Annotated in this window: 49 protein-coding genes and 5 tRNA genes (2 of these 54 cut by a window edge); 19 read left to right on the top strand and 35 right to left on the bottom strand. The window is 43.3% G+C overall.

The window, feature by feature from the left end; all coding sequences use genetic code 11:
• The 5 genes from PNC201_RS12960 to PNC201_RS12980 all read right to left on the bottom strand — a co-directional run.
• Positions 1-384 carry the 5' end (the start) of an aspartate kinase gene (locus tag PNC201_RS12960; RefSeq protein ID WP_102057298.1) on the bottom strand. 840 nt of this gene lie to the left of the window's left edge, so the window shows 384 of its 1,224 coding nt (coding positions 1-384); the start codon lies at positions 382-384; its stop codon lies beyond the left edge, outside the window.
• A gap of 7 nt (positions 385-391) precedes the next feature.
• A complete protein-coding gene (gene alaS / locus PNC201_RS12965) occupies positions 392-2,995 on the bottom strand; it encodes an alanine--tRNA ligase (protein WP_102057879.1) in 2,604 nt (867 codons plus the stop codon).
• A 4-nt stretch (positions 2,996-2,999) separates the two neighbouring features.
• Complete coding sequence (locus PNC201_RS12970) at positions 3,000-3,488, bottom strand: regulatory protein RecX (protein ID WP_010375943.1); 489 nt, start codon at positions 3,486-3,488, stop codon at positions 3,000-3,002.
• On the bottom strand, positions 3,488-4,285 hold the full coding sequence (locus PNC201_RS12975; RefSeq protein WP_102057299.1) for a BPSS1780 family membrane protein: 798 nt from the start codon (positions 4,283-4,285) through the stop codon (positions 3,488-3,490). The genes PNC201_RS12970 and PNC201_RS12975 overlap by 1 nt, the downstream gene beginning before the upstream one ends.
• A 242-nt stretch (positions 4,286-4,527) precedes the next feature.
• Positions 4,528-5,154 carry a GTP cyclohydrolase II gene (locus tag PNC201_RS12980; protein WP_102057300.1) on the bottom strand — a complete coding sequence of 209 codons (627 nt, stop codon included), beginning with the start codon at positions 5,152-5,154 and terminating at the stop codon, positions 4,528-4,530.
• A 159-nt stretch (positions 5,155-5,313) separates the two neighbouring features.
• Here PNC201_RS12980 and PNC201_RS12985 point away from each other — a divergent pair, with 159 nt between their 5' ends.
• Genes PNC201_RS12985 through PNC201_RS12995 form a run of 3 tightly spaced genes read left to right on the top strand, consistent with a single transcriptional unit; the run spans position 5,314 to position 8,517 of the window.
• Positions 5,314-6,537, top strand: coding sequence for a hypothetical protein (locus PNC201_RS12985; protein WP_102057301.1), 1,224 nt, complete (start codon positions 5,314-5,316; stop codon positions 6,535-6,537).
• Complete coding sequence (locus PNC201_RS12990) at positions 6,537-6,959, top strand: hypothetical protein (RefSeq protein ID WP_102057302.1); 423 nt, start codon at positions 6,537-6,539, stop codon at positions 6,957-6,959. The genes PNC201_RS12985 and PNC201_RS12990 overlap by 1 nt, the downstream gene beginning before the upstream one ends.
• The gene (locus tag PNC201_RS12995) at positions 6,952-8,517 is read left to right on the top strand and encodes a sensor domain-containing diguanylate cyclase (protein ID WP_010606204.1); all 1,566 of its coding nucleotides are present in this window, start codon (positions 6,952-6,954) and stop codon (positions 8,515-8,517) included. The genes PNC201_RS12990 and PNC201_RS12995 overlap by 8 nt, the downstream gene beginning before the upstream one ends.
• Before the next feature lie 54 nt (positions 8,518-8,571).
• Here the strand turns inward: PNC201_RS12995 and PNC201_RS13000 are convergent, their stop codons facing one another.
• Positions 8,572-10,386, bottom strand: coding sequence for a DUF3413 domain-containing protein (locus PNC201_RS13000; protein ID WP_233525175.1), 1,815 nt, complete (start codon positions 10,384-10,386; stop codon positions 8,572-8,574).
• 110 nt (positions 10,387-10,496) lie between these two features.
• Positions 10,497-11,003, bottom strand: a complete 507-nt coding sequence (locus PNC201_RS13005) for a DUF3087 domain-containing protein (protein WP_010606202.1) — start codon at positions 11,001-11,003, stop codon at positions 10,497-10,499.
• Between the two features lie 168 nt (positions 11,004-11,171).
• Between PNC201_RS13005 and PNC201_RS13010 the strand changes: the two genes are divergently transcribed.
• From PNC201_RS13010 to PNC201_RS13020, 3 genes are all read left to right on the top strand, one after another.
• Complete coding sequence (locus PNC201_RS13010) at positions 11,172-11,807, top strand: energy transducer TonB (protein WP_102057304.1); 636 nt, start codon at positions 11,172-11,174, stop codon at positions 11,805-11,807.
• A gap of 307 nt (positions 11,808-12,114) precedes the next feature.
• Positions 12,115-12,672, top strand: coding sequence for an RNA polymerase sigma factor (locus PNC201_RS13015; RefSeq protein WP_102057305.1), 558 nt, complete (start codon positions 12,115-12,117; stop codon positions 12,670-12,672).
• On the top strand, positions 12,665-13,270 hold the full coding sequence (locus PNC201_RS13020) for a hypothetical protein (RefSeq protein ID WP_010606199.1): 606 nt from the start codon (positions 12,665-12,667) through the stop codon (positions 13,268-13,270). Before PNC201_RS13015 ends, PNC201_RS13020 begins: the two co-directional genes overlap by 8 nt.
• Positions 13,271-13,283: 13 nt before the next feature.
• On the opposite strand, the gene PNC201_RS13025 is transcribed toward PNC201_RS13020, so the two are convergent.
• Positions 13,284-14,660, bottom strand: a complete 1,377-nt coding sequence (locus PNC201_RS13025; protein WP_102057306.1) for a Na+/H+ antiporter NhaC family protein — start codon at positions 14,658-14,660, stop codon at positions 13,284-13,286.
• A gap of 212 nt (positions 14,661-14,872) precedes the next feature.
• On the opposite strand from PNC201_RS13025, the gene PNC201_RS13030 reads away from it, so the two are divergent.
• Positions 14,873-15,721: a MurR/RpiR family transcriptional regulator gene (locus PNC201_RS13030; protein WP_010606197.1), complete on the top strand. Its 849-nt coding sequence runs from the start codon at positions 14,873-14,875 to the stop codon at positions 15,719-15,721.
• Positions 15,722-15,776: 55 nt separating this feature from the next.
• Here the strand turns inward: PNC201_RS13030 and PNC201_RS13035 are convergent, their stop codons facing one another.
• From PNC201_RS13035 to xerD, 12 genes are all read right to left on the bottom strand, one after another.
• Positions 15,777-16,937, bottom strand: a complete 1,161-nt coding sequence (locus PNC201_RS13035; protein ID WP_102057307.1) for an exo-beta-N-acetylmuramidase NamZ family protein — start codon at positions 16,935-16,937, stop codon at positions 15,777-15,779.
• Positions 16,938-17,980: 1,043 nt separating this feature from the next.
• Positions 17,981-18,057, bottom strand: a tRNA-Arg gene (locus PNC201_RS13040).
• 136 nt (positions 18,058-18,193) lie between these two features.
• Positions 18,194-18,270, bottom strand: a tRNA-Arg gene (locus tag PNC201_RS13045).
• A 135-nt stretch (positions 18,271-18,405) separates the two neighbouring features.
• A tRNA-Arg gene (locus PNC201_RS13050) sits at positions 18,406-18,482 on the bottom strand.
• Between the two features lie 136 nt (positions 18,483-18,618).
• A tRNA-Arg gene (locus PNC201_RS13055) sits at positions 18,619-18,695 on the bottom strand.
• 21 nt (positions 18,696-18,716) lie between these two features.
• Positions 18,717-18,809, bottom strand: a tRNA-Ser gene (locus tag PNC201_RS13060).
• A 119-nt stretch (positions 18,810-18,928) separates the two neighbouring features.
• A complete protein-coding gene (locus tag PNC201_RS13065) occupies positions 18,929-19,111 on the bottom strand; it encodes a hypothetical protein (protein ID WP_010375970.1) in 183 nt (60 codons plus the stop codon).
• A 238-nt stretch (positions 19,112-19,349) separates the two neighbouring features.
• Positions 19,350-20,900 (bottom strand): lysine--tRNA ligase, encoded by a 1,551-nt coding sequence (gene lysS / locus PNC201_RS13070; RefSeq protein WP_010375973.1) that lies wholly within the window; start codon positions 20,898-20,900, stop codon positions 19,350-19,352.
• Between the two features lie 27 nt (positions 20,901-20,927).
• A protein-coding gene (gene prfB / locus PNC201_RS13075) for a peptide chain release factor 2 (RefSeq protein WP_100053028.1) occupies positions 20,928-22,026 on the bottom strand; the annotation gives its coding sequence in 2 pieces (ribosomal slippage) (positions 20,928-21,950 and positions 21,952-22,026; 1,098 coding nt in all).
• Positions 22,027-22,199: 173 nt separating this feature from the next.
• A complete protein-coding gene (recJ, locus tag PNC201_RS13080; protein ID WP_102057308.1) occupies positions 22,200-23,930 on the bottom strand; it encodes a single-stranded-DNA-specific exonuclease RecJ in 1,731 nt (576 codons plus the stop codon).
• A 101-nt stretch (positions 23,931-24,031) separates the two neighbouring features.
• Positions 24,032-24,769, bottom strand: a complete 738-nt coding sequence (gene dsbC, locus PNC201_RS13085; RefSeq protein ID WP_010606194.1) for a bifunctional protein-disulfide isomerase/oxidoreductase DsbC — start codon at positions 24,767-24,769, stop codon at positions 24,032-24,034.
• Between the two features lie 98 nt (positions 24,770-24,867).
• Positions 24,868-25,791 (bottom strand): site-specific tyrosine recombinase XerD, encoded by a 924-nt coding sequence (gene xerD / locus PNC201_RS13090; RefSeq protein WP_010606193.1) that lies wholly within the window; start codon positions 25,789-25,791, stop codon positions 24,868-24,870.
• A gap of 80 nt (positions 25,792-25,871) precedes the next feature.
• Here xerD and fldB point away from each other — a divergent pair, with 80 nt between their 5' ends.
• Positions 25,872-26,396, top strand: a complete 525-nt coding sequence (gene fldB, locus PNC201_RS13095) for a flavodoxin FldB (RefSeq protein ID WP_039493609.1) — start codon at positions 25,872-25,874, stop codon at positions 26,394-26,396.
• Between the two features lie 45 nt (positions 26,397-26,441).
• Here fldB and PNC201_RS13100 read toward each other — a convergent pair whose 3' ends face one another.
• Together PNC201_RS13100 and PNC201_RS13105 are read right to left on the bottom strand one after the other, a co-directional pair.
• Positions 26,442-28,040, bottom strand: coding sequence for a hybrid sensor histidine kinase/response regulator (locus PNC201_RS13100; protein ID WP_102057309.1), 1,599 nt, complete (start codon positions 28,038-28,040; stop codon positions 26,442-26,444).
• 129 nt (positions 28,041-28,169) lie between these two features.
• Positions 28,170-28,874: a tRNA1(Val) (adenine(37)-N6)-methyltransferase gene (locus PNC201_RS13105; RefSeq protein WP_102057310.1), complete on the bottom strand. Its 705-nt coding sequence runs from the start codon at positions 28,872-28,874 to the stop codon at positions 28,170-28,172.
• Positions 28,875-28,941: 67 nt separating this feature from the next.
• Between PNC201_RS13105 and srmB the strand changes: the two genes are divergently transcribed.
• A complete protein-coding gene (gene srmB / locus PNC201_RS13110; RefSeq protein WP_010606189.1) occupies positions 28,942-30,168 on the top strand; it encodes an ATP-dependent RNA helicase SrmB in 1,227 nt (408 codons plus the stop codon).
• A gap of 238 nt (positions 30,169-30,406) precedes the next feature.
• Here srmB and PNC201_RS13115 read toward each other — a convergent pair whose 3' ends face one another.
• The 4 genes from PNC201_RS13115 to PNC201_RS13135 all read right to left on the bottom strand — a co-directional run bounded on the left by PNC201_RS13115 (position 30,407) and on the right by PNC201_RS13135 (position 36,765).
• On the bottom strand, positions 30,407-30,751 hold the full coding sequence (locus PNC201_RS13115; RefSeq protein ID WP_102057311.1) for an energy transducer TonB: 345 nt from the start codon (positions 30,749-30,751) through the stop codon (positions 30,407-30,409).
• Positions 30,752-30,832: 81 nt separating this feature from the next.
• The gene (locus PNC201_RS13120; protein WP_010606187.1) at positions 30,833-31,384 is read right to left on the bottom strand and encodes a hypothetical protein; all 552 of its coding nucleotides are present in this window, start codon (positions 31,382-31,384) and stop codon (positions 30,833-30,835) included.
• A 1,454-nt stretch (positions 31,385-32,838) separates the two neighbouring features.
• Positions 32,839-35,490: an Ig-like domain-containing protein gene (locus PNC201_RS13130; protein ID WP_102057313.1), complete on the bottom strand. Its 2,652-nt coding sequence runs from the start codon at positions 35,488-35,490 to the stop codon at positions 32,839-32,841.
• A 240-nt stretch (positions 35,491-35,730) separates the two neighbouring features.
• On the bottom strand, positions 35,731-36,765 hold the full coding sequence (locus PNC201_RS13135; RefSeq protein ID WP_010606185.1) for a S66 family peptidase: 1,035 nt from the start codon (positions 36,763-36,765) through the stop codon (positions 35,731-35,733).
• Between the two features lie 306 nt (positions 36,766-37,071).
• On the opposite strand from PNC201_RS13135, the gene PNC201_RS13140 reads away from it, so the two are divergent.
• Positions 37,072-38,061 (top strand): rhomboid family intramembrane serine protease, encoded by a 990-nt coding sequence (locus tag PNC201_RS13140; RefSeq protein ID WP_158299125.1) that lies wholly within the window; start codon positions 37,072-37,074, stop codon positions 38,059-38,061.
• Between the two features lie 370 nt (positions 38,062-38,431).
• Here the strand turns inward: PNC201_RS13140 and PNC201_RS13150 are convergent, their stop codons facing one another.
• From PNC201_RS13150 to PNC201_RS13160, 3 genes are read right to left on the bottom strand one after another with little or no spacing between them, the layout of a single operon-like run.
• On the bottom strand, positions 38,432-39,637 hold the full coding sequence (locus PNC201_RS13150) for an NAD(P)/FAD-dependent oxidoreductase (RefSeq protein ID WP_102057315.1): 1,206 nt from the start codon (positions 39,635-39,637) through the stop codon (positions 38,432-38,434).
• A complete protein-coding gene (locus tag PNC201_RS13155; RefSeq protein WP_102057880.1) occupies positions 39,624-41,030 on the bottom strand; it encodes an FAD/NAD(P)-dependent oxidoreductase in 1,407 nt (468 codons plus the stop codon). The genes PNC201_RS13150 and PNC201_RS13155 overlap by 14 nt, the downstream gene beginning before the upstream one ends.
• Positions 41,031-41,034: 4 nt before the next feature.
• Positions 41,035-41,346: a 2Fe-2S iron-sulfur cluster-binding protein gene (locus PNC201_RS13160; protein WP_010371949.1), complete on the bottom strand. Its 312-nt coding sequence runs from the start codon at positions 41,344-41,346 to the stop codon at positions 41,035-41,037.
• Positions 41,347-41,739: 393 nt separating this feature from the next.
• Between PNC201_RS13160 and PNC201_RS13165 the strand changes: the two genes are divergently transcribed.
• Positions 41,740-41,967: a helix-turn-helix domain-containing protein gene (locus PNC201_RS13165; protein ID WP_102057316.1), complete on the top strand. Its 228-nt coding sequence runs from the start codon at positions 41,740-41,742 to the stop codon at positions 41,965-41,967.
• Positions 41,951-42,568: a GNAT family N-acetyltransferase gene (locus PNC201_RS13170; protein ID WP_102057317.1), complete on the top strand. Its 618-nt coding sequence runs from the start codon at positions 41,951-41,953 to the stop codon at positions 42,566-42,568. The genes PNC201_RS13165 and PNC201_RS13170 overlap by 17 nt, the downstream gene beginning before the upstream one ends.
• Positions 42,569-42,577: 9 nt before the next feature.
• Here PNC201_RS13170 and PNC201_RS13175 read toward each other — a convergent pair whose 3' ends face one another.
• From PNC201_RS13175 to PNC201_RS13190, 4 genes are read right to left on the bottom strand one after another with little or no spacing between them, the layout of a single operon-like run.
• Positions 42,578-43,183, bottom strand: a complete 606-nt coding sequence (locus tag PNC201_RS13175; protein ID WP_010606178.1) for an SDR family NAD(P)-dependent oxidoreductase — start codon at positions 43,181-43,183, stop codon at positions 42,578-42,580.
• Entirely contained in the window at positions 43,180-43,629 is a 450-nt protein-coding gene (locus PNC201_RS13180) for an adenylyltransferase/cytidyltransferase family protein (RefSeq protein ID WP_010371961.1), read from the bottom strand. Before PNC201_RS13180 ends, PNC201_RS13175 begins: the two co-directional genes overlap by 4 nt.
• Before the next feature lie 6 nt (positions 43,630-43,635).
• Positions 43,636-44,382, bottom strand: a complete 747-nt coding sequence (locus PNC201_RS13185) for an SDR family oxidoreductase (protein WP_102057318.1) — start codon at positions 44,380-44,382, stop codon at positions 43,636-43,638.
• Positions 44,383-44,409: 27 nt separating this feature from the next.
• Complete coding sequence (locus PNC201_RS13190) at positions 44,410-44,898, bottom strand: winged helix-turn-helix transcriptional regulator (RefSeq protein ID WP_010606176.1); 489 nt, start codon at positions 44,896-44,898, stop codon at positions 44,410-44,412.
• Between the two features lie 406 nt (positions 44,899-45,304).
• Between PNC201_RS13190 and putA the strand changes: the two genes are divergently transcribed.
• The 3 genes from putA to PNC201_RS13205 all read left to right on the top strand — a co-directional run bounded on the left by putA (position 45,305) and on the right by PNC201_RS13205 (position 50,522).
• Entirely contained in the window at positions 45,305-49,108 is a 3,804-nt protein-coding gene (putA, locus tag PNC201_RS13195; RefSeq protein WP_102057319.1) for a bifunctional proline dehydrogenase/L-glutamate gamma-semialdehyde dehydrogenase PutA, read from the top strand.
• 303 nt (positions 49,109-49,411) lie between these two features.
• Positions 49,412-50,047 carry a LysE family translocator gene (locus tag PNC201_RS13200; protein WP_102057320.1) on the top strand — a complete coding sequence of 212 codons (636 nt, stop codon included), beginning with the start codon at positions 49,412-49,414 and terminating at the stop codon, positions 50,045-50,047.
• Positions 50,048-50,063: 16 nt separating this feature from the next.
• On the top strand, positions 50,064-50,522 hold the full coding sequence (locus PNC201_RS13205; protein WP_102057321.1) for a methylglyoxal synthase: 459 nt from the start codon (positions 50,064-50,066) through the stop codon (positions 50,520-50,522).
• Between the two features lie 55 nt (positions 50,523-50,577).
• Here PNC201_RS13205 and yegD read toward each other — a convergent pair whose 3' ends face one another.
• Both yegD and PNC201_RS13215 read right to left on the bottom strand, forming a co-directional pair.
• Positions 50,578-51,936 (bottom strand): molecular chaperone, encoded by a 1,359-nt coding sequence (gene yegD / locus PNC201_RS13210; protein ID WP_102057322.1) that lies wholly within the window; start codon positions 51,934-51,936, stop codon positions 50,578-50,580.
• Between the two features lie 446 nt (positions 51,937-52,382).
• Entirely contained in the window at positions 52,383-53,324 is a 942-nt protein-coding gene (locus PNC201_RS13215) for a sensor domain-containing diguanylate cyclase (protein WP_233525176.1), read from the bottom strand.
• Between the two features lie 286 nt (positions 53,325-53,610).
• On the opposite strand from PNC201_RS13215, the gene PNC201_RS13220 reads away from it, so the two are divergent.
• The 4 genes from PNC201_RS13220 to PNC201_RS13235 all read left to right on the top strand — a co-directional run.
• Positions 53,611-54,393 (top strand): sporulation protein, encoded by a 783-nt coding sequence (locus PNC201_RS13220; protein ID WP_010606169.1) that lies wholly within the window; start codon positions 53,611-53,613, stop codon positions 54,391-54,393.
• A 289-nt stretch (positions 54,394-54,682) separates the two neighbouring features.
• The gene (locus PNC201_RS13225; RefSeq protein WP_010606168.1) at positions 54,683-55,621 is read left to right on the top strand and encodes a hypothetical protein; all 939 of its coding nucleotides are present in this window, start codon (positions 54,683-54,685) and stop codon (positions 55,619-55,621) included.
• A gap of 23 nt (positions 55,622-55,644) precedes the next feature.
• The gene (locus PNC201_RS13230) at positions 55,645-56,544 is read left to right on the top strand and encodes a DUF350 domain-containing protein (protein WP_095728282.1); all 900 of its coding nucleotides are present in this window, start codon (positions 55,645-55,647) and stop codon (positions 56,542-56,544) included.
• Positions 56,545-56,631: 87 nt separating this feature from the next.
• On the top strand, positions 56,632-57,671 hold the 5' portion of the coding sequence (locus PNC201_RS13235) for a polyamine aminopropyltransferase (protein WP_233525254.1). 613 nt of this gene lie beyond the right edge of the window; the window shows 1,040 of its 1,653 coding nt (coding positions 1-1,040); it begins with the start codon at positions 56,632-56,634; its stop codon lies beyond the right edge, outside the window.

Below are 57,671 nucleotides of genomic sequence, written 5' to 3' on the forward strand. Positions count from 1 at the left end.
GTTATGCTCAAGCTCTTGCTTTAAGCGGGTCGTGTCTATTTCTGTGATCCGCGCTTTAGAGAACATGTTATCGGTTTTAATACCAACCTGATCGGCAAGTAAGCTCACGGCAGAATGCCCACGCTTAATGATGGCCATCGCCAATAACGCAATAGAAACTTGTTCGCCGGTGGTGATCAATACATCTAGCTCACGAGAACTCGGACGTGCATCGATTTGTTGGGCAAGGGAAATGAGACGATTTGTCTCGCCTGACATTGCAGACAACACGACCACCACTTGGTGGCCTTGTTGTTGTGTTTTGATAACGTGTTCGGCAACCGCCTCAATACGCTCTACCGAACCTACCGAGGTGCCGCCAAACTTTTGTACAATCAGCGCCACTTGCTGATTACTGCGTTACTTCATTTAACCAAGTTGGAACACTGTTTAGTGCTGCGTCTAGGTTTTCTGGTTGTGAACCACCAGCTTGCGCCATATCAGGACGACCGCCACCTTTACCACCGACTTGAGAAGCCATGTGATTAACTAGCTCACCTGCTTTTACCTGACCAACTAAGTCTTTCGTTACGCCAGCGATTAGGCTTACTTTATCGCCATTTGCTACACCTAGCGCGATGACACCTGAGCCAATCTTGTTCTTCAGGTCATCGACCATGCCTCGCAGTGCTTTAGACTCAGTTCCTGCAACGTTCGCTACGAGTAATTTAATCCCATTCACTTCGGTTACAGAGTCAAGTAGCGTTGCACCCGCGGCACTTGCTAGTTTGTCATTTAGTTGAGCAACTTGCTTTTCAAGGCCTTTTGACTTTTCAAGTAGCGCAGATACTTTTTCTAGCACTGATGAGGTATCACCCTTAACCAAAGCCGCAATTTCAGAAAGCACTTGCTCTTGCTCATTAACATAAGCGATAGCATCAGCACCTGTTACCGCTTCGATACGACGAACACCCGCTGCGATACCGCCTTCTGATACAATCTTGAAGAGACCAATATCACCAGCGCGCTTCACGTGTGTACCACCACAAAGCTCGATTGAGTATCCACCAATTGAAACGACTCGAACTTCATCATCGTATTTTTCACCAAAGAGCGCCATCGCTCCTTTGTCTTTGGCAGCATCGATATCCATCAACTCAGTTTGCAGAGCAAAATTGCGGCGGATCTCTGCGTTCACTGCATCTTCTACTTGCTGCAACTGCGCTTTAGTGACGCCTTCAAAATGTGAAAAGTCGAAACGAAGACGATCCGGCAGTACCAATGAACCTTTTTGAGTAACATGGTCACCCAACAAATCGCGCAGTGCTTTGTGCACCAAGTGCGTTGCAGTATGGTTTTTCTTCACTCGCTCGCGACGCTCAGCGTCAATACGCGCATCGGCTTTATCGTTAACACCAATGCGGCCAACCACATGACCATGGTGTGCAAATGCATTACCTAGCTTTTGCGTGTCAGTAACCACAAACTCGCCGTTAGCCACTTTTAGTACACCCGTATCACCAACTTGGCCGCCTGACTCAGCATAGAAAGGCGTGCGGTCAAGGATAACCACGCCTTGCTCACCATCTTCTAAAGTATTGGTATGTTGACCTTCTTTAAAGATTTCAACCACAGTGCCGGTATAGTGCTCAGCATCATAGCCTTTGAAGTCAGTATTTTTATCAGACTTCAAGCGCTCGTTGTAATCTGCACCGAACTTGCCAGCCGCTTGTGCTTTTTTACGCTGCTCTTCCATGCATGCTTGGAAGCCACGCTCGTCAATCGTCATAAAACGCTCACGCGCCACATCTGCCGTTAAGTCTGCAGGGAAGCCGTAAGTGTCATACAGTTTGAACACTAAATCGCCTGGAATAACGTCGCCTTCAATACCTGCAAGGCTGTCTTCTAGGATAGTCAAACCACGGTCTAGTGTTTTACCAAACTGATCTTCTTCAATACGTAGTACTTTTTCGATAATCGCTCGTTGCTTCACTAATTCTGGGTAAGCTTCACCCATTTGCTCAGCAAGTGCGGCAACTAACTTATAGAAGAATGCCCCTTTTGCACCGAGTTTATTGCCGTGACGAACTGCACGACGAATGATACGACGTAGCACGTAACCACGACCTTCATTCGATGGCATGACGCCATCAGCAATAAGGAACGCACACGAACGAATGTGGTCAGCAACCACACGTAGTGATTTATCTTCTAAATCTTGTGCATCTGTTACTTTTGCAGCTGCTTTAATCAGCGCTTGGAACAGGTCAATCTCATAGTTTGAGTGCACACCTTGCATAATAGCCGAGATACGTTCAAGACCCATGCCGGTATCAACCGACTGCATTGGCAGCGGCTCCATTGTGCCGTCTGCATGACGGTTGTACTGCATGAATACTAAGTTCCAGATCTCAATGAAGCGATCGCCGTCTTCTTCTGGTGAGCCCGGAGGTCCCCCCCAAATGTGCTCGCCGTGGTCATAAAAGATTTCAGAGCAAGGACCGCAAGGACCCGTGTCGCCCATTGACCAAAAGTTATCCGCCGTCGCAATACGGATGATCCTGTCTTCTGGAACACCAACTTGTTTTGACCAGATATCAAATGCTTCGTCGTCTTCATGATAAATAGTAACTAGTAGCTTTTCTTTTGGCAGCTTGATCACATCCGTAAGGAAACCCCAAGCAAATTTTATTGCGTCGGTTTTAAAATAGTCACCAAAGCTAAAGTTACCTAGCATTTCGAAGAAAGTGTGGTGCCTTGCGGTATAACCTACGTTTTCAAGGTCATTATGTTTACCACCAGCACGAACACAGCGCTGTGAACTGGTTGCTCGCGTATAAGGGCGTTTTTCCGCACCCAAGAAGGCATCTTTAAACTGCACCATACCAGCGTTGGTGAACAGTAAGGTGGCATCATTACCCGGAATTAACGAGCTTGAAGGCACCACTTGGTGCTGTTGTTTAGCAAAGAAATCTAAGAAGCTTTGCCTGATTTGTGCGGTAGTCATATGCTGCATGTGATCATTCACCCTTTATTTCTTCTTGCTCTGCTGCAGTCATTGCAGCTTCAATTGCAAAATCTATTTCATCAAAACTAAAGCCACGATAACTCATGTAACGTACGCGCTTAGTTTTTTCTTTATATTCTATCGGTTGTGCGCAAAGACCGTACTTTTTTTCATAGGTTTTTGCGGCTTGCATGTACCAATCAATTTCGCGCTCAGCGATTAGCGTATGCAAAGTCTCTCGGCTCACACCCTTTTGCCCTGCATCCATTAATACACGCTTTTCTCCAAGTCCTTTTGCAATCTGACGGTTTAAAAAGCTCTCTGCATAGCGGTCGTCATTAACGTAATCGAGCGACTTTAGCCAAGATACCAATTGCTCTGCGACTGCCGCTGTAGCCCCTTTTTGCAGTAGCTTTTGCGTCAATCCTGACTCAGAGTACTCTTGTCTCGACAATAACCAAACCGCATAGTTTTTTAGCTTTTTAACTTCTTGTTCATCCATCAGGCGTCAAAGCGTCCTGAGTCAGACTGAGAGATGTTAGCATTTTCATCATTTTCCTTCTTTTCAACGATAATTGGCATAAACATCGCCTGAAAAGAAACAAAAAAACCTATCATGGCGACCGGCATGATAATAATCGCCGGGATCATCGACAGCGGTATAGACGCAACGATAAACGCTGCGACGACCAGGCCGTAAAGACTCAGCGCGGCCATATTATGATAAAAAGCGGCAAGCGAGCACTTCATCGCATGAAAAATACGTTTTTCACCTTGGAAAAACACCTGTGGCACGACAAAAGCGAAGGCCATCATAATGACCGATTGTGCAATCACAAATACGGCAACTTCGGCAAAACTAATATTGCTCGCGATAAGTCCGATAAGTTCATTCGGATCGGTATTTGGGCCAACACTCTCCAGCGCAGTCGCCACATCACTGAATAGCACACCGGCAACCATAGTCAGCAACAGCGCACCTGCCATTTGATAAATACCAACTCGGAACAAGTGTAATCGGCGGCCTTTTGCTGCAAAAGGCTCAAAAATATCAGCTAACTTTATTGGTTTATTGATCTGTTTATTGATAACTGCAAGGTAGAAGCCAGCGCTTAAGAAAGGACCAGACAAGGCAGCGATGATATGAAAAATAGGTGCGAACAGGGGCAATAGACTTACTACCGCCATGAAAATATACATCAACATGAAAGTCATAGGCTGGGTTTTGAAAATTGCCCACCCGGCTTTTAGCCACTGCACGCCCATGCTTGCTTTGAATGTTCTAATTGGTGTCGACATAGTCCACTTAATTTAAGCTATAACGTCTTTGATTATACTGATTACCGCGTCGAGTGAAAAGGCATGAAAAGCGGATTTGTCAGCGCTTTTTAGCATATTTTAAACAAATACTGACGGTTACCATAACCTATGTTGGACATCTTAAGTTTGAGAGAGTTGTAATGAGAATAGTATGTTTGATATGACAAGCCAACCGAAGCACTTATCTAGTCGGCTTGTTGTAGTAAGCATATACGCTTCGGCTAATCAGCTTTTGATATCTTTTTGATATCCAGCATGTGGGCACCGTGTTGGATCTTGGTTTTTAGATACTGTTCATTACCAGAAACCCCAGCCTTAACATGCGCCTGAGTGCCAACTACCTCATCGACAGTAATACCCGCATTTCTCAACGCCTTCAGCTTTCTTGGATTATTCGTCATTAACTTAACGTGGTTTAATCCGAGCGCCTGAAGCATCAACACGGCATCAGAGAAATCTCTTAAGTCATCTTCAAAGCCGAGGTGGTTGTTTGCCTCGTAGGTGTTCATCCCTTGTGATTGCAATACATAAGCATCGATTTTATTGTACAAGCCAATGCCACGACCTTCTTGGCGCAAATATAACAAAATGCCGCCTTGATTATGCATCGCCTCAATACATTCATTTAACTGTTCGCCACAATCACAACGAGAAGAATGAAAGACATCGCCGGTTAAGCACTCAGAGTGCATACGAATTAGGGGAATTTGCTGCTGACTGTCTGCGCTATTAAATACCAGCGCAACATGTTCCTGGCCATCTTTTAGCCCTGAAAAAGAAACTATTTCTGCAGGGATATTACTATGCTGCCCTACATTCAGCCCGACTCTCGCTCTTACTTCTGCCACGTCTTAATCTTGCCTAATGTGATAATATAACAATATGCTACCATACATGGGATATGGTGTCTCTAAGTTCATTATACAAGGCCAAGGCGGACATCGCATTGGTAAATGTCAAAATTCGAACTAGGCTATATAAAAGGAAAGCGAAAACATTTATAACTCATGCGCTCTGTTTTTATCTGCCTACTATTTTTAACCACATTCAGCTACGGCTCTGACATTGATTTCAGTGGCTTTGCTACGCTCAAGGCGGTTAAAACAGACTCCCATACCGCCAAAATCAGAGAATCCATCTCACATCCGCACGGTGTGGAAAAAGATGAGCTCGACTTTTCATTTTCTTCTTTGGGCCTACAGGCAGAGTGGCATGCAAATGATAATGTAGAGTTTGTTGGGCAACTGCTATTAAAAGAGCAACACGATGACCAAGTCAACAATGCAATAAAACTGGCTTTTCTACGCTACAATCTAAATTCGAACTGGCAATTTCGTGCCGGACGCACCGGGTTAGACCTATTTTTGATGACTGAATATCGGGATATTGGCTATTCAATGGATATGGAACATCCGCCTGTCGAGTTTTATTCCATTATTCCTCACCAAAACCTAGATGGCGTTGACTTGCAGTATCGCGCACCGCTTGATCAGGGCATCGCCAGCATCAAAGCATATTGGGGCCGCTCCGAATCGCCTATCTACAGCGATTATAAGTTTTTTTGGAATGTAGAACTTAAATCTATCTTGGGTGTAGCGGTACAGTACGAAACGTTAAATTGGCTGTTTAGAGCCAACTATACAACAACAAAAGCAGCTAATGAGCATGAACAGCAAAAGCAGTTACGTGAGGCTCTCGCGCAAGTTCCTCTACAAGTTTGGCCAACCAAAAATGAGCTTATCGACTCTCTTTATATTATCGACAAGCGCTTCACCTATAGCGCGCTCAGTATGAGATATGATGATTCGAAGTGGTTGGTACAAAGTGAATTATCGCTGACGGATTCAAATTCCAGCGTGCTCAACCGCCTAAAAGCAGCTTATATCACACTAGGCAAGCGCTTCGATTTAAACACTTTGTCTTTCACCTACTCAGTTGCCAAGTCCGATAATGAGCCAAGTGTAGAACCCGGTCCGCTCGTCCCATTACCTGAATTAATACAAATATACGAAGCTGCTTCCATGCACTCTGGTTTTTATCAACTGGATCAGCATAGCACCTCACTAACGTGGCGACGCGAATTGAGCCCGACGTTAGCACTAAAGTTCAATTGGAAGCATACATCAGCGGACCATTTGCCCAGCGCTTTTTACCTTCACGATACTGAGCAATTTAGTGATCCCGACCTTTCTTTTAACACCTTCACACTTAGCTTTAATTGGGTGTTCTGATGAAAAGGTTACTTACTGCTGTTTTCTTCCTGATTTCTTACCCAATTTCAGCAACAGCTGATATTGCCGTCATCGTTAACAAAGACAACCCCATCGAGTCAATATCGCAGCGCCAACTCATCGACATGTACATGGGAAAATACGTTGCCTTTCCCAACGGCGATATGGCCGTGACCTATGACTACGAAAAATCACACCCTTTAAGAGGTCCTTTTTTCTTGGCACTGACAGGACGCAATGAAAGCCAAATCAATGCTTATTGGTCAAGAATAAAGTTCAGCGGCAAAGTTTCTCCCCCACAGTCATTTTCCTCACCGTCGACTATACTTGAAAATATCAGAAATACGCCAAATGCAATCGGCTATGTTCCAGCAGACTTTGTGACGGGTGATGTGAAGGTAATTTATCAAATCAATGACTAAATATGGGCTGATCGTGCGGCTAGCACTCGTGCTTGTTGTCTCGACTTTTATTTTTTCAATGCTTTACGCTAAGTTATATCACGACCATATTGTTGAGCGTGAACTTCGGCGTTCTAATACTATTATTGGGCAAATTGGCCAAACCGTGTCGTCTTCTTCCTCTATTGCCACTTATCTCAATGACAAAGACCTTGCTGTAGAAGTTATTAATGGCCTAGTCAGTAACGACGTTATCTCTTCGGCCGCAATAAAAAGTGAGGATAAGTGGCTCGCTCAAAGTGTAGGATTTAAATCGCAAAATGCGACCATTATTTCGCTTAATCATCCGTTTTTATTGAGTGAAATTGTTGGTGAGATCTATATTCAACCAAATTCCGTTTTTATCGAGCAAAGTGCTAGAGATATCGCCCGTTCAAGTGTTCAAACTTTGTTGGTTGTCATCATCCCAATCTTAGTCATCTTCACCGTTGTTACACATTTTATAGTTACAAAACCCCTGAGTAACTTAAGTAGTCAAATTGCTAGGGTTATTCCTGGAACACCATTGGATTTAGTCGTGCCTAGGGGGCATGAATCAAGTGAAATTGGTGATATTGCGAGCAATACCAATCAACTTATTGCTAAAACCGCTTCCATGTTCGAGCAAGAGCGCCAACTGCGAGCTGATATTGAAATACTTGAGAAGCGCTTTAGGCTGATGTTTGAGCGCTCCTCTTCTCCCACCCTACTGGTAAAAGACAAAGGTGAAGTGATCTTAGCTAATGATGCCGCTTGTGATTTGCTGGCAGGCATGGCAATTGACCTTGATGAATATTTTCCCGAAAGTTTTGGTCGCTACTGCAAAACTCCGGATATTCTCTACACCTTTACGGAGCATACCTTGGAGCTTAACCAGCCAACTCAGTCAGAGTTTGAGTTTATTAACCCCATGACCGAACAACCTGTTTGGCTGAGTGTCATCATGCTTAGAGTGGAAAGTAGCGGGCAATTCTATTTACAGGTGTTTTTATCAGATATCACGCTTAGAAAAACTGTGTTTCAAGAACTCAATAAAAAGGCTAACCGCGATAAGCTAACAGGCCTCTACAATCGCCATGGTACTGAAATCAAGATCAACGAGTGGTTAGATAACGAAACTCCGTTTAGCTTATTTATTATTGATTTAGATGAGTTTAAACCAATCAATGATATTTATGGCCATAACGCCGGTGACGCTATGTTAAAACACATCGCCACTCAAATTAGTGCTCAGGTGAGAGAACAAGACGTGGTTTGTCGTTGGGGAGGTGATGAGTTTTTGATTGCCTTGCACTGCGCTAAAAATGAAAAATTGCAGCGCATCGCTGAAAACCTGTTAGGGGCGATAAACACCGAGATGATTTGGCAAACGTCAGAAGGGAAATTACTTCCACTGCGAGTTGGTGCGAGCATAGGTATTGCAAGCTACCCAAGAGACGCGGTTGAGCTAAGCCAATTAATCGAATGTGCCGATGTCGCCATGTATACGGTTAAAAAAGACAAGAAAAACGCCTTTCAATTTTACTCGTTAAGCGCTTAGTTATACCGCTCAAGTTAGCACGACAGTCCACCAGCACACCTAATCCTCTTTTATCTACTGAAAGTGGCTTATCTGCTGCATTGCCTCTTGAATATATTCAAAGTTTGGCTCTTGCTCAGATGGCTTGTTAGTTTCATCGAGCATCTCATAAGTTCCCATGGGCGAGACTTCAACAATTTGCTGCTTACTCACAATCGCATATTTATTGTAGCTACTGAGTAATAGCCAATTTCTCTTTTTAACTGTTCCGGTTAAGTTATAACCCGTACTATAATCTTCAGGTGTGTTTTTGACCCCTAAGTACTCATTCATCAACGTCGGCACGACGTCTAAGTGACTGGTTACCACATTTGAGGCTTGCCAATGCTGCCACTTTTCGCTTTTTGGTCCTACAACAATAAATGGCACCTTTATCTGCGGCTCAGTAAAATTACTATTGTGTCCCCAGTAATTAAGCTTGTTGTCATTAAGCTCTTCACCATGATCTGATGTGATAATCACCAGTGTATTTTCTATATCAAGCTGCGCTAATACCGATGCAGCAAGACTATCTACAAAGTGTGTACTGGTAAGATAGCGATTTAAAATTGGTTCTCTATCATAATCGTTGTCCAATAACATATGGTTAATGGGGCCGTGCATTGGCCCAAACCCGGCATGGTAACCCTCAGGAACTGCGTAGCCATGGATTGCATCATAAAAGAGAAAACTGAAAGACGGCTGGTTTGGATCTTTATTAGCATACCATTTAACCCAATTTTTGGTGATCTGCTCATCCCTAGCTAATACGTCATCACCTTTTGTATGCGTTTTTAGCCCCTTAATGCGAGCAAACACGGTTTCATTAAACTCAGGGCGAACAAGTTGTGCAGACGAAAATACCCCAAATTGATAACCCAAATCGCGCATTCTATCCATCAATAATGGCGTAACTCGATTGTTGTAAATATCCTGCCAAGCAGTGCCTGGCAAACCATAAAACAGTCCGGAGATCCCTGTTCGTGTAGAATTTCCAGTAGAGAAGTGTTGATTGAAGACCACACCTTGTTGTGAGAATCGCCAAATATTGGGAGTAACTTGTGCTGTAAAGGCATCATACCGCCATGAATCCAGTACCACAAAAACAATATCAAGAGGCTTTTTAACTGGCTCTACTTCAATAGGTTGTAAAGGATAGTTAAATTGCCCTTGTGTTAAAGACATTGATTTCTGCTGCGCCAATGCAGCCTCATCTAGCAAATCATATTTACGCAAAAAAGAGTTTGCTGTTGCAGGTTTGTAGAGGGGTAAATACTTACTGAATCCTGTGATCGGTTGATATACCGTCGCACTTGCCCAAGCATGAATTGTATTGCTCGCCAACAGGGCAATAATGGTTACGCTAGTGAACTTTCGACCAAAGCGCAGCTGCATTACGGCTCGGGGCTTACTTAACCACGTTAACAGGTAAAACTGGAAAGCAAATATCATAACAAAAATGGCTACCGCTTGAGCCCATGCAATTGGCGAGAACTCAATAACTTGGCCTGCAAGCAGCATATCGACAATAACACCGTTAATATGAAACTTGTAAAGCTCAAAGCACAAGCTATTTGCAATAAGTGCTACGAAAAACAATGCATAAAATAAAGCAAAGCATACGGATCTCACTTTATTTGACTGTAACCATACTAAAGGCATAGCGACAATACTCACTAACGCTGTGAGTAAAGCCATATGGCTCCACGTTGATACGGAAACGTAAAATAATGTCAGTCCTTGATAATCAACAGGGTTGGTATTTACAACATTTATGGTAATTAAGATTGAGCAAAGAGAGTTGATAAGAACCAACCAGCCGAACTGGTGAAACCGATGACGCAATAGCACAGTTCAAAGTGTTCCTTTAATAGAAAATTTGACTGTTATATTACCGTTCTGACACATTAGTGTCACATTAAAAATTGTGAAAAAGTTTAACGCCGAAACAAGCCGCTTTGTTAGTACTGTTTCAATATCGTTTCTTTATAGTTTTCTGCTTTTATTTCAACTTGATACTTGCTAGCCAGTGAATCCAGCTCTGCTTGCCACATCGCCAAATCATCCATCGTTATGGTGTTGTCATCCAATTGCCATAGCTGACGAGATCCCGCATAGCTATACTGAATCGCCGTCATCGCGTCCACATCCCCCTGCTGCGCAGCCTGTTTTAACTTCGCCATTTTACGGGTGATTTTGTTCAATGATTGCTTTAAGTCCCACACATAACTGACTTCAGTCATAAAGGGATGCGCTTTATGCTTTTTGAGCACGAGCCCAATGACGATGCAGGTCACTACTACACCAGTTAAATTCCAATGAAAATGGCTACCATCTACATCAGGAAATAATTGGATCAATAACTGAGCAATCCCTAAACTACCGAGTGCTAGCGCCACAACGCAAGCAATAATTACTTGATTTAAATGTTTGCGATAACGCGCTTTATTGATCTCAACTAACTTCATAACTACCTATGATCACGAAAAATTAAATAATGTGCTCTGCTCTTCGTGCATTGTAATCCATGGCCTGTAGCCAAACCAAGATACATATCAAAAAAATCTAAAAACTTTCACCCCGTTTCAGTTACCCAAACGTTTTATATACGAAAACAATATAACAGGGATAAAATCATGACGACATTAGCCACTCTTCAACAGCCTAATTTAGCAATTCCAAAACTCGCACTATCGCTTGTTGGCGCAGTTATTATTACTTTTGCCACCTTTGGCTTTATGCAAAACTTAGTTTCTCAGGAACTCACTCCCCCCATTGTCGACATAGAAGTATTTGATCTTACTATTGCAACGGATAGAGAGGACTCTCCAGTCGAAGAAAAAAGGGTAATGCCAGAACCACCAAAACCAATAACGGCCCCAGTTAGACCGACTGAAAATATCGTTGATACAGGAGATAATCTACAAATTAGTAGCGAGACACCTAGCGTAGATTTAGGTAAGTTTACTAACACAATGACGCTGCAATTCTCCACCGATGGGCAAGCGACTCCACTTGTTAGAAGCAACCCTAACTATCCGCCCGCGGCTGCTAGAGATGGAGTGGAAGGCTGGGTAGAAATGGAGTTTGCCATTTCTCCACAAGGCGAAGTGATTGATGTTAAAGTGACGAATGCGGAGCCTAAAAGAGTATTTGATCAGGCTGCTGTCAGAGCACTAAGGAAATGGAAGTATAGACCACTTATTGTTGATGGAAAGCCGCAGCCGCAATACGCTCAGCGCGTTGTATTAGAGTTTACACTGGAACAATAACAGCCATTGATACGTAATCAATTTGAGCCGCTGAGTCACGAAGTAAACTTCTTAATTTAACCTGAGGTTTGGATAAGGAATGAGCTAACTCATTGTTTTTAATACCACATTAGATTATCCCCTTATCTAGCCTGACAGTTTTAGGGATAACAAGGCGAATTTATGCACCAATAGCTGGCTATTGGAAGTGAATTCAACGCAGTTAGCGCTAAAACTGGCTGCTAGAAAGGCTTTAATTATCCGAAGCTCAGGTTAATTTAGCTTATTGATATTAGGGTCTGTTGACCCTTGAGACTTAGGATTGCCTATGCTGAGTAGCTTGAAAATGTGGCGTGCTCGCGCCACCAGCAACGTAGAAGATCCGCTTTATGAATATGCGACGACGGGTAAAGTAAAATACCTAGAGCAAGTCATTGAGCGCTATCAAGGTGATTTATTTCACTTTCTAAAAACACAAACACAGGCGGCGTCGGCAGAAGATATATGTCAAAAAACATGGCTAAAAGTCATCGAAAAGAAAAGCGCTTATCGACAACAGGGTCACCCCAAGGCTTACTTGTTTCACATTGCACGTAACTTGCTAATCGATTCAATCAGGGCGTCAGGTAAACTCTCTGAGTTGACAGATAGTAAAGTAGGTATGACCAGCTCCAATGAGTTTACAAAAACATCGGAGGAACAGTGGCTATACCAGCAAATTGCTACACTTCCTTTATTACAAAAAGAGGCGCTAAGCTTACAGTTAGAAGGGTTCAGCTTAGCTGAAATAGCACAAATTGTAGGGGCCACGCAAGAGACTGTAAAAACTCGAATTAGATACGCAAAAGAGACACTAAAGTCTCAAGTGGGTGAAAATCATGAGTAATTTAGACAAATTTGACGCCAAGTTAAAAGCGGCTTACCAAGCTAACAAGCAGGAAAAACCGTTAACTTTGGCTACTCGCATCAAGGTGCGACTAGTTAGCTTTGCCCATCATTATTTGGGTCGTATAGAAACTTGGCAGTGGAGCGCGGTTACTTGTTCAGTCGCTTTACTTTTCACCTTATGGTATCAAAATCAACATTTTGATATTGATAAAGAATATAACTCAAATGCTCATTTAGTCAGTTATGGAGATTTTCAACACATCGAAACGCATGAGCTACAGCAAGGCCAGTATCTTGCCCGTATAGATGAACAGAAAAAAGTGCTGGATGCTAGATTTGAGGCTGCGCAACAACAAGTTCAAGAACAGCGTTACGGTCGACTCGTTGCAATTAACGATGATGCTTGGTTAATTGAAGAGTGTAATACCCATACCCTCATCGAGTTAAAACAAAGCCTACTTAGCGTGATGCCACAGCCAAAAACTAGTGTTATCAATTTTAATACGCCAGTTATGCTAGCACTGTCGACCGCCAACAACGGACAAATTATTGCTATTGAAAGTACGGGGCAAAACCAAGTTTTGGCTTGCCCCTAACTGGCGCTTACTCTTAAATCATAATAAGGCTGGCAATAAAGAAGCTGATAATTGCTAATACCCCGCCCACCAATGCATAAGGCAACTGGGTTTTAACATGAGTCAGTAAGTCACATCCAGATGCCAGTGCCGATACCGCACTGGTATCAGAGATAGGCGAGCAGTGATCACCAAATATTCCGCCACTTAAGATAGCACCAAGCACAAGCGACGGCGGTAAGCCTAGCGATTGAATAAGTGGCACACCAATAGGTATTAATATGGCGAAGGTGCCCCATGATGTACCAGTCGTAAATGACATGATTGCACCAGTAATAAAGAGTACAGGCACTATCAAGTAAATAGGCAAATAGTCACCAACTAAAGACGCAACAAAAGTCCCTGTTCCTAACTCTTTTAGACTTGCACCTAAGGTCAAAGAGAGTAACACAATACTTACCAATGGCAGCAGTTCTCCCATTCCCTTAAACCCAACATCCATTAGCTCGTGATGACTAAATCTCTTGCCGGTTAAAAGCAGCAAATATGCAACCGTTGAAGCTAAGAGTGTGGCATAAAGTACTGATTTAGAGCCACTACCATTTGCCAATACACCATTGCCAGTCCAAAACATAAATCCAAGCATACTTACAATCAGCGTTAATAAAGGGATCAGCATATAACGCGACTTGGTAGCACTCGGCCCACTACTTATTTCAGCCGTATGGTGTTTTAACTCTTGTTCCGCAGCCTTCATCGGTCCATGAACTTTATCAAAGACAATCGTATAGAGAACAATTAACAGCGCGATAATCGCATAAAAGTTAAACGCGACACTACCCCATAAAATACTCACTGCTGACTGCTCAAGTTCGTAGTTACTCAGCAGCCCAAGCACATAAGCTCCCCAGCCATTAAGTAAAATCAAAATACATACAGGAGCACTAGTACTATCGATGATATAAGCCAAACGAGCCCGACTCATTTTGAACCTGTCAAATAGCCCCCTCGCAACAATACCAGAAGTTAGTACACTCATATTTGATTCGATAAACACAGCCGTGCCAGTAAACATGGTCAGTAAGCCAACCTGACGCTTACTCTTAGCGACGCCTCGATTAAGCAGCATATTCACCGTTGCAGCAACCCCACCTGACTCTCGGATGAAGGCAAGCAATGCACCGATCACAATGCTAAAAATCAAGATCCGGCTGTTACCTGCCGATGTCGCAACCTCAATAACACGTTCGATACTGCCTACAAATGTGCCAGCAACTAGCGACTGCTGGCCATGTACAGCCAATAAAAATTCGGAAGAAACTAACGCTAAAATCAAAGCGATAATCACTTCTTTACGCCAAAACACGACTGCAATCGCAATCAAAGGTGGCAAAATCGAGTACCAAGCCATATAGTTTAGTCTATAAATTCAAAACACTTAGCTTAAGTTAAGCGGTTTAAAACACCAAGTCTTTGCGACTAAATTAAATTTAAGTCAACATTTAACCCCAATACTGGTACAATGAGTGTGTTTTGTGCAATGATATTCCTTTTTGGTCTATCGTAACGTTCCAATTGAACCTATAATATGGACAGATTAATTTAGTTCGGATTGAGTATCGTATGTCTACATTTGTCAAAATAAAAGCACTTCGTCCATCACTCTCAAATAGTGAAGCAAAGCTTGCTGACTTTACCTTGAACTCGGGCGATAAAATCCGTGCGCTTTCCTCCGTTGAGCTGGCACGCGAAGCCGGTGTCAGCCAATCTAGCGTCGTAAAATTTGCCCAAAAGCTGGGGTATAAAGGATTTCCAGCATTTAAACTTGCCGTTGTTGATGCGCTCAACGAGCAAACAGATACCAGCGCAGCAATTGATGAGTTAATTTCCAGTAATGACTCCATCGAGTTAATCGCAGATAAATTACAACTAAAACAGCAAAATGTTATTTCCGAAACTCGAAAACTTAACTCAGCAAAACAGTTTGAGAACGCAATTCAGTTGGTGAAAAACGCACGAAAAGTCATCGTATGTGCACTTGGTAGTACCTTCACTATGGCCCAAGATTTAACTTGGAAACTCCAAAAGCTTGGTATTCCGGCAATTGCTCAGGTCGATGAAATCAGTGCCTCTAGCTTTATTGCAACGATGGGAAAAGACGATCTTTTTATTGTGATCAGCAATACAGGAACCAGCAAGAGCTTGCTAACCTTGACTAATCAAGCTCTGGATAATGGCTGTAAATGTCTTGCCATTTCACGTTATGGTAGCCACTCACTCGCGGAAATGGCAGATGCGATACTGTATTGCATCAATGAAGGGGAGCCACTTAAGCATTCAGGTATGCTGTCTCGTACTTCTCAAGCCTACCTTATTGATGTTTTATTCACTGCACTCGCGCAATCTAACCTGCATTGGCAAAAACGTGTGGATAAGGCCAATGAAAACATGCAAGTATTGCGTAGTGAGTAAGACTTAAGCCACTCACGGCAGACTCGTGCTGCCGTTTACCTCTAGCAAAAACCCGTTACAGTCTCGGGTATAATAAATACTTTTTCCGCTGCTTTAAAAAATCTTGTACATCCTGCTGCCACAGTTTCCTCAGCTCTGATGCCGATTGGCCAGATTCAATGGCTTTGCGGACTTTGTCCGTGCCTGCAAGCTTATCGAGAAAACCGGGGGACTGAAAAAACGCTTTATTCTCGTGTTTGAACTGTGCGTATGCAGCAACAAACCAAGTTAGGTCAAAACCTCGTACATTGCTGTTTCTTAAATCCTTCCCAAACGCAGTCACACCATTTAATTTAGGATTGGAAGCCGCACCTAGTACTGGTCGAGGAGTGAACTGAAACTCACCCAACTTAGGGCCTGGATAGCCAAAAACTTGAAAGGGAAAATCCGTTCCACGACCAACAGAAATAGGTGTCGCTTCAAAAAAGCACAAAGATGGATACAAGTAGATTGCTTGTTGGTTTGGTAGGTTAGGACTTGGTGGTATCGGCAATCTGTATTCGGTGGTACCGCTATAATTTCGCATTGGAAATACACGTAACTGTGGCGCTTTAAGCGAGGTTAACCACCCTTCTCCTTTAATCATAGTCGCAAGTTCGCCAACGGTCATGCCATGCAATACGGGAATGGGATGCATACCAACAAAAGATTGAAATGGTTTTTCTAATAATGGGCCATCAACATATGCGATATTTGGGTTTGGCCTATCAAAAACCCAAAATTCAATATTTGCATCGGCTGCAGCTTCCATCGCGAGGTGCATAGTGCTGATATAAGTATAAAAGCGTAACCCCACATCTTGAATATCAAAAATAAGCACATCGATATCTTTGAGCTGCTCAGGCCTTGGCTTTTTATTACTACCATAAAGCGAAATGATTGGTAGCCCAGTTTTCACATCTGTTGCATCATCTACTTTAGCACCCGCATCATAATTACCACGAAAACCATGTTCCGGTGCAAAGACCTTTTTAACATCCACTTCTTTATTAAGTAAGTAATCAACTAGATGTTGGTCCTCAATGCGGGATGTTTGGTTTACGATTAATCCGACGCGCTTACCTTTTAACACAGGTAAATACTCTTCTGCGCGCTCAGCACCTAATGTAAGCGCTTCAACAGTTAAAGGAACACAACAAAAAACAAGTAGTAATAAAATTCTGAGTGATTGAAACATATAACGCTTTCTCTAAATAAATACGCGATTAGGGTATCAGTCAGAAAAAAAATGAAAAGTATTTCGGGAGTTTAATCATGCAGTAGTGAATCTCTGAGCGTCGTCGTCTTCAACTTTCATAAAAGATCGCAGGGTAAACCTGCTCCTACAAGATACATTTAAGCACAAAAAAACCGACTTTCGTCGGCTTGTTTATCTCTTTATTTCACCACTTGAGGAAAAGTGGCGGACGCAGGACGTGTGTTGTGGAGAGTGAACCTCCGACCGTCGTCATATTCAACTTTCATAAAAGATCGCAGGGTAAACCTGCTCCTACATGGATATTAGACACAAAAAAACCGACTTTCGTCGGCTTGTTTATCTCTTTATTTCACCACTTGAGGAAAAGTGGCGGACGCAGGACGTGTGTTGTGGAGAGTGGACCTCCGACCGTCGTCATATTCAACTTTCATAAAAGATCGCAGGGTAAACCTGCTCCTACATGGATATTAGATTAATAAAACCGACTTTCGTCGGCTTGTTTATCTCTTTATTTCACCACTTGAGGAAAAGTGGCGGACGCAGGACGTGTGCCGTGGAGAGGACCTCCGACCGTCGTCATATTCAACTTTCATAAAAGATCGCGGGTAAACCTGTTCTACATGGATATTAGACAAAATGCCGACTTTCGTCGGCTTGTTTTATCTCTTTATTTCACCACTTGAGGAAAAGTGGCGGACGCAGGACGTGTGTTGTGGAGAGTGAACCTCCGACCGTCGTCATATTCAACTTTCATAAAAGATCGCAGGGTAAACCTGCTCCTACATGGATATTAGACACAAAAAAAACCGACTTTCGTCGGCTTGTTTATCTCTTTATTTCACCACTTGAGGAAAAGTGGCGGATGCAGGACGTATGTTGTGGAGAGTGAACCTCCGAGCGTCGTCATATTTAACTTTCGTAAAAGATCGCAGGGTAAACCTGCTCCTACATGGATATTAGACACAAAAAAAACCGACTTTCGTCGGCTTGTTTATCTCTTTATTTCACCACTTGAGGAAAAGTGGCGGACGCAGGAGGATTCGAACCTCCGACCGCCTGGTTCGTAGCCAGGTACTCTATCCAGCTGAGCTATGCGTCCGTTACGAATGTATAGTTTTCCAACTTCTTTATATTTAACCACCTAAAGGAAAGTGCCGGACGCAGGACGTATTTTGTGAAGGTGAACCTCCGACTTCCTGTTTCCTACCTTTATTATTTAACCACTTAAGGAGAAGTGGCGGACGCAGGAGGATTCGAACCTCCGACCGCCTGGTTCGTAGCCAGGTACTCTATCCAGCTGAGCTATGCGTCCGTTACGAATGTATAGTTTTCCAACTTCTTTATATTTAACCACTTAAAGAAAAGTGCTGGACTCAGGAAATATTTTGTGAAGGTGAACCTCCAACGCCTGTTTCCTACCTTTATTCTTTAACCACTTAAGGAGAAGTGGCGGACGCAGGAGGATTCGAACCTCCGACCGCCTGGTTCGTAGCCAGGTACTCTATCCAGCTGAGCTATGCGTCCGTTACGAATGTATAGTTTTCCAACTTCTTTAATATTTAACCACCGAAAGAAAAGTGCCGGACGCAGGACGTGTTTTTTGAAGGTAAACCTCCAACGCCTGTTTCCTACCTTTATTATTTAACCACTCAAGGAGAAGTGGCGGACGCAGGAGGATTCGAACCTCCGACCGCCTGGTTCGTAGCCAGGTACTCTATCCAGCTGAGCTATGCGTCCGTACAAGACAACCATTAAAAATGGCGGAGAGGGAGGGATTCGAACCCTCGATAGGGCTACAAACCCTATACTCCCTTAGCAGGGGAGCGCCTTCGGCCACTCGGCCACCTCTCCGTCTTGTGGGGCGTATAATATAGGTTAGAAAAAATATGTCAAATACTTTTCTTGTAAAAAAGCACTGAATGGTGATAGATTGTGCAGTCTGCTTAGTTACTCGGCACTAACGCCAATTTTTACTCATTTTGTAGGGGGTTAGGATCGCTATAGGTATTTCTTAATGCACGTTGTTGACGCAAAACTTCGTCTAAAAATGCTTCTTGATAACCAAGCTGCTGAAACTCAGCGATACAAGCCCGATAATATAAGATTCTCGCTTGCTCGTGCTCATCGACATTTTCAAACTCATTATTGCTCATCTTTTTGGATTCCCTATTCGTTATTTTTAACGCAGCATTAGAACTTGAAAAAGACTAGTTAGGAAATTGGGATAATCTAGTTTCAAAAGAGAAACAACTTTTATTATGAATAGGAGTTGGCAATAACTACATAATAAAACTAAGTATTTAGAAATACTGTGAGATTTATCTTACGCAAATAACAGAAAAGCGCCATAAGGCGCTTTTCTAGATGTACTTTCAGATTACGTGAAAATACTTACTGTTCAGCTTGCACTTCAGGACGCATATGCGGGAACAAGATAACGTCTTTAATAGTCGGTGAGTCCGTGAACAACATCACAAGGCGATCGATACCAATCCCCTCACCTGCTGTTGGTGGTAAACCATGCTCTAGCGCACGGATATAATCCGCATCGTAGTGCATTGCTTCATCGTCACCTGCATCTTTTTCTTCCACTTGGCGAGCAAAGCGCGCAGCTTGATCTTCAGCATCATTAAGCTCAGAGAAACCATTTGCAAGCTCACGGCCACCCACGAAGAACTCGAAGCGGTCTGTGATAAATGGATTTTCATCGTTACGACGTGCAAGCGGTGACACTTCCCAAGGATATTCAGTAATGAACGTCGGTTGGATAAGTCTGTGTTCAGCGACTTCTTCGAAGATTTCACATAGGAACTTACCTGGACCCCATACACAGTTTTCAGGGATCTTAACGTGAACTTTCTTAGCGTATGCTTTTAGTGCTTCAAAGTGGTTTTCTGGATCTTTGAAGATTTCAGCTTGTGCTTCAGCATCTGGGCCATATTGTAAAATAGCATCAGCCATAGACAAACGCTGGAACGCACTGCCAAAGTCATACTCAATCGTCTCTGTCACTTCGCCTTCAGCATTCTTCACAGTATTAACAACCGTAGTAGTGCCTAACACGTCTTGTGCCACGGTGCGTAACATGTCTTCAGTCAAGTTCATCAAATCATTGTAATCCGCGTATGCTTGATAGAACTCAATCATAGTGAACTCTGGATTATGACGCGTAGATAAACCTTCGTTACGGAAGTTACGGTTGATTTCGAACACACGATCAAAACCACCAACCACTAAACGCTTAAGATATAGCTCAGGCGCGATACGTAGATACATATCAATATCTAGTGCATTGTGATGCGTTACAAAAGGACGTGCAGACGCACCGCCAGGAATAACCTGTAGCATCGGCGTTTCCACTTCCATAAAGTCACGCTCGGCTAAGAAACGGCGAATACCTTCAATCACTTTTGAACGAATACGGAATGTTTCGCGTGTGTCCATGTTAGTGATCAAATCAACATAACGCTGACGGTATTTTGCTTCTTGGTCAGTCAGGCCGTGGAACTTTTCAGGTAGTGGACGTAGCGACTTAGTCAGTAGTTCATACTCAACCATGTCGACGTATAAATCGCCTTTACCGGATTTATGAAGCGGACCTTTAACACCAACGATATCGCCGATATCTAATTGACCATACTTCTCTTTTAGGTCTTTTTGTACGTCTTTTGAAGCATAAGCCTGAATACGACCCTTCATGTCTTGCAACACTAAGAAAGGACCACGTTTCGCAAGCAAACGACCCGCAACAGAAACATGATGATCAAGTTCTACTAGCTCTTCCTTCGATTTATCACCAAACTTAGCCTGTAGATCTTGTGTGTAGTCTTCGCGGCGGAATGAGTTCGGGTGGCCATTCGCAGGGCAATTTTCCCGGATCGCATCTAGCTTGCCACGACGCTCAGCAATAAGTTTATTTTCGTCTTGATTGTGATCTGTCATTGTTTAGCTCTTAGTTTAGCTTGTGGATTAAAGGCCTGATTTCAGGCTTGCTTCGATAAATTTGTCTAAATCGCCGTCTAGTACGGCTTGGGTATTGCGATTTTCAATACCTGTACGCAAATCTTTAATACGTGAATCATCTAGCACGTATGAACGGATTTGGCTGCCCCAGCCGATGTCAGATTTTGCATCTTCTTGGGCTTGCTTTTCAGCGTTTTGCTTTTGCAGTTCAAGTTCAAACAATTTCGCCTTTAACTGCTTCATCGCTTGATCTTTGTTCTTGTGCTGCGAACGGTCATTCTGACACTGCACTACCGTATTGGTTGGTAAGTGTGTAATACGTACCGCAGATTCTGTACGGTTAACGTGCTGACCACCCGCGCCCGATGCACGATATACATCGATACGAAGATCTGCAGGATTAATATCGATTTCGATATTGTCGTCAATTTCTGGGTAAACGAATACAGAAGCAAACGAAGTATGACGACGGCCGCCTGAATCAAAAGGACTCTTACGTACTAAGCGGTGTACGCCCGTTTCTGTACGAAGCCAACCGTAAGCATATTCGCCCGTGACTTTAACTGTCGCGCCCTTAATACCAGCAACATCGCCATCTGTCGCTTCAACGATTTCGGCTTTAAAGCCTTTCGCCTCAGCCCAGCGCAAGTACATACGCAGCAACATGTTACACCAGTCTTGAGCTTCAGTACCGCCAGAGCCTGACTGTAAGTCGATGTAAGCATCGTTGGCATCTTGCTCGCCCGAGAACATACGACGAAACTCTAGTTTTTCCAGCTGCTCAACAAGACCGTTGACCTCTTGCTCTGCTTCAGTGAAGGTTTCTTCATCTTCGGCTTCTACGGCAAGCTCAACCAGACCTTCCGCATCATCGGCACCAGCCACAAGATTGTCGATGGTTTCAACAATCACTTCTAAATTCGATTTTTCTTTGCCCAGTGCTTGGGCTCTTTCCGGCTCATTCCATACAGCGGGATCTTCTAATTCGGCATTAACTTCTTCTAAACGCTCTTGCTTTAGAGCGTAGTCAAAGATACCCCCTAAGAAGCTCTGTACGTTCGCGAATTTCCTTGATTTGGTTAATCACAGGATTCACTTCAAACATTTACCTTTACTCCAGAACTAAATTTGTCGGTTTGTGAATTCACACAAACAGGTCTGACAACGGGTCAGACCATAGATTTAAGCGACCAATAGTATCAAATAATAACCGCGCTTAGCATCCCTTAAAGTGAGAATTTTGGGAGTTTTTTAACAAACTCAGTACGCACATCTCTATTAATTCGATTGCGCCTGAAGTTCACGCACAATGAGCTGCAAATTATATTTACCACGAAACTCATTAATATCTAATTGATAAGCAAATAAAGCATGGGTTGCCTGGAGATTTGGCCAAGCTCGAACGTCAACGTTAAATGCTATCGCATCAACCAATCGGCCCGAACGATGCTTAAGCACAAGTTTTAGATGTTTGTCGCCAACAATACGTTGCTGCACCAACTCAAATACATCCTGAAATACCGGCTCACTAAATTGCTGCCCCCACGGACCTGCCTGCTGTAGTTCAAAAGCAAAATCCATGGTAAAGCAATCGCCCGGCAGTTCACCGTCCGTCAACAGAATGCTTTGCTTTGCTTCTTCACTCAGCGTCGCACTGACGTTTTGTTCAAATACCTGTTTAAACCGCGCAAATTCAGACTCTAAAATGGTCAATCCTGCTGCCATCGCATGACCACCAAACTTTACAATTAATTCTGGGTGCTGGGTATTGATTGACTCTAAGAGGTCGCGCATGTGTAGACCTTCAATAGAACGACATGAGCCCTTTATCTCGCCGTTGTCGCCTTGTGCAAAAATAATACATGGGCGGTGATATTTTTCTTTTAAGCGTCCCGCCAGAATACCTATCACACCTTGATGCCAATCATCTTGATACAAACACAAGGCATCTGGTACTTCTTGGCTTTTAAGTACCAAACGCTCCAATACCGCTTGCGCCTCTTGCTGCATACTTTGCTCAATCTCGCGTCGTTCTATATTTAGACTATCGAGCTCGGATGCAATACGGCGAGCTTGGTTAATGTCTTTCGATAACAAGCAAGCAATACCTAAACTCATATCGTCAAGACGCCCCGCGGCATTGAGTCTTGGCGCTAACGCAAAGCCAAAATCACTGGCACTTAATCTAGCATTATTACGGTTAGAAACCTCGATTAGCGCTTGGATCCCCGGTCGCGTTTGACCACTACGGATCCGGGCGAGTCCTTGGTGTACCAAAGTGCGGTTATTCGCGTCCAACGCCACAACGTCAGCCACGGTTCCTAGGGCAACAATATCTAATAATGTCGCCAAATTTGGCATCGCGACATTTTGCTCCACAAAATAGTTTTGCGCCCGTAAGTAATGCCTCAGCGCTATCAGCAGATAAAAGGCAACCCCAACGCCCGCGATAGACTTAGACGGGAAATCGCAGTCAAGACGATTTGGATTAACAATCGCATCGGCAATCGGCAACTCATCACCTTGTAAATGGTGATCGGTAACAATCACCTTAATACCCGCTTGCTTCACGATTTCGACACCGCGAATACAGGAAATACCGTTATCAACAGTGATCACCAAATCAGGTTTTATGGCGACGATTTGCTCGGCCAATGCAGGGCTTAGACCGTACCCCAAGCTAAATCTATCAGGCACGAGGTAATCCACACGCTGAAAACCAAACTGAGGCAGACCCTCCATTAATACGGCGGTGCTCGTTGCGCCATCGGCGTCAAAGTCACCAACAATCAACACTTGTTGTTGCAAAGAAAGTGCTTCAGCCAGAATTTGGCTTGCAAGCTCGATGTCTTTAAATAATTTAAAATCGTGTAAGGTTGCGGCGCTATTATCCAGTTCAACGACCGATTTAACCCCTCTGGCAGCATAAAGCTGCTTGATCACGGGATGCAGTGAAGCCGGTAAATGGCTATCATCAACCCAGTCTCTTGGTTTAATTTCTGTATGCATACTTTTTCACAAAACAAAAAAGGCCAAAATGGCCTTTTATATTCTTTATCTTGCTATCTTATCGAGTTCTCAACGCGAACTCCATCGCTAAGCGTGAGTCATTATGACTTAGGGCTATTTGCGTCTAGCATTTGTGCAATAGCTGCAGCAGGTTGATAACCAGGGATCATAGAACCATCTTCAAGAATGATCGCTGGCGTTCCTGAAATGCCAAAACTTTGCCCAAGTTGATAGTGCTCAGCTACTGGCGCGTGGCAGTTTTCAACTGGTTTCACTGCACCACCAGCTTTCGCTTCAGTAAGTGCAGCAGCGGCATCTTTTGCACACCATACATTTTTCAAATCTTCATAGCCTGAGCCACGCAAACCACCACGTGGGAAAGCTAGGTATTTCACGGTAATACCTGCCGCTAAATAATCTTCTAATTCACGGTGCAGTTTGCGGCAGTAGCCACAAGTAATGTCTGTGAATACCGTGATTTGATGTTTTTCGTTTTCCGCTTTATAGACGATCATTGAGTCTTCGTATTCAGCGATACCTTTCTGGCGCACATCACTCAACGCGTCTTCGGTAATATTACGACGGTTATCAAGATCAATCATAGTGCCCTGAATCAGATATTTACCATCGGCACTTGAATACAGCACCCCTTTATCTGTGATCACTGTTTTTAAGCCAGCAAGCGGACTATCTTTGATTTGCTTAACCGTTATACCCAATCCGCTAAATTGCGTCGTAATTGGGTCTACTTGTGCTGTTGGTGCGACAGGACCCTCAACTTGCTCAGCGAAAGCGCCAAAGCTCAATGCCAGTGAAGCGGCAACTATTAGTTTTTTCATTATGTTCTCTCTAAACCTGTTATTTGAGGGGATCACACGCCCCTTTGTGTTACTCACTAAGACCGGAGTAACCATAAATAATTCCCAAGCAACAAAAATTAAGCTCTTGGGTGATGCTGCTGGTGCAATGTTTTTAAACGTTCACTGGCAACATGTGTATAAATTTGAGTCGTCGACAAGTCGCTATGGCCAAGCATCATTTGCACAACTCGCAAGTCAGCGCCATGATTCAATAAATGTGTTGCAAAAGCATGACGTAGCGTATGTGGCGATAACGGCGACTTAACGTCTGCCAAAATAGCATAGTGTTTTATGCGATGCCAAAAAGTTTGTCGCGTCATACCTATGCCTCGCTTGGATGGAAAGACAAAATCGGTAGCATGCTTAATCATTAAGCCCCGCCCTTTTTTGAGAAATTGTTCAATCCAATGCAATGCTTCTTCACCCATAGGCACTAAGCGTTCTTTGCCTCCCTTACCACGCACAAGTACAACAGCTTGTCTCATGTTGACTTGCTCCATTCTTAGCCCGACTAACTCAGTCACGCGCAACCCCGTGGCATACAAGAGTTCGAGCATAGCCTTATCTCTCAACCCCATAGGGTCGTCACAATCAGGAGCATTTAACAGGGCCTCAACTTCTTGCTCTGACAAGGTTTTTGGCAACGACAGTGTTGTTTTAGGTTGCGCAATAGTATCCAGTGGAGACTGCGCGATTTGTTTTTCTCGCAACCAATATAAATAAAATCTCTTTAATGCACTGATGGCTCGCGCGTTACTCTTTGCTTTTAAGCCCTTGTCTATTCTGTGTGCCAAATAAGCCTCAACGTCCTGACTTGTGATTGCCAGTAAAGAAGACACCGAGGTTTCTGCTTTTATAAATAAGAGAAATTTTTCAAGGTCGCTGCGATAGGCTGCAATGGTATTTTCACTGAGCCCTTGCTCCAAAAATAGTGCATCTAAAAAGGCTTCTATATATTGCGGATCGGACAGTGTATGGGAAGTTGCTTGGTGTTCGCTCACAGAGTACCTGTATTAATTATTAACGTCATGATGTAGACTTGCCACCTATAATACCAGTCAAATTGAAAGTGATAAATACAATGCAAATTGGGTTATTTTACGGCTCGACAACATGTTACACAGAAATGGCCGCAGAAAAGATTCAAGAAATCATCGGCAAAGACACAATTACCTTATTTAATATTAAGGACGAGCCGCTAAAACAAGCTGAGCAGTTTGACTTCCTCATTTTTGGTATCTCAACATGGGACTTCGGCGAACTTCAGGAAGACTGGGAGTCTCACTGGGACGATATCGACAGCGTTGATCTGAGCAACAAAGTGATAGCGCTATTCGGCATGGGTGACCAACAAGGTTATGGTGAATGGTTTCAAGATGCACTAGGCATGCTACATGAAAAAATTGCCCCTCAAGGCGTCACCTTTTTAGGTTACTGGCCAAATTCAGATGACTATGAATTTGAAGCGTCAAAAGCACTTACCGAAGATAAAAGTCAGTTTGTTGGCCTGGCACTAGATGAAGACAGTCAATACGATAAAAGCGACGAGCGTATCGCAACTTGGATAGAGCAAATCATGACGGAATACGCCGAATTAGATATTTAGCGCAGTAAGCGTTAGCACTAATTAATGTAACTCAAGGCCGTGTTATTACTTATAAAACTGGCTCAATGCGGCCTCAATTTGAGATAGCTTGTACGGCTTATGGATCACATTATCAAAAACTTCATTTTGAGCTTGAGTTAAGAAAATATCAGCGGTTATCGCCAAAATCGGTAACCTTGAATTTTCTTGTTTGATTAAATGTGCCGCCTCTGTACCACTCATACCCGGAAGATTCACATCCATAAAAATGATGTCAAAGTGTTTTTCTTTTGCCACTTCAAAATAGGCTTCAGCAGATTCGAAAATATCATAACTACAATTCAGTTTGTCGAGTATCGCAGTGATCAGTAGCTGATTAAGCGGATTGTCTTCTATTACACCAATTTGATGATAGAAAATGGCGATATGCTCTGTTTTTGGTGGCGAAGCGACTTTGACTCCACTTTCACTTCGGCACGGAATAATAAACACCACCTCAGTTCCTTCGCCCTCTTGACTGGAGACACTGATCCGCCCTCCCATAATATCAATAAGTGCTTTAGTTACACATAGGCTTAACCCAACCCCTAAGTTTCCTCTGCCCTCAAACATACTAAAACGGTCAAACAGATTACTTTGCTCAAGCGCTGAAAGGCCTTTACCACTGTCTTTTACGATAAACTGTATTTCATTACCAATGACATATGCTCTGAGCACCACCTCTTGCCCAGCCTCGCTGCTCTGAATTGCAGTGTCGAGTAAAGTCTCTATAACGCGTGACACTTTATCCTTATCGAGCATCAAAGCCTCACCTTTATAGACACCAGCAATAGAGTGCGTAATCGTAATATCGTGTTGTTTTTCCTCAGTAGCAAAGCGAGCAACTGACTGTTTGAGTAAATCGGGTAATGAACAAAGAATAGGTTCAAACTGAACTTTTTCACCTTCAATAAGCTCAAGCTCTAATACGGAATCAATGACAGTAAGCAGTTTACTTCCCCCTGTTTCTATATTTTGCAGGTAGCTTGTCGTAGATTCAGAAAACCCTTCAGCTTCAGCTGAGTTGAGTACCACATCATTAAAACCAATGATGGCATTAAGTTGGGTGTGCAGTTCATGGCTGATATCAGATAAGAAATTGTCTTTGGAATCATTGAGCAGCTTAAGTACATTTACTTCTCTGCGCAGTTCAAGTTGCCGAATTACCTGACGACCCAAGGTCGCGAGTGTTTTCCTTTGCAAATCGGTGAGTTTTTTAGGCTTATCACTGATAGCACAAATAGTGCCTACCTTATAACCGCCAGAGCTAATCAGCGGTGCACCAGAATAATGACGGATTTTCGGACCGCCAGTAACTAGTGGATTGTCAAAAAAGCGCTCATCTTCTAGGGCGTCTTGCACCTCAAATACATCTTCTTGCAAAATAGCATGAGAACAAAAGGAGATATCTCGATGGGTTTCATCCACCTCAAGCCCCACTTTAGACTTAAACCATTGGCGATTTGTGTCTATCAAGCTAATAAGCGCGATAGGCGTTTCACAGATCTCTGACACCAGCTGCGTAATTTCATCAAGATTTGCTTCAGCAGCAGTATCCAATACCTTATATTCGCGCAGCGCTTTGAGGCGATTTTCTTCGTTATTTGGGATCTCGGCTTTTTTCATGAACACCTACACAAGCGAATTAAACCAGCTAAGTACACGTAAATCAGACTGCACTTTTGACACGATGATTCTGACTATTTCTCAGCTAAAGTGTAGAAGATAAATCACGATACGAGCAAAAAATATCCATCACATTTTTAGGTAAAACTCATGACATAAAGAAACAAAATCATTCGTATATTGGTTATCTACATCGTATATCACCAACGATTGCTCATGACTGGGTTGTGCTATGTTTTGTTTGCTGATCAGTAGCAATCTGCGAGAGTAAGATTTACTCGGGGTGGTTTTAATCGCACAGCTTGAAACAAGAAACCAATTTCGCGCTTTGGCAAGCTGACAAAAAAGCAAGCTCTCTTGATAGGGTAAAATTACCGCAAGTTGCCCAGCATCCGTCGTAAACTTTTCGAAGGCATCAAGCAAGGCATCAAAACTTAGGCTGTCTGTATGTCGCGCTCTATTTCTCGCTTGATTTTCTCCTTTCAAACTCGCGTTGAAGTAAGGTGGGTTTGATACCATGAGGTCAAAGCGTAGCTCGCTATCAAACTCTTGTATTGCACAGCGATGCAGCTCAATATCAGGCCACGGGCTGTGCTTGATATTAAACTCTGCATCTTTTAACGCATCGTCATCAATCTCAACCGCATGGACTGTGCTCATTGGACTTCGCTGTTTACACATCAATGCGATAAGCCCAGTTCCCGTTCCGACATCAACAATCCGCTTGGCTTCAACGAGTGGAACCCACACGCCAAGCAAAATACCATCGGTCGAAACCTTCATTGCCGCATGATGCTGGGTCACCGAAAACTGTTTAAATGCAAACTGAGACATCCTATACCTTTGAGAAAATGCAATAGCAACGTATAATTCCGCTATTGTCCTTTATTTGTGATGCAATATGCAATTTACTGAATTTGATTTAGACAGCAAGCTGATTAGTGCGATTAAAAAAATGGGTTTCGATACTCCCACCAGCATTCAACAGATGGCTATTCCTGAAGCGCTAATTGGCCGAGATATTCTCGCCAGCGCACCAACCGGTACGGGTAAAACCGCTGCATTCTTGATCCCTGCGATTCAGTATTTGCTTGATTTCCCTCGCAAAGAGCCAGGCTTTGCCCGCGTACTTATCATGACGCCAACGCGTGAACTTGCCTATCAAATACACGAGCAATGTGAACTCCTTGCCGCGGGTGTTAACCTTAAGATAGGCGTGGTAACTGGCGGTATTAATTACGGTAGTCACAAAGAAATCTTCGAAAAGAACAATGATATCCTCATCGCAACCCCAGGTCGTTTGATGGAATATCTTGAAACCGAGAACTTCCACGCAGAAAATGTTGAGCTACTGATCTTAGATGAAGCGGATCGCATGCTAGACATGGGCTTTCGAAAAGAAATGCTACGTATTTGCTCTGAAGCGGTTAACCGTCGTCAGTGCTTTTTGTTCTCTGCAACCCTTGAGGGCGAAAGCGTTGAGAAGTTTGCTGAACGTATACTACAAGACCCAGCACTACTTGAAGCTACGCCATCACGTAAAGAAAAAGGTAAAATTCATCAGTGGGTTCACCTTGCAGATAACTACGAGCACAAAGTCAATTTGCTCGCACAACTGCTTGATGACGAAGAAGTAACCAAAGCGGTTATCTTCGTAAAAACACGTGAGCGCCTAGAAACACTCGTTGGCGAGCTATTTGCCAAAGGCATTAAAACCACTTGGCTGCGTGGTGAAATGCCACAAGACAAACGCATGGCTGCGATGGCAAGTTTTCACAGTGGTAAGACGAATATCTTAGTGGCAACAGATGTTGCAGCCCGTGGTATCGACGTAGCGGATATCAGCCACGTATTTAACTTTGATATGCCACGCACCGCAGATATTTATGTACACCGCATCGGTCGTACAGGCCGTGCTGGTAAAAAAGGCACCGCGGTTTCTTTGGTTGAAGCCCACGATGTTGAAATTTTAGGTAAGGTTGAGCGTTACACCGACCAAAAACTTAAGCGCCGTGTAATTAAAGGCTTAGAACCTAAACACAAAGAAGCAAAAGCACCGAAGAAGAAAAAAGATCCGGTGAAAATCAAGGCGAAAAAGAAAGCCGCCAAGGTTAAAAAGAAAAAGTAACCCAAAAAACCAGCGTCAGTACGCTGGTTTTTTTATGCTAATTTGAGCAAGTGCTAATCTGGATAAGCCTTAACTTGCTATGTTAGATTTGATTGGTAGAACTTAGCTAAATCTAACGGTCGTATATGTACCAATAGCGAGCGATGGAAACATCGCATTAAGTGTTTACTTCACTCTCTCAGCTTTGATGTTAATAGTGATGGGTGTGACTTATTTTTCATGCTTGTTAGCTATACATTTAACCTAATGTAAAGTCTAATTGTACCTTAAGATCTTTTTGAATAACGGCAACGCCATTCTCTACTTTAGGGGCATATTTCCAATTGGAGAGAGCTTTGATTGCAGCTTTATCAAAGACTTGTTCAGGTACAGACTTTAGTACCTGAATGTTAATAGGCTTTCCACTTTCACTGATATCAAAACTCATTTGAACATAGCCTTCGATTCTATTGCGAGCAGCATAAGCTGGATATGTTGGATTTGCTGTTTCTTGTAGGGTAGCATTAGCTCTATCAGGTAATGGTTTTGAAGCACACCCCATTAGTAAAGCAATTGCTAATGACACCAAAATTGAATATTTCATAAAACCCCTTTCGTATAGCGCCCAAAGCAGCGGCGCGCGTTAGCGTGTCCAGCCACGTATTGGCGATGCTGCCTTTGCTTGTTATGTTTTTTTACCTAATAATTCTGACTGTTTTCGGGTTAATTCATCGAATACTGGCTTTACTGAATCCATTAAACCCTTCGTTGGCCAATTATTCACAGATACATGTTCCGAAAAGTCCTGATTTTCCCATTGAGCTATAACTGCTCGATATGAACTAACATGGGATAGCGCCAGCGTGAATGCTTCAGGAATTTCATCTCCTTCAATGAGATGTATATTTTCGATTATTATTGATTCAACTCTCTCATTAAGAGGGTGGAATACATTTACAATCCATGTCCTCCACTTTAGCAATTCAGCTTCTGAAAGTTGGTCTTCACCTTTTCCAAAATACCCTGGCATTCCATGACTAGGCCAATGTTTTTTAGTAAAAGAAACCCAAGTTTCATGGCTTGCCGTTAATGTTGCCATTAGTGGCCCATATAGATTTTCTAATTGTTCGTTAATTCGAGCGAGTTGCGCTGACCTTTTCTCAAAATGCAGTTTGCTAAAATGTGCTACAAGCCAACCCGTAACGGCGATGAGCGCACCCGCTATAACTTTTTCCATGGTGATTTAGGCTCCTTCTCTGAAAACATAACATTTTAGTATTTATGCGACATGCAGTTTGTGTTGCATAATCGCTTGTTGGACTGAGCAGCTAGGTGTGTCAGAATTGGTGTTGTTTATGCTATGGCTTACTTAGAAAAAATAGGCTTTTTGGAGGCTCTCACTTTCCTAGCTAGTGTAATCAGTTTAGCTAGTGTTATGTAAGCTTTCCCTGCATTGCTCAGCGCTTATTATGTATTCATTACACCTACATTTGCCTTAAGAAGCAATTATATTTTTTACGCGTACAGAGGCCGCTAGCCTGAGCAATTAAGCAGGTTAATTACTTGATTTTACAAAGCAGCCATAATCAAGCATACCCTCCTTGGCTAATATCAAAGCGCATCCATGCGCTTCTCGTTCATTCTTTTTAAACGACGAAAAAGAACGAACCAAGAAAACGTCGCCCCAGCATCACACTCAATCCTCAAATCCCAAGCCGATATAGGGCAACCGTCTTGTAAGGCACGTCCATGATGCCAGACAAGACTTGGCCGACATCCTGTCGGCACATTGCATATCAGCTTATGCTTTTCGGGTGTGATGGAGGGGGGATTGGTTTTGACTGCGAGCTCTAGTTTTTCTCTCAAAGCAGCAAATTTGCCTGCAAGCACCAAACAAAACTATCAGCACCGTTTTCCTCCCTCATCACACCCGAAAGTGAATTGCCAATGAGTCATTTCAACGCATGGATGGGTGTCGAAATCCGTCAGGAGGACGGGCTGACTTTACGGTAAATTTCGAGCTACCAGTCGTTAGCAACATAAACCTCCATGTTTAATATCAAAGCGCATCCATGCGCTTCTCGTTCATTCTTTTTAAACGACGCGATCAAGCGAACCAAGAAAACATCGCCCCAGCATCACACTCAATCCTCAAACCCTAAGCTGATATAGTGCAACCGCCTTGTAAGGCACATCCCTATGCCAGACAAGACTTGGCCGACATCCTGTCGGCACATTGCATATCAGCTTATGCTTTTCGGGTGTGATGAAGGGGGAATAAGTTGTATGTGAGGTCTTCTACAATTTTTATGATTAAGCCGCTTGCAAGCATTGCAAAAACTATCAGCGCAGCCTCCTACCTCACAGTCTAAATAGTTTTGTGGGAGGCGGTTCACCCGCCGAGAAGTTATGCTCTTCTGGTGTGGTTAAGGGGATTAGTTTTGACTGCGAGTTCTAGTTTTTCTCTCAATGAAGGTGAGCTGGGTGTCCACGTTAAATAGTGCATTATCGTGCGTGATAGTCCAGTTTTAGAAAATAGATGCGCATGAGTGCCTGTCTTTTATAAATTGCCTTCAAAACTTGATTTTGAAGAACTTCAAGCTTAGAAAAACCACCCCAACATGCAAGTTGAGGTGGGTAAGTTGAAGGTGAGGTGGGTGTCCACGTTAAATTGCTATTGTCACCTTAGGGTTATTTTTGCCTTGGGCTCCATTCTAGTTGTGGTAGCTCGACATAGGTCCTCCAATCTTTTCCGTCTTTGGAGTGCCAGATATACTCATCTTGCCAACCACTATATATCCACAGCTTATCAGCAAACTTAGCACCTGTTAAATAGGTATTAAACCTAGATATAATTGGACTTGCTTCAATCGTCCAGTCTATTCCGTTATCAGATGAATAGGCGGCGCTGCCGTTTACGGCGCTGTCGTTTGCGTTATAAGCTTGTCCGCTAATCATCCAAAGTTTGCCGTTAAAATTGAAGACTTTACTGGCTTTAGCATATTCATTTGGAATATTGGGGGCTGCATTTCTTAAACGCCAATTAACCCCATCTTCTGAAGACCAAATTTCGTTAACTGCCCTTGCTTTGTTACTTTCCAATACCTGGCCACCGTACATCCATAAGTGGTCATTGTGGACAAATAATGTAGGCTTAGATCTAGGCGTGTATGCTGCAGAACTGTTTTGCATAGTCCAGTTGAGTCCGTCTTCGGTTGAATATATAGTGCTATTTTCACTACTGTTAGAGTCTCCATATAACCATAGCTTACCTTGAAAGACGATTGCTGATGCTACTTTCCCTATATAGACTCCTGGAGTAGGTTGAATTAATGTCCAATTGACACCATCATCAGAGCGCCACACATCTGACTCAAATACCTTTGCTCCACTTGTTCCTACTCCTCTTTCACCACCTATTAAATAGAGCTGCTCATTGAATTCAATTAATTCAAAATGTGCACGCCCCTGGAATGGCGCCTTTTCAACCTCGAGCTGCCAGTTTATTCCATCTGTAGAAGACCAAATGCCAGTTTGCCAAATGGTATCATCACCTTTGTAGTATTCACCTCCCATCAACCACAGCTTACCTTTAAAGGACACCATTTGAGCTCCATTCCCAAGTTTAAAAGGGGGTAAGGAAGGTGTCACATGGATGGTATTAGAAATATAGTCTTCGTGGGCAATTTTAATATAGGCACTTTGGTGTTCTAGTGTGTCTTTAGAACGCTGAATATTTATAAAGCCATCTTGAAGTGGCAGTGCATCTTGTGCGGATATAATATTCATCTGCGAATTATCACATGCAGTGTAATTGGTTATATCACAGTTGGCGTCGGTACTTCTGTACACCTCTAGTTGCTGACTTTGTTTACTCCATGTTAGCTCAGCATTTGTTAAGCTGATGGCAATACTGAGTTCATCTAATATATAACTGATATCAACATCATAGGAAGCCGTTGATTCATTGTACAAAGCATCTGAAGCTTTTGTTGCGGATATCGTTGCAACACCGTCTTTGAGTAATGTTAATTTTCCTGTTTTTGAATTGACATCTACCACTGAGGTGTCACTGGAGTGATAAGTTATAGTACCTGAGCCTGTACCTCCTGATAAAGGATTGCTCTGTATCGGTGTATCAATTAATAAATCTAAAGAGCTAGATTGGAATGATAGAGGCTCCTGCTCTTTTTTTGTTACATTAACTGTAAACTGAGCCGTTTGAGGTTCATACAAAGTATCACCTGATTTAGTCAGGGTAATGGTAGCTGAGCCTGCTTTCACGGGTGTCAGTAAGCCCGTGAAAGTATGGGTGAGCACAACTTCAGCATTGGATGTCGAATAGGTAACCTTCCCTTCTCCGCTGCCTCCTGTATAACGGTTGGTTTTAGTTTCATCTAGATAGATGTATAGAGAGTCTTGTTCAAAAACAATGTCGTCTTGATTTCTTTTATTGAGCGTCAGTGAATAAGATGCTTCTGCTGAATTATATATTCCATCTGCAGATTTGGTGGCTTTTATGGTTGTTGTTCCTTTACCTACAAAAGTTACTTCTCCGGATGTAAGGTTAATAGTCGCAACGTCTGGATTACTCGAGCTATAGCTAATTGAGCCTGTACCACTTCCACCAATTAACATATTGATTGCCGGAGAATCATCAACAAATACATTGACGGTCTCATAGTTAAATTTAAGTGGTGTTTGTTCCCGCTTTTTTATAGATAATGCGAAGCTCGCAGATGCAGGTTTAAATTTTAGGTCTGCATGCTTAGTGACTGAAATTTCTACTTGGCCTGCACCGATGATCTGGATTTCCCCACTGGTACTATTGACCGTTGCAACACCTGTATTACTCGATGTAAAAACAAAAGCGCCATCACCGCTTCCACCATTGAGTGGGTTTGTAAAGTTTGAATCGCTCACAAACTTTGCGACGTGACCTGCATCAAAAAGTAGTGGCTCTTGCTCACGTTTGTTAACTTCAACTGAATAACTTGCAGATGCTGACTGGTACTGAGCATCAGCACTTTTGGATACAGTAATGGTTGCACTTCCTGCTCCAACACCTTTTATTTGCCCTGTTTGAGGGTTCACAACTTCTACTATTGATGAGTCTGACGATGAAAACGTTATTGCTCCAGTACCTGAGCTTCCTGATATCTTATTAACGGATGGAATCTCGTCTACCAATATTTGGATTGAAGTTTCAGCGAATGAGATCGCTGTTTGTGGTACTTGGCTGTTACCTTTGCTGCTATCATTGTTGCCAGCATCACTTCCGCCGCCACACGCTGTTAACAGGAATAGCAGAACCAAGTAACAAAATGAGCGTAATTGACCCATGATATGTTCCTTAAAAAAAGACGGTATATAACCACATAACATTCATACAATCAATACATATTCAGTGTAAGTTTAGGTGGGTTTCCGCCTAAACACTTCGCCAAACCATTGGGGTCAACAATTTGAACCTTGTCGCTGCTGTTACAAAGAGGAAATTAGGGAGGGTGTTTACCTTAAATGTTACTTCACTTCCTCGGCTTGGATATTAATAGTGATGGGGGTCACTAGTTTTGTCTTTGTTTACAACAAATCAAATACCGGCTCTATCGCATCTAGACTGAAGTTGTCCAGATCCAAGCGGTGCTGTATTCCTAACGGCAAAATCCACTGCGGATCGGTATGGCCGAAATCAAGCCGAGTTATTACGGGTAAACTGTCACAGCCAAACTCATCACGTACAACCGATAAAATCACCTCATCAAGCGCAGCCATCTCGCGCTCGCTGTAATCCCGTGCACGGCCAATCATTAAGCCGGATATTTTTTCAAACACCCCCATCACCCCATAGTTACGTAACCAAAAGCGAATATAATCTTGACTAGGTTTATCCTCAGAGGTTTCTAAAAATAGCAATTTGTCTTGCCAAAATGACGGCGATGGCCAGTATTCTGTGCCTTTTAGCATCTCCATCACTTCAAAACAGCCGCCAAATAGCCGCCCTTCCACTTGCCCAGTACCTTGCAGTACTTTTGGACCATTTGTCGCAATTGCGGGATGCAGCTTACCGACGTTTTCTGGTATTGCCCACTCCGGATAGCCATGAGAATAAGCTTTGAATATTGGATAATGGACTTCACCTAGCAGCGCCTGCACTAAATAGGCTTGATATTCAGCACTAGCATTGTGGTACTGGGAGAAACCGGCCATGACTGATGGGCCGTTAAAAGTGACTAATCCCCATTGGTTCAGCAGTGTGGTCAGCGTGGAAAAATCAGAATAGCCCATCATAAACTTAGGGTTATTCAAGATAACGGATTTATCTAAATAAGGTAGGATCCGCGCGGAATCTGAACCACCAATAGAAGAAATTATCCCGGCTATATTCGGATCGGCAAAGGCATCATTAATATCTTTTGCACGTAATTGCGGCTGTGAAAAGAGTACGTCTGCGGCCGTTCGAGCCGACGGCATTTCGACAATATTAAAACCAAGCGAACGCAAGTTTGCCAGCCCTTGATCAAAAATGTGGGGAAATATACCTGGGCCACCCCAGCTAGGTGATACAATCGCAAGGGTATCACCTCGGTTTAGTTTTTTAGGCTTGCGTAATTGCACCGTCTATCCTGCCTTAATGGAATATTCATTAGCGACTAGATATATCCAATTAAGACTACAAAATCAAATACTCACTCAAGCTTTCATCTCGAAACGGAACTAAATAAACAGATGTGGCCTTGCCTTTCATTAGCAAGAGATAAGCATGACAATAATGATTAAAAATAAGTAACCCTGCTACACTTGGATTTGCTATACCAATTGCAGCAGCCTTGTATTTCGTTTCTTAATTTTTTTAGTTAGGATAAGCAACAAGGCTACATGTTAAGCCTTGTTGCAACTTATCACTTAATAAAGCGAGGTAAGATGGAAAAGACTGCATCTATAGAGGAAGTTAGAGCTAAAGTTGGAAGTGGTAAGATATTTTCAGGTGAGTCAAACGTAAACAGAGCTATTTCTAAATGGCATATACTCTCACCACTTTTTATAGCTTTACCATACAGTCAAGATTTTAAACCGGTTATGCTTGTTGATGGCTTTAAGAAAAGCGCATTTAAATTTAACAAGAAAAAATCTCAGTTCATCATCATATACTCAATATTCGCCACATTAGTCTCATTACTTTTATTCACATATACAAAAAATGAAAAACTACTAAACCTTACCTTATCAGGACTAATAGTAACGCTATACTTAACAATTGACTACATCACAATTTCAAATAATCTGCAGAGCCTAACTGATAGAAATGTGTTTATCTCTAACCTATCACACAGGTATAAAAAACATGCTGAAAAATGGTTTTTTATATGCTTAGCCATAGGATTAATTCAAGTATTTATAAACTACTTAGCAGGTGGGTTTGAAGAAGCAGCGTATCGATATGGTGGGATTTATAAGTTAATTATGGCAGGTGAGTGGTGGCGAATTATCACAGCATCATTCTTTCACTCTGGATTAACCCACTGGTTTAGTAATCTTGCTTTCGCATTGTTATCAGGTCCATTATTTATAGCATTAGTGAGAAGAACAGGGTTATTTGTTTTTATTTCAGGTTGTATCACTGGAGCTATATCTGCATATTTTTTGTATTTTTTTGGTCTCACCTCTGCTAACGCATATGGCGGAATTTCTGCAGGAATATATGCATTACTTGGTTACATCACCATTAACTCATATAAAAACAAAAATATAAAAACTGGAAACCTGCACATATCAATAGTTAACTTTTTATTTATGAGCACCGCTTTAAGCGCACTACTATCACATTCGATTAGCAATACTGCACATATATCAGGATTTATTACTGGGGTTTTACTAGCATTCTTGTGCAAACACCGAGACAAATATAAATAGTGGAATACTTCACTATTTATATTTATCACCTTGTAAAGTTCAGACTAACTTAAAAAACAACTCAGACTGTCAATTAGATATTCTAACGATACATATATATGTTAATTTAACAAGTTCGAGTTAACTTAGGTGACAGTTTGAGCTTAGCACATTATTTCAACAATATTAAAACCAAGCGAACGCAGGTTTACTAACCCTTGCTCAAAGATGTGAGGAAATGTATCTGGGCCACCTCAGCTAGGTGATACAATCGCAAGGGTATCACCTCGGTTTAGTTTTTTTAGGCTTGCGTAATTGCACCGTCTATCTTGCCTTAATGGAATATTCACAGCAACTAGATATATCCCATTAAGGCAGCAGAATCAAACGCTTATTCGAACCTTTCAACGAGAAATGGAGCTAAATCAACAGAGGTAGGTTTGCCTGTCATGAGTTCAGTAATAAGCGTGCCAGTAATGGCCGACATTAAAATCCCCGTCCTAAAGTGTCCACACGCATTAATGTAACCCTCCACTCCATCAACGGGGCCCAAAATTGGCAGCTCATCCGGTGTACCAGGTCTAAGTCCTGCCCAGCAACGTTTAATACTTGACTCTTTTAGCACTGGCAAACACTTCATAGCACCTTGTGACAACTCGGTTATTTTATCTAGACTGTTGGTGGTATCGAAGCCTTTTTCCTCCGTTGAAGAGCCAACTAAAATCTCGCCGTTGTCCTTTTGGGCAATGTAGCAATCACTGGTACTGATACAACCATTTAATACTTTAGGCATGCGCTCAGATAGCACTATTTGACCCTTAACAGGATATACTGGCATATGTTTACCTGTCGCCTGATGGTAAATGTCATCCGCCCAGGCACCAGCGGCATTAATTAAGGTCTCACAATGCAGGCTTTGATCTTGCGTCCTCACACCTAGCACCTTATTGCCTTCACGCAGTACCTCTAGCACTTCGGTATTCAAAAATAACTCAACACCATTTTGACGTGCTCCTTCGGTATACGCATCAACTAACCTGTATGGGTTTACCTGATGGTCGCAAATAAAATCTATTGCACCAATCGCATCAGGAGTGATGTAAGGCTCCTCTGCACGTAATTGCTGTTGGTCTAACCATCGGATCTGCGAAGACAAATTAGGGATCCCTGACACTATGCTATCTGCATATATTTCATCATCGCGATTGTACATAATGAATTTAAGACCGGTACGTTCAAACTTAAAGTCGACATCGTGCCTGGCCAGCATTTCTTCATGCAGTGCTGGATATAACTCGTTTGACTTGAGCGCAAGTTCAAAAAAGCATTCTGGTAATTGATGCGGCCGTAATGTTTGTGCAGCTTCGGTATCTCCTTCACTTTGGAGCTTCGACAAGGTTTTGAAGAAGATCACACCACAGCCAAGTCCGACCGACTCACCAATTGCCCATAATCCACCCGCAGATGCACGAGACGCGTTACCCGGCTTTTTTAAATCCACTAACGCGATTTTTAGGTTGGTATCGCGGCTTAAAAAATAGGCACAAGCCGCACCAATTACACCGCCACCTGCGATAATGACATCATACTGCTTCATGGTTTTTCTCCAGTAAAGTAAACGGAATTGGGTCAAGTGGGAATCTTGGCCTTATCACGCCCAGCGTATCTAAGTGCCCTGCCGCATGCAGTCGGTCTAACGCATAGCTAGAACACATTTTTCCTTGGCAGTCTCCCATGCCAATACGGGTCCTCATTTTTACGCTAGATAAATCTTTTGCACCTTGTTGCAATGCTAAATCGAGTTGCTGGCGCTTTACTTGTTCGCAGCGACACACCACGGTATCTGCCTGGGTTAACGCAAGCAGCCCCTCTCGGCGCGCCGAGAAGCGGTCAAATCCTGCTCTAAACTTCTGTGCTTGCTTACGCTTAGTTTTGAGCTTGCGCATCCGCGTGTGGAAGGTCGTTTCGCTTAAACAGGCTTGTTCATAGGCAAGCATGGTTGCGGCCATTTTCCCTTCAATGATAGCCGCTTCTGCGCCTAGCAAACCATTGGTATCACCACAGACAAAAATTGAATTTAAGCTACTGCGTAAATTGTCATCTAATAAAGGCACATAACCATTCGTGGTGGTGTACTGATGAGAAACCCCAAGTAGCATGGCAAGCTGGGTGCGGGCAACAAAACCATAGCCGACCCCTAGACTATCCACGGCTAAATGCTGTGCTTTTGACAAGTCCGCATGCCAGTGCTCATCGTAAGGCGCTACGGTAACACTGGAGAGTTTTTCTTGGCCTTCTGCTTTCACAATGCCATAACCATACTTGAACGGAATATTATGCTTTTTGAGATACGCCAACATACTCAATCCCGAAAGCGTAAGCTTAGGTTTATTGAGCAGCGCCACGGTCTCTTTCGCCAGTTCACTAAAGCGACTCGCTTCATATACGCCAACTACTTGTGCACCGGATTTATGTAACTGGCAAGCAACCAGTGGCAATAATGGTCCAGTTCCGACTAAAGCCACTTTTTTCCCTGGTCGAACTAACCCACTTTTAAGCTGAAGTTGCATCCCGCCCATTAACATCACACCAGGTAACTGCCATCCTTCAAATGGCACACTGCGCTCATGACAGCCAGTTGCCAGAACCAACTTGGTGTAATCTATTTGTGTTAACTGATTTTGTGTTTGCAACAGCAAACCGCTTTCGCCCTCGGGCCCAAGCACTTTGGTTTGTAGTTGTAGTGTTATATCTTGTTTATGATGTTCGTAGCGTACCTTTAGTGCAGCCATCGCACGTTTAAGATTTTCATCTAAATGAGGAAGCTTACTTGCTTGTCGAAGTGGCCCGCGATAGATCACCCCACCAATTTTTGGTGCTTCATCCACTAAGGTGCTAGTAATGCCATATTTAGCCAGCTCAGCTGCACAGCTAACGCCAGCAGGCCCTGCACCAACAATAACGATTTTTTCTTTTTGACAATTAGACATCACACTATACTCCAACCTGCTTGAAACGATTTTGTTTAGTTTCAACCTGCATGTTGGGTTGTACTAAGGTTTGGCAAGCCTTTTGTTTATGTTGCTTGTTTATCGTTACCTGACAACAATGACAAACGCCCATACCACAATAAGCACCAGATACGGCTTCTCGATCGCTTTCCATAATTTGCTTGTAGTTCGCCGCAAGCAAAACAGACAACACGGTTTCACCGTCGCATGCGTTAACCGCAATGTCGTCGATTTGAATTTGGAACTGTAACCCCTCAGGGTCTGTAATATCTTGCGTTCTGGATAATTCAGACATGAAAAAATGCTCCTTCAATAAAGTCGCACAAAGCCTACTATCCAAATATTAAAAATAAACATTTTATTTACTTTATTCACTTTAATTTGATCCAAATTAACTTTTAAGCACTCTCGCGCTAATTCTGTTCAATTCGGTGCAAATGCTGCACTCACCTCACTAAAGCAGTGCAATGTGAACGTACTTACAGACCAACACAAACCGCATCCTATTGATATTAAATAGTTTTAATTTCTGGCACAGTTTTTCCTTATTAAACGACACGACGGATGAAAGGAGCGTAATTATGTACACTTTATATCAAACGATGTACTTACTTTGGCATTTGGATGTGAGTATCTGGCCTGTGCACGATACAGCAACAACCCCTGTAGATGGTAAGGAGGAAGCGCAATGACACTTGGCAAACTAGAAACTGCAGTACACGCAGTAATGAACGATATGCTCACCCCATCACAAGCCGCAAAAGCCTATCATGTGCCGCAGCGAGCACTTTACGAAGCACTGCGACGCTCCCAAGAGAAACAGCAAACTCGATGGCAGAAATTAATGCATGAAAAGGCAAGGCTTGAGCAAAGTCTGGCTCGGATAAATAAGGAACTGCATGAACAATTTGTCTAATACCGCTATGCAGCTTCGCATTATTCAGGCGCCTAGCTTGAAATACAATCGCTTAGATTGTCAGCTTTGGGTAAAACAGCTCAGTGCGCTGACGCAAGCCTGTATTAATCTTGGCGCCTCTATCGGCTTTTTGCCCTCTTCCTCTAGCAGAGCAATACAAAACTACTGGTGGCAGGTATTCGATGCTGTGATCAAGTCGCAAAAGACGCTTATTATCGCTGAACTTAATGGCGTAATGGCAGGTTGTGTGCAACTCTCGCCGGCAACAAAAGATAATGCTCAGCACCGGGCTGAAGTTGAAAAGCTATTAGTTCATCCGAATAGCCGACGAAAAGGCGTAGCAACAAAGCTGATGCAAGCCATAGAGCAAGAATCTACACGGCAGCAGATATCGTTACTCGTCCTTGACACACAATCGGATTCGGACGCAGAAATCTTATATCAGAGCTTGGGCTTTAAAGTGGCTGGGCAAATCCCTCATTTTGTCAGTGATGAGCGCGGTGACTTCCATGCCACCACATACTATTACAAACTGCTTGCACCGACCTTGCGCAATCGTATTGAGAACGTAGCTCTAGTGCATTATGCCAATGAATATTAGCAAAACAGTCTAATCAAGCGACTCGCTACGACTTTCGTTCAGGCGATAAAAAAACAGCTTACCGATGTGCTGTGGTGTAGTTACAGCCTCTAAGATTGGCGCGGCGCCTTGTGGTATGCTCATCACATTGGGATTATTGATAGTAAGACCATCGCGCAGTTTAGTATCTATTGCCCCGGGGCACAGTACCGCTATTTTGTAGCCGTCCTTGTGAAGACCTTTAGATAGAGTCACCACGCCCGCTTTCGCCGCACAATAAGACGTCCAATCTTTGTAACTGTTAAATGCCGCCGTCGACGCCACATTGATCAAATGCACCGCTTTGTTTGCTTTAATTGCAGCACGAGAAATTAAATAAGTGCCGATTAGGTTTACTTCGATGTCACGGATCCAAAGACTTGGGTCAGAGTCTGCCACTAAACTTGAGTAAAGCGTTCCTGCCGCATTGATTACACAGTCATAAGATTTGTCGTCAAAAAAACGCTCAACTTCAGCTGGTTTAGAAACATCAAGCTGCGCGCGCGATGGCGCTTCCACTTCATGTCCTAAGCGCTTCAGTTCATCGCTTAAATAAGCGGCAAGACCACCCTGTCCGCCCGTTATTAACACTTTCATTTCTGTGGCTCTGGGATTGGATGATTGTCGCTTTGCTCAATCAGCTTTTTATACTGATCGTAGATTTTTTGCTTTAAGTTACTAGAGCTAACGCCAGCACCATAAGGAAAGTAAAATACCTGAACCCCAAGCTCTTTCAGATAATCATATTTTCCCTTCCAATCATCGCCAATCACGAACACATCAATATTTAGATTTTTCACCGTTTCACGATGATCTAAAGTACGTTGTGGAATAGCAAGATCTGGGTCTCTTAACCCTTCGATAATCGCCAAACGCTCTTCAAATGGCACTGCCGGTGGCTTTTTATAAGAACAAACAAGTTCATCGGTACTTACACCAACGATCAACGTGTCTCCTAAACCTCGGCCATAACTAATCATTTTTAAATGATTACTGTGAAATAAATCAAATGTTCCTGAGACATAAACAATTTTATTTTTCATAAATTGCTATTTCCCTCCAGCTAAATCAATAAAAGTTCCTGTAACAAAGCTTGCTTCGTCACTTAAAAGCCAAGCGATGGCATTGGCAACCTCAATCGCGGTTCCACCTCGCTTCAGCGGTAAAAAATCGGCTAGACGATCAACTCGGTTTGGTTCGCCACCGTCGCCGTGAATATCGGTATAAATACAGCCCGGTCTCACGCAGTTCACGCGGATCTGTTCAGCGGCTAATTCCAGAGATAAACCTTTAGTGAAGCTGTCTATTGCACCTTTTGCAGCCGCATAGTCAACATACTCATTAGCCCCACCTAAATAAGAAGCTGCCGACGATACATTCACCATTGCGCACTGTGCTGGATTGGCACTCAAACGCATATGTTTAATTGCTTCGCGAGCACAAATAAAATACGGCGTAACATTATTAGTAAGCATATTGTTGATGCGCGCTGCGGTCATGTGTTCAACTCGAGTCTGCACGTTCAGCACGCCAGCGTTGTTGACCAAATGCGTTACCATGCCAATATCGGTCTTTATCTTGTCAAACATTGCCTCTACAGATTTTTCGTCTGTGACATCTGCTTGTAACAAATGCGCTTTACCATTATTACTTAGGATGGTATCAGCAACCGTTTCTGCGGCTTGCACGTTCTGCTTGTAATTTATAACAACAGTAAATCCTTGTTGTCCCAGCAGTTGAGCCGTTGCCGCACCAATCCCACGGCTCGCACCGGTGATAAGTACCACTTTTTGCATCTATTATTCCTTAAACTGGGTCAACAGTTACTGATAGTTCAGCACTTCTACACCCATGTCTTCTTTGACGTGTTCTATCACCATATAGGTATGATTTGTGCCAACTCCAGGTATTTCAACGATTTGACCTAATACCTCTCGATATTGACGCATATCTTGGACTCGGATCTTAACTAAATAATCAAAGCCACCAGCTACCATATCACAAGAAACGACGTTGGGGATTTTTACAATGTGCTGTTTAAACACCTCAAATACCACTTCGGTCGAGCTTTTCAAGGTGATCTCCACATGCGCAACCAAATGCTGGCCAAGTTTCGCGGCATTTAATCTTGCCGTATATCCTTCGATATACCCCTCGGACTCGAGTTTTTTTACTCGATCGAGGCAAGGACTCGGACTCAAGTTTACCTCTTTCGCCAAGTTTACATTAGAGATCCGAGCATTGCGCTGAAGCGCGTCTAAGATTGCTAAGTCGATGCGATCTAATACCCGAGTTTTAATGGAAGTCGTCATATCAGCATAAAATTTTGTGAGGGTTTGAGATTACCCGCAAATTTACCGTATTCGTTGAAAATAAAACAGCATATTCTGCTGTCTTTTCGATAGAATGCCCGCGAAATTAACGATAAAGAACAAAGCGGCTTGTTTCAGCCTTTAACGCAACTTTGTTCGAACATTTAGATTATGCATTCTGGCTAAAATTTGAACCCCCAAATGGGTGTGTTATGGTTAGCAATGTGACTGCATCATTTTGTCGTAATTGAGGCTTCCTATACAAATTAAACTACACTTTCAACCTTTGGTTGCATAGTTTGGCATCAGTTCAGATGTAGTTTTGTAATCTACACATTAAGGTGTGTGATTCCATAGGCAGGCGCGAATTACATGTATTTTTGACTCCAATTTTTGAGGGTTGCTTATGCTTTATAACGGCGATTTGACAACTAACTGTCCTATCCGACAAAAGATCCGTGATTTTTACCGCATCGATGAGAACGCAGTAATTGATCATATTTTACCTTTAGCTGAGGTAGGCGTTACAGCTCGAAGCCGAGCATGGGAACGTGCACGTCAAATGGTATTGAACATTCGTAGAGATCAAGATGGTCAAAACGGTGTCGACGCGCTTTTAAATGAATTCTCTCTTTCTACCGAAGAAGGCGTGGTACTGATGTGTTTGGCCGAAGCTTTACTTCGTGTACCAGACAAAGCAACGCAAGAAAGCCTAATCCGTGACAAGCTCGCACAAGGCGACTGGAGTTCACACTTAGGCAGCAGCGACTCGTTATTTGTTAACGCTTCAAGCTGGGGTCTACTCGTTACTGGTAAAATGGTTAATTATTCAGACAAGAATAAAGAAGAACAATTTGGCGTGCTAAAACGCACAATTGGTCGCCTTGGTGAGCCAGTTATCCGTAAATCTGTTAACTATGCAATGAAGATCATGGGTAAGCAGTTTGTAATGGGTGAAACCATTCAAGATGCTATCGATCGTGCCGCTGATAAAGAACAAAAAGGTTATGTATATTCGTACGACATGCTAGGTGAAGGCGCACGTACGATGAAAGATGCAGAGCGCTACTTCCAAAGCTATATGAACGCCATTCACGCAATTGGTAAAGCAGCGAAAGGCCGTGGCCCAATAAAGAGCCCTGGTATATCTGTAAAGCTTTCAGCTATTCACCCACGCTATGAATTCACACATCGCGACCGCGTGATGGACGAGCTTGTACCTAAGCTAAAAGAACTTGCAATTGCTGCGAAAGAATACGATATCGGTTTCACGGTTGATGCGGAAGAAGCGGATCGTTTGGATATCTCACTAGATGTCATCGAGGCTGTATTCTCAGACGACGCGCTTGGCGACTGGAATGGTTTTGGTCTTGCAGTGCAAGCATATCAAAAGCGTGCCATTTTCGTTGTTGAATGGGTGGCTGAACTTGCTCGTCGCGTAGGCCGTAAACTGATGGTGCGTCTAGTTAAAGGTGCTTACTGGGATACAGAAATCAAAACCACTCAACAAGATGGTCTTGAGCACTTCCCTGTGTTCACCCGTAAAGCAACGACTGACGTTTCTTATAAAGCGTGTGCTATTAAGCTACTAGAAGCACGTGATGCACTTTTCCCACAGTTTGCAACGCATAATGCTTACACCGCAGCAACTATCCTAGAAGTTGCCAAAGGCGACAACAAAGGGTTCGAATTCCAACGTTTACACGGAATGGGTGAATCACTTTACGACCAAATCGTTGAAAACGAGGGTATTCAGTGTCGTGTGTATGCGCCAGTTGGTCAGCACGAAGACCTACTTGCTTATCTGGTACGCCGTCTACTTGAAAATGGTGCAAACTCATCATTCGTAAACGCGATTGTTGATACCACTAAGCCTGTTGAGTCACTACTTCCTGACCCTGTAGAAACACTGCAAGGCCTACGTAACCGTTACAATACGCAGATTAAACTACCTATCGAGCTTTATGGCGATGAGCGTCCAAACTCAAAAGGTAAAGACCTAACAGACATCAACGATTTAACACCGTTTAAAGAAAACCTAGACAACTGGTTTAACGAACACCTAATCGATGAAAGCCAAGTACCAGAAGGTCACCTTGCTGTTCGTAACCCTGCGAATCACAAACAAGTGATTGGATCTGTGCCTTTACACGATGAAGCACATATGCAAAGCGTGCTTGCCAATGCTGATGCGGCTTTTGAAAGTTGGTCTCAAACCTCTGTTGAAGAGCGTGCAAACTTACTACGCCGCACTGCTGACATCCTTGAGCGTCACCATGACGAACTTGTTGCTATCTGTATTAAAGAAGCAGGTAAAGTAACCCAAGACAGCATCGATGAAGTACGTGAAGCCGTTGACTTCTGTCGCTACTATGCCGCGCGTGCAGAAGAGCTTTCTAAAGATGAGCGTTTTGAAGCTCGTGGCGTGATTTTATGTATCAGCCCGTGGAACTTCCCGCTTGCAATCTTCTTAGGTCAGGTAGCTGCTGCTATCGTGACGGGTAATACCGTTATTGCAAAGCCAGCTGAACAAACCAGTATGATTGCACTGCGTTGTATCGAACTAATGCACACCGTTGGCTTACCTGAGCACGTAGTACAACCGGTTATCGCACGTGGTAGCGAAGTGGGTAAACACATCGTGCCTGACGAGCGTATCCAAGCGGTTATGTTCACAGGTTCAACAGAGACAGGTACGCTTATCTCACAAATTCTTGCTGAGCGTAACGATATTCAGGTTCCTCTGATCGCAGAAACCGGTGGTCAAAACTGTATGATCGTTGACTCAACAGCTTTACCAGAGCAAGTGGTTGACGATGTTATTTCATCAGGTTTCCAAAGTGCCGGTCAACGCTGTTCAGCACTTCGTGTGTTGTTCTTACAGGAAGATGTTGCTGACGGTATCATTGAAATGATCCAAGGTGCACTTAAAGAGCTACATATCGGCGACCCATCGCTACTATCTACAGACGTAGGCCCAGTAATCGACGAAAAAGCGCTGACCACTTTGACTAAGCACGTTGATTACATGAAGTCGAACGGTAAGCTACTATTCGAAGCTAAGATCCCTGATAACAGTGAGAACGGCGCTTACTTCTTCGCTCCGCGCCTATATGAGATTTCTGATCTATCCGTGCTTAAGCGTGAAGTATTCGGTCCGGTAGTTCACGTTGTACGCTTCAAAGCAGATCAACTTGATAATGTGATCGACCAAATCAATGGTACGGGCTACGGTCTAACGATGGGCGTTCATTCACGTATCGAAGAGCGCTGCGAATACCTAGCTAAGATGTCGCGTGCGGGTAACGTATACGTGAACCGTAACATGATTGGTGCGATCGTTGGTGTACAGCCATTTGGTGGTCGTGGCCTATCTGGTACAGGTCCAAAAGCAGGTGGTCCAAACTACTTAGTTCGCCTTGTGAAAGAAAAAGCGTCACCAGACAACGTACAAATGACAGATCTGACGCCTGATGAGCTAGAGATCCACCACTTCCCAGGTGCCGTTGAGCAAGTTAAAAAACTGATGCAAAACTCTAAGCGTGATGAGAAGATCTGGCGTCGTACTGCGCTTAATGACCGTGTTTCGGCAGTGCGTCAGCTACTTGCTAAAGTGGCAACAGTAGACATCATTGATGAGCTGGCGGATGATTTGTCATTAACGCTTTCTGATGCGCGTGCTCAGCTAAACCGCTTAGAAAAGCGTATGCGTACTTACACAACGCTACCAGGACCAACTGGTGAATCGAACACGCTGCACTTAGAAGCGCGTGGTTGTGTAGTGGTATATGCCGATAAGAGTACGTCGTTCAACTTCTGGGCGATTTCAATTATCACAGCACTTGCTGCCGGTAACACAGTGATCACAGTAGCCTCTGACTTATTCTACGAAGAAGCATTGGCATTTAGAGATAAGTTCATCTCAACTGGCGTTGCCGAAGGCGTATTCCAAGTAGCGAAGCAAAACCAGCTACAAGCGATTTTGGCACACCCTCACCTTGCAGGTGCTGTTGTGGCTGCGCGCTCTTCACGCCTTGGTTACTTCTCACAGCAACTTGCAGAGCGTAAAGGTGCTATCCTGCCGGTGATCAGTGCAGAGTACTACGATACGCTTATCAATCGTCTAGTGACTGAGAAAACCATCAGTATCGATACCACAGCTTCTGGTGGTAACACTTCACTGATGACGCTTGTTGAAGACGAAGAGTAAGAGAATATAAATCGCTATGCTAGACATAGCGGTTTTATCGAACAAAGCCAGCGTAAGCTGGCTTTTTTATAGTAAAAATCAGGGCTAACTACCATACACAATAGCAACTTTAAAAATTGCTCAACTCAGAGGAAACAGCCACAATACAAAAAAGATGATTTAATCACGGTGAAAAGACCACTAATATTGTTGCTCTGCATAATAATGTTAGAATTTCAAAGTATAAAATAACCACAATAATACCAATTTCATGCATGTTGGCTATTCACAAAAACGATATAAAAACCAATAACGAAAAGAAAAATGTTAAACCTTGAATACTTATTCTCATTTTTAATTGCTAGCACGGTGATTGCCGTAGCTCCAGGTCCATCTAATGCATTTTTAATGGCGCAGACCTTTACTAATGGCCGCGTAGCTGGCATGCAAAGCGCATTAGGCTTTGCGCTCGGAGGGGTGATCCACACACTCTTTGCCGTTGTTGGCTTGTCGGCACTCCTAAAAGCCTCAGAGACCGCCTATACCACAGTGCAATATCTCGGCGCAGCCTACTTAGCTTATCTAGGTGTAATGACTATCAAAGAAACGCTTGGAAAAGCGCAGATAGCTTGCGAGGAAAAACCGCACGTGAGCACCAAAAAGCCTAAAAGCGTGATGTTCCAAGCAATGATGACGGAAGTCTTAAATCCCAAAGTCGCCCTGTTTTTTATTGCATTTATTCCTCAGTTTGTCGATAGTAGCTTGGCGACCTCGACAACGATGCAACTGGCTATGTTTGGCTTACTTTATCCTATTTTAGCTTTTCCCATCGACTGCATGTACATCTACGGTGGTGATAAAATCGCGGGCTATTTTAGGCAGCATCCAGCAGCGCCGGTGTGGATTGATCGAATTTCAGGCTTAATTTTTATCGCATTGGCAGTCAATTTATTACTCTAAACAGGGAGCAGCACACATGCAAAAACGTTCACAGCCACTACCAGCAAAAAAGCATATTGCTTTAGTTGCACACGATGGCATGAAACCAGCCCTACTTGAGTGGTGTCAGACTCACTTAGATAGCCTTAAGCAGCACAAGCTTTACGCCACGGGCACAACGGGTAATCTGATAGAAAAGCATACTGGTTTAGAAGTCACCAAACTATTTAGTGGGCCAATGGGTGGCGACCAGCAAATTGGTGCCAAAATCGCGGAGCAAGATGTTCATGTCTTGATTTTCTTTTGGGATCCGCTTGCGTCACAGCCTCACGATCCGGATGTAAAAGCACTGTTGAGACTCGCTGCTGTTTGGAATATTCCCGTCGCCTGTAATGAAGCAACGGCAGATTTACTGATGGCGTGCGATAAAATGAACCAGCCAATCGCAAGGCATTTACCTGATTATGAGCAGTACCTTGCTAGTCGCTTAGATTGATAAAATAGATGAGTATGGAAGCGGTTTGTGACCGCTTCTTTGATTTTGACTTCGATTATTTAAATATTTTATCCGCCCACTTAGTCAAGCCTGCAGTAACACTACCAAAGTTATCCCCGTTCACCATTTCAATATCACCAATTTGCTGTGCAAGCGTTGCCTTGAGTAACGGTGATTGCGCGCTACCGCCAGTCAGATAAATTACATCGGGTTTTGAGCCCGCTTGATGAATGGCTTCTTTCGCAAGCATGCCCATCTGTTCTAAGTTCGACATGACCGACTCGGCAAAATCTTGCTGCGTAAATTCAGAGGCTAGCTGTGGTTCAATAAAACCAAGATCGGCATTAAACTTTGCTTGCTCAGAGAGTGCAATCTTGCCGAGTTCACCTTCACGAACCACCTGATGGGTAAGTTTGTTCTGTTGAATATGAAGTAAACGCGCCAGCTTTTGCGGCTCAGCGACATCTCGCAACATGCTTTGCAATTCTCGCGCTAATTTATCGCTGTAGAAGTCTAGTTGAGACTGAATATCATTGATTTTACATGCCTGCCAATAGAGTTGACTAGGCATCGGCAAACCTGAGCTCATGTTAGATCCGAGACCACATAACGGCATTAATTGGTGATAAGCTAGCGCAATATCTAAGTCGTTACCGCCGATACGTTTGCCTGTATGCGCTAAAAAGTCTTGCTGGCGTTGTGTGTTATTGCGATAGCTTGGCCCCATTCGGACAAACGAACAATCGCTAGTACCACCGCCGATATCAACCACCAGCACAAGTTTATCTTGTTGAAGACGGCTTTCGTACTCAATTCCCGCTGCGAGCGGTTCGAAGAGAAAATCCACTTCCTTAAACCCAGCTCTTTTTGCAGCGGAGGTAAGAATATTAACCGCTTGTTGATTGCTTTCCTCTCCACCGATGGACTGAAAATTAACAGGTCGACCAATCACAGTGTCGGTAATGGACTGTTGCAGCTGCGACTCAGCACGACGCTTAATCTCCACCATCATCGCCGCAGCGATATCTTCAAAGAAGGCGATTTGTTGAGGTTTAAGTCCAACCGCCCCAAAGAAGGACTTGGGTGATTTTACAAAAAAACCTTCTTCGGGAAATTCGATATACTCAGAAATTGCCGCTTGACCAAAAAAGACGCCCGCTTCATGTGCTTCTAAATCAAGATCGCGCTTAGCTTGCTGTGCTACCGTTAGCAGCCCTTGGCGAGACTGCGTGTAGACTGGATCTGGCTCATTGAGATGACGATTAACAAATGCAGGAATTAACGCATTGTGCATCGCATACATAGTCGAAGGCAGGTAATATTTATCTTGCTCGAGATGCAGTAAGTCCACTTCACCATTTTGCATGACACCCATCGCACAATTAGAACTTCCGTAATCAAACCCGACTTTCATTCTCTACCTCAAACTGCTGAAAAGTCGCGAAGTGTATCATGGTTGTCGTTATTATCAGATGAATTTATCTAGGTTCCAGCACCATTAATAGGCTTATTGCGAGGAGCATAGCGGAATAAGCCTGTTGGATCTCAGTCTCCACCATTTTGCATAACACACTAGACATAGCACAATGAGGGCTTAGTTAATCAAACCCGACTTTCATTCTCTACCTCAAACTGCTGAAAAGTCGCGAAGTGTATCATGGTTGTCGTTATTGTCAGATGAATTTATCTAGGTTCTCACATCTTTAATAGGCTTATCGTGGAATGATACCATTGTGCATAACACACTAGGCATACCACAATGAGAGCTTAGGTAATCAAACCCGACTTTCATTCTCTAACTCAAACTGCTGAAAAGTCGCGAAGTGTATTATGGTTGTCGTTATTGTCAGATGAATTTATCTAGGTTCCCACATCCTTAATTGGCTTGTCGTGGAAAGCATAGCGCACACTGTCAGATTGCTTGGCTTGATACATAGCGGAATCTGCCTGTTGGATCCCAGTCTCGATGTCGACGTTATTAAACAGACTGACACCGATACTAATCCGACAACTTAGTTTATTGCCTTCAAAGAGATATGGTTTATCTACCTTGTTGATTATTTGCTGGCAGATCCCAACCACATGAGATTCGGCTTGAGGCTGTTGTGGAGATAAATGAGTAATTAAAATCACAAACTCATCACCTCCCCAACGGATCACCACATCATCCTCACGTACGCTAGCACTCAAACGCTGAGCAACCGCCTTGAGTAACTGATCCCCCACATGGTGACCATGCAAGTCATTTACTTTTTTAAAATCGTCAAGGTCCAAAAACAAGATTGCGCTGTAACTACCAAACAGCTGCCCAGCATGGAGTTGCTCCATCAACCCATGTTGGAGAACATGGCGATTTGGTAATTCGGTTAATTGATCATGATACGCCAGCTTCTCGGCTTCAAGATACTCCAACTTACGATCATTGATATCCCGAGATAACACGATAAAACGTGTTTCAGCATGATTATCGCTTGCAGTCACAATCTTACGGGCGATAGAGACTTCAAACCAACGCTCGCCAACAGGCGTAGACAAGTGAATATGGCTGCCGTGTGAATAGCCGTTAACTTTTGCTTCCTGTAATGCCCGCATCACTATTTTAGCGGCTTGCTCTGGCATCACTTCAGTCACCGTATGGCCAATCAATTGTTCTGCAGGCGCGACTAACAACTCAGGGCGGAGTATTCTGGCGTCCCAGTGTCGCCCCTCTTCGTCTAGTTCAAACATCAAGTCCGGCATCGCACTTAATGTCGACGCCAATTCCTCATAGCTCGGTTGCGCCAAAGCTTGAGTGCGGGCCATACGACGATCCTTGACCATGAGGCGTTGCAACATCCTGTTCCATAATTCTATAAACTTGAACTTTGCAATTTGAAACATGCCAATGAACACAGCTCATCTACGGCTATCGTTATAAAATAATATACCAATTTTACGAATAATGACCAATTACCGACTGCATCAAAGAAAATATTTTCAAGTCATTGGCTTCGAAAGAGAAAAGCAATTGACGAATAGATAATAATTCCTATAATCGACACAGCAGCGCTTTCCATGATGGAAGGTCACAAGATATATAAGGATGACTATGTCTTTTTTCAAAAAAGCCCTTGGCGCAGTCGGTATCGGTGCAGCAAAAGTAGATACCATTTTAGAGACCCATCACGCCTCTCCTGGCGAAGAAATTTCTGGAACGGTTAAAATCATCGGTGGCAAAGTTGCTCAAGAGATCAACAAAATAGATCTTAACGTAATGTGTAACTACACGGTTGAAAGAGAAGACAGTGAAGGTGAAACAACGACCATCACTAAAAACCACACCCTTGCTAAATTTCAAATCAACGAACGATTTACTATCGAACCCGGTGATGAAAAGCACATTCCATTTGCGCTTGACCTCGCTGAAGAAACCCCGCTTACCGTTGGACAATCCAAAACTTGGATTGCTACCAACCTTGATATTGATATGGCGCTCGACAAGTCAGATAGGGACTATTTACACATAGTACCTACCGAGCTACAACAAGCGGCTATCGATGCGATGGAAGCGCTTGGCTTTAAACTCTATGAATCAGACTGTGAAGGTATTGATGAAGTATCTTTCTCACGCCTCCCATTCGTACAAGAGCTAGAGTTTAAAACGATCACAGGTGACTTCCATGGTCGCTTTGATGAAGTGGAAGTGGTTTTCTTTAATCGCGGTGAGCAACTAGAAATTATCTTTGAGATTGACCGCAAAGCGCGAGGCTTTAAAGGCTTCTTTGCGGAGGCGCTAGACCTTGATGAATCAAAAGCCAGATTGCTGATAGATGAAACTGATTTAGAAGACCTAGAAGATGCTATTTATGACATTCTAGAGGCAAATTGCTAAGGTATATTAACCTTGTAGTATCGATAGATTTATATTGATGCTTTGGTGATCGTTGCATTCATACGAATGCAACTTCTATATGAACAAACTCTATTATTATCCCAGTTCACCTAACGCTATGGTTTATATTAATACAAATGTTAAGGTGTATAGATAATAACTCTCTAGACTGATTTATTGTTACAATTTAAGCCCATTTAACATGCCAATCACGGCACGTTTGAGTTGACTTAAGCTCAATAAAACAGCACATTTAAATGAACGGTCAAGGTAGATTAGGTGACAATGAATGTCCAACTTTAGAATTTGGAAACTGGTTAGCCTACTGTGTGTTTTGAGCCTAATGCTGGGCTGCGAATCGAAAGAAGAACGCATCCAGCAAACCATTACACATACACTTCAAGAAGCTTCAACAGCGATAAATACGCTGGGAACCGCCCTTGATAAAAAGCAGGTGAGAAATGCCAACCTTTTGACTGAGTATGGCAAAGTACTTAGTCAGCAAAAACCTCAGCTCAGTGAAATTGCGCAAATTATTGCCCAAGACGCAACAAGCAGTGGAACCTTATATCAGAGTTTATTGACTCGTTATCAGTCCCTCAAGTCCCCCGCTCCAAGTATGAACAGCGACGACATTATCAACCAAGCAGTGTTGTTAAAAGAAGCCGCTTCCATCAGTTTGTTCAATGATGCGCTGACAGATCCAATCAATGTTTTAGCTGATATGTCAGATGGCAAGCTAGCGCGAGTTGGCGCTATTAGTCAGCAGGCGGAACAAGCGGCAAACGGTCAGACCAGTGTCGGCAATCAGCTTGTTGGCAATGCCAACTATGGCGAATGGCAGACTAACTCTAACGGCACTAGCTTTTGGATGTGGTATGGCATGTATCGCATGCTTGGAGATATTGTCGGTGATGTGGAATATGGCCGCTGGAGTAAACATCGCAGATACAGTTACTACAGCGACTATGGCCGCCACAGATACACCAGTTATAAAGGCTACAAACGCCAAACTGAGCTCGCCAAACGTACTCAACAATCGTATCAACGCCAAGGCAAACAATTTACCAGTCCCTATGCCAAGAAAAAGTCTGGCGCTTCAGGGTTAAGTCGAAGTAGTAACACCCCATCAGCAGTAACTCGAAGCAGCTATTCTCGAACATCAAGCTACGGCTCTGTTCGCAATAGCTCAAGTAGAACCTCCCGTGGCGTAAGCCGGGGCAAATAGCGCATATATAGCGGAGTTAACACATGTACCAATTTAACGGATTAACAGCTTGGACTTTTCAAGCATTGCTAATAGATATGGCGGTGATCGTCGCGTTATTTGTTAGCTTAAAATACATCAAAGGTTGGGTATCTAACCTTCATGCAAACGATGAAATCACAGAAAAAGACAACTTTGCATTTGGCCTCAGTTTTGCTGGTGGTTTAGCAGGTCTGGCCATTGTAATTTCAGGTATTTCAAGTGGTGCTTTTGCCAGTTCTTTAGCTCAAGAAGCGCTACAAATGGCAGGCTATGGTATCGTTGGTATCATCCTTATCAAGCTCGGTCACTTTTTCCAAGACAAAGTCGCGCTACGCAAGGTAAACCTCCATGACGAAATCGTTAAAGGTAATGTCACCTCAGCACTGATTGACTTTGGCCATGTGGTGAGCGTTGCCATTGTGATCCGCTCAGCTCTACTTTGGGTACTCACAGAAGGCTGGTATGGCTTACCTATTGTGGTTGCAGCCTTCATTATTGGTAATATTTGTATGCTGCTTGTGAGCCAATACCGAGTACAACTATTCAAGCGCACCAACAAAAGCGGCGACTGTTTACAGCAGGCAATCAAAGACAACAATATCGCGGTTGGGATCCGCTACGCGGGCTTTTTAATCGGCTCGGCTCTGGCACTGACTGCAGCGTCCGGTTTAGCGCCGTATGTAGCTGACAATATTAACTCAAGCCTACTTTACTGGAGTATTGCAGCACTGGGTAGCATTGTGCTTTTCATCGTCTTACACCTCGTTATGATAAAAATTATTCTGGCAGGTAAAGATATTTCCGATGAAGTGAACAGACAAAAGAATATTGGTGTTGCTGCAATTTCAGCCGCGCTTTCTTTTGCGATTGGTACGACTATGGCAAGTTTGTTAGGTGCATAACCCTTGAGCGCATCTGCACCACAAACTTCAGCAAGAGTGACCGGCAACTGGTCGTTGTTTGGTCACGACACCCTACTTATTGGCGTCATGGCCATTTTGGCCGGTTGCGGCCTAATCTACGAATATTTACTCTCTCATTATGCTGGTCGCGTTTTAGGCTCTGTAGAAAGCGCGATTTATGCCATGATAGGCACTATGATCGTGGCCATGGGCATTGGCGCATTTTTAGCACGCTGGTTCAAGGATCCTTTTACCGCTTTTGCATGGCTTGAAAGCCTAATCGCGCTACTCGGCATGAGCAGTATTTTGGTGATCGCCAGTGTTATTGCACTTACCTATACCCTGCCCCACACGCTTTCTAGCCTTTACAGCCTGCCTCCCGATAGTGTCTTAGATGGCATGCCATTTGCGCAATTACAAGCATTTGCCCGATTTTTACCTTATGTTTTCGGCCTCATTCTAGGCATTTTAATTGGCATGGAAATTCCGCTGATTGCTAGGATCCGTCAACAAGTGTATGGCCGCTTCCTTGAAAATAACGCAGGTACCATTTACGGTGCAGATTATATCGGTGCTGGTGTTGGTGCTGCCATTTGGGTCACGATTATGCTTGCGCTGCCAATAATGCAAGCAGCAGCGTGGACTGCGCTATTTAATATCATTGCAGGACTTATCTTCCTATGGCGTTACCATGCTCATGTCCGCTTCGCTAAGCTGCTGTTTGCTTGCCACTTTGTTCTACTTGGTATCTTTTTTGTCATCCTGAGCCATGGCTCTCTTTGGATGAAAGACCTCAGCAATGTGCTATACAAAGACAAGGTGATCTATTCAGAATCAACTAAGTATCAACATGTTGTCATCACTGAGCGATTGAGCCGCGCACAACCGATGCCAATTAACGATTTATTCTTAAATGGTCGATTACAGTTTTCATCTGTAGATGAACAGATCTATCACACTATGCTCGTTTATCCTGCAATGCTGGCTTCTAACCGGCGCGAAAAGGTATTAATCATTGGCGGCGGAGATGGTCTGGCACTTCGAGATGTACTGGAATGGCCTGTTGAAAATGCAACCTTAATCGATTTGGATGGACAACTACTTTCGTTATTTGGACTACAAGGGCA

The organism is Pseudoalteromonas sp. NC201 (assembly GCF_002850255.1).
In the GTDB taxonomy this organism is placed as follows: domain Bacteria; phylum Pseudomonadota; class Gammaproteobacteria; order Enterobacterales; family Alteromonadaceae; genus Pseudoalteromonas.

What these genes read in the sequence shown, in the direction of transcription:
- alaS (WP_102057879.1), bottom strand. Translation starts at nt 2,995, where the DNA reads ATGCAGCATATGACTACCGCACAAATCAGGCAAAGCTTCTTAGATTTC.
- PNC201_RS12970 (WP_010375943.1), bottom strand. Translation starts at nt 3,488, where the DNA reads ATGGATGAACAAGAAGTTAAAAAGCTAAAAAACTATGCGGTTTGGTTA.
- PNC201_RS12975 (WP_102057299.1), bottom strand. Translation starts at nt 4,285, where the DNA reads ATGTCGACACCAATTAGAACATTCAAAGCAAGCATGGGCGTGCAGTGG.
- PNC201_RS12985 (WP_102057301.1), top strand. Translation starts at nt 5,314, where the DNA reads ATGCGCTCTGTTTTTATCTGCCTACTATTTTTAACCACATTCAGCTAC.
- PNC201_RS12990 (WP_102057302.1), top strand. Translation starts at nt 6,537, where the DNA reads ATGAAAAGGTTACTTACTGCTGTTTTCTTCCTGATTTCTTACCCAATT.
- PNC201_RS12995 (WP_010606204.1), top strand. Translation starts at nt 6,952, where the DNA reads ATGACTAAATATGGGCTGATCGTGCGGCTAGCACTCGTGCTTGTTGTC.
- PNC201_RS13005 (WP_010606202.1), bottom strand. Translation starts at nt 11,003, where the DNA reads ATGAAGTTAGTTGAGATCAATAAAGCGCGTTATCGCAAACATTTAAAT.
- PNC201_RS13010 (WP_102057304.1), top strand. Translation starts at nt 11,172, where the DNA reads ATGACGACATTAGCCACTCTTCAACAGCCTAATTTAGCAATTCCAAAA.
- PNC201_RS13015 (WP_102057305.1), top strand. Translation starts at nt 12,115, where the DNA reads ATGCTGAGTAGCTTGAAAATGTGGCGTGCTCGCGCCACCAGCAACGTA.
- PNC201_RS13020 (WP_010606199.1), top strand. Translation starts at nt 12,665, where the DNA reads ATGAGTAATTTAGACAAATTTGACGCCAAGTTAAAAGCGGCTTACCAA.
- PNC201_RS13025 (WP_102057306.1), bottom strand. Translation starts at nt 14,660, where the DNA reads ATGGCTTGGTACTCGATTTTGCCACCTTTGATTGCGATTGCAGTCGTG.
- PNC201_RS13030 (WP_010606197.1), top strand. Translation starts at nt 14,873, where the DNA reads ATGTCTACATTTGTCAAAATAAAAGCACTTCGTCCATCACTCTCAAAT.
- PNC201_RS13035 (WP_102057307.1), bottom strand. Translation starts at nt 16,937, where the DNA reads ATGTTTCAATCACTCAGAATTTTATTACTACTTGTTTTTTGTTGTGTT.
- PNC201_RS13065 (WP_010375970.1), bottom strand. Translation starts at nt 19,111, where the DNA reads ATGAGCAATAATGAGTTTGAAAATGTCGATGAGCACGAGCAAGCGAGA.
- lysS (WP_010375973.1), bottom strand. Translation starts at nt 20,900, where the DNA reads ATGACAGATCACAATCAAGACGAAAATAAACTTATTGCTGAGCGTCGT.
- recJ (WP_102057308.1), bottom strand. Translation starts at nt 23,930, where the DNA reads ATGCATACAGAAATTAAACCAAGAGACTGGGTTGATGATAGCCATTTA.
- dsbC (WP_010606194.1), bottom strand. Translation starts at nt 24,769, where the DNA reads ATGAAAAAACTAATAGTTGCCGCTTCACTGGCATTGAGCTTTGGCGCT.
- fldB (WP_039493609.1), top strand. Translation starts at nt 25,872, where the DNA reads ATGCAAATTGGGTTATTTTACGGCTCGACAACATGTTACACAGAAATG.
- PNC201_RS13100 (WP_102057309.1), bottom strand. Translation starts at nt 28,040, where the DNA reads ATGAAAAAAGCCGAGATCCCAAATAACGAAGAAAATCGCCTCAAAGCG.
- PNC201_RS13105 (WP_102057310.1), bottom strand. Translation starts at nt 28,874, where the DNA reads ATGTCTCAGTTTGCATTTAAACAGTTTTCGGTGACCCAGCATCATGCG.
- srmB (WP_010606189.1), top strand. Translation starts at nt 28,942, where the DNA reads ATGCAATTTACTGAATTTGATTTAGACAGCAAGCTGATTAGTGCGATT.
- PNC201_RS13115 (WP_102057311.1), bottom strand. Translation starts at nt 30,751, where the DNA reads ATGAAATATTCAATTTTGGTGTCATTAGCAATTGCTTTACTAATGGGG.
- PNC201_RS13120 (WP_010606187.1), bottom strand. Translation starts at nt 31,384, where the DNA reads ATGGAAAAAGTTATAGCGGGTGCGCTCATCGCCGTTACGGGTTGGCTT.
- PNC201_RS13130 (WP_102057313.1), bottom strand. Translation starts at nt 35,490, where the DNA reads ATGGGTCAATTACGCTCATTTTGTTACTTGGTTCTGCTATTCCTGTTA.
- PNC201_RS13140 (WP_158299125.1), top strand. Translation starts at nt 37,072, where the DNA reads ATGGAAAAGACTGCATCTATAGAGGAAGTTAGAGCTAAAGTTGGAAGT.
- PNC201_RS13150 (WP_102057315.1), bottom strand. Translation starts at nt 39,637, where the DNA reads ATGAAGCAGTATGATGTCATTATCGCAGGTGGCGGTGTAATTGGTGCG.
- PNC201_RS13155 (WP_102057880.1), bottom strand. Translation starts at nt 41,030, where the DNA reads ATGTCTAATTGTCAAAAAGAAAAAATCGTTATTGTTGGTGCAGGGCCT.
- PNC201_RS13160 (WP_010371949.1), bottom strand. Translation starts at nt 41,346, where the DNA reads ATGTCTGAATTATCCAGAACGCAAGATATTACAGACCCTGAGGGGTTA.
- PNC201_RS13165 (WP_102057316.1), top strand. Translation starts at nt 41,740, where the DNA reads ATGACACTTGGCAAACTAGAAACTGCAGTACACGCAGTAATGAACGAT.
- PNC201_RS13170 (WP_102057317.1), top strand. Translation starts at nt 41,951, where the DNA reads ATGAACAATTTGTCTAATACCGCTATGCAGCTTCGCATTATTCAGGCG.
- PNC201_RS13175 (WP_010606178.1), bottom strand. Translation starts at nt 43,183, where the DNA reads ATGAAAGTGTTAATAACGGGCGGACAGGGTGGTCTTGCCGCTTATTTA.
- PNC201_RS13180 (WP_010371961.1), bottom strand. Translation starts at nt 43,629, where the DNA reads ATGAAAAATAAAATTGTTTATGTCTCAGGAACATTTGATTTATTTCAC.
- PNC201_RS13185 (WP_102057318.1), bottom strand. Translation starts at nt 44,382, where the DNA reads ATGCAAAAAGTGGTACTTATCACCGGTGCGAGCCGTGGGATTGGTGCG.
- PNC201_RS13190 (WP_010606176.1), bottom strand. Translation starts at nt 44,898, where the DNA reads ATGACGACTTCCATTAAAACTCGGGTATTAGATCGCATCGACTTAGCA.
- putA (WP_102057319.1), top strand. Translation starts at nt 45,305, where the DNA reads ATGCTTTATAACGGCGATTTGACAACTAACTGTCCTATCCGACAAAAG.
- PNC201_RS13200 (WP_102057320.1), top strand. Translation starts at nt 49,412, where the DNA reads ATGTTAAACCTTGAATACTTATTCTCATTTTTAATTGCTAGCACGGTG.
- PNC201_RS13205 (WP_102057321.1), top strand. Translation starts at nt 50,064, where the DNA reads ATGCAAAAACGTTCACAGCCACTACCAGCAAAAAAGCATATTGCTTTA.
- yegD (WP_102057322.1), bottom strand. Translation starts at nt 51,936, where the DNA reads ATGAAAGTCGGGTTTGATTACGGAAGTTCTAATTGTGCGATGGGTGTC.
- PNC201_RS13215 (WP_233525176.1), bottom strand. Translation starts at nt 53,324, where the DNA reads ATGGCCCGCACTCAAGCTTTGGCGCAACCGAGCTATGAGGAATTGGCG.
- PNC201_RS13220 (WP_010606169.1), top strand. Translation starts at nt 53,611, where the DNA reads ATGTCTTTTTTCAAAAAAGCCCTTGGCGCAGTCGGTATCGGTGCAGCA.
- PNC201_RS13225 (WP_010606168.1), top strand. Translation starts at nt 54,683, where the DNA reads ATGTCCAACTTTAGAATTTGGAAACTGGTTAGCCTACTGTGTGTTTTG.
- PNC201_RS13230 (WP_095728282.1), top strand. Translation starts at nt 55,645, where the DNA reads ATGTACCAATTTAACGGATTAACAGCTTGGACTTTTCAAGCATTGCTA.